Origin of the sequence: Pseudomonas sp. BF-R-30 (assembly GCF_019956175.1) — a bacterium.
Lineage (GTDB): Bacteria > Pseudomonadota > Gammaproteobacteria > Pseudomonadales > Pseudomonadaceae > Aquipseudomonas > Aquipseudomonas jessenii.
Genome location: NZ_JAHBDE010000044.1, coordinates 1 through 57671, shown reverse-complemented (window position 1 = coordinate 57671; position 57671 = coordinate 1). Strand labels below are relative to the sequence as shown.

At 61.2% G+C, this 57671-nt stretch carries 47 protein-coding genes and 1 pseudogene; 23 read left to right on the top strand and 25 right to left on the bottom strand.

Going from position 1 to position 57671, the window contains the following annotated elements:
• The first annotated feature begins 45 nt into the window (after nucleotides 1-45).
• On the top strand, nucleotides 46-759 hold the full coding sequence (locus KGB20_RS20865; RefSeq protein WP_150813839.1) for an ATPase: 714 nt from the start codon (nucleotides 46-48) through the stop codon (nucleotides 757-759).
• Between the two features lie 145 nt (nucleotides 760-904).
• Entirely contained in the window at nucleotides 905-1480 is a 576-nt protein-coding gene (locus KGB20_RS20860) for a hypothetical protein (protein ID WP_154908949.1), read from the top strand.
• Nucleotides 1481-1570: 90 nt separating this feature from the next.
• On the opposite strand, the gene KGB20_RS20855 is transcribed toward KGB20_RS20860, so the two are convergent.
• Nucleotides 1571-6469 carry an NAD-glutamate dehydrogenase gene (locus KGB20_RS20855; RefSeq protein ID WP_150813841.1) on the bottom strand — a complete coding sequence of 1633 codons (4899 nt, stop codon included), beginning with the start codon at nucleotides 6467-6469 and terminating at the stop codon, nucleotides 1571-1573.
• A gap of 503 nt (nucleotides 6470-6972) precedes the next feature.
• Here KGB20_RS20855 and KGB20_RS20850 point away from each other — a divergent pair.
• The 10 genes from KGB20_RS20850 to KGB20_RS20805 all read left to right on the top strand — a co-directional run bounded on the left by KGB20_RS20850 (nucleotide 6973) and on the right by KGB20_RS20805 (nucleotide 20229).
• Nucleotides 6973-7326 carry a hypothetical protein gene (locus tag KGB20_RS20850; RefSeq protein ID WP_057715001.1) on the top strand — a complete coding sequence of 118 codons (354 nt, stop codon included), beginning with the start codon at nucleotides 6973-6975 and terminating at the stop codon, nucleotides 7324-7326.
• 286 nt (nucleotides 7327-7612) lie between these two features.
• On the top strand, nucleotides 7613-8572 hold the full coding sequence (locus KGB20_RS20845) for an AAA family ATPase (protein ID WP_057715002.1): 960 nt from the start codon (nucleotides 7613-7615) through the stop codon (nucleotides 8570-8572).
• A gap of 5 nt (nucleotides 8573-8577) precedes the next feature.
• On the top strand, nucleotides 8578-9522 hold the full coding sequence (locus KGB20_RS20840; RefSeq protein WP_223532961.1) for a DUF58 domain-containing protein: 945 nt from the start codon (nucleotides 8578-8580) through the stop codon (nucleotides 9520-9522).
• A complete protein-coding gene (locus tag KGB20_RS20835; protein WP_057715004.1) occupies nucleotides 9519-10013 on the top strand; it encodes a DUF4381 domain-containing protein in 495 nt (164 codons plus the stop codon). Before KGB20_RS20840 ends, KGB20_RS20835 begins: the two co-directional genes overlap by 4 nt.
• Nucleotides 10006-11088 (top strand): vWA domain-containing protein, encoded by a 1083-nt coding sequence (locus KGB20_RS20830; RefSeq protein WP_154908948.1) that lies wholly within the window; start codon nucleotides 10006-10008, stop codon nucleotides 11086-11088. Before KGB20_RS20835 ends, KGB20_RS20830 begins: the two co-directional genes overlap by 8 nt.
• Nucleotides 11085-12818 (top strand): VWA domain-containing protein, encoded by a 1734-nt coding sequence (locus KGB20_RS20825; protein ID WP_154908947.1) that lies wholly within the window; start codon nucleotides 11085-11087, stop codon nucleotides 12816-12818. Before KGB20_RS20830 ends, KGB20_RS20825 begins: the two co-directional genes overlap by 4 nt.
• Entirely contained in the window at nucleotides 12815-14464 is a 1650-nt protein-coding gene (locus KGB20_RS20820; protein WP_154908946.1) for a BatD family protein, read from the top strand. Before KGB20_RS20825 ends, KGB20_RS20820 begins: the two co-directional genes overlap by 4 nt.
• A gap of 289 nt (nucleotides 14465-14753) precedes the next feature.
• Entirely contained in the window at nucleotides 14754-15998 is a 1245-nt protein-coding gene (locus KGB20_RS20815) for an exonuclease SbcCD subunit D C-terminal domain-containing protein (protein WP_057715008.1), read from the top strand.
• On the top strand, nucleotides 15995-19636 hold the full coding sequence (locus KGB20_RS20810; RefSeq protein ID WP_154908945.1) for an AAA family ATPase: 3642 nt from the start codon (nucleotides 15995-15997) through the stop codon (nucleotides 19634-19636). The genes KGB20_RS20815 and KGB20_RS20810 overlap by 4 nt, the downstream gene beginning before the upstream one ends.
• Nucleotides 19633-20229 (top strand): glutathione S-transferase, encoded by a 597-nt coding sequence (locus KGB20_RS20805; RefSeq protein WP_154908944.1) that lies wholly within the window; start codon nucleotides 19633-19635, stop codon nucleotides 20227-20229. Before KGB20_RS20810 ends, KGB20_RS20805 begins: the two co-directional genes overlap by 4 nt.
• 114 nt (nucleotides 20230-20343) lie before the next feature.
• On the opposite strand, the gene KGB20_RS20800 is transcribed toward KGB20_RS20805, so the two are convergent.
• The 9 genes from KGB20_RS20800 to KGB20_RS20765 all read right to left on the bottom strand — a co-directional run bounded on the left by KGB20_RS20800 (nucleotide 20344) and on the right by KGB20_RS20765 (nucleotide 27303).
• Nucleotides 20344-20601: a hypothetical protein gene (locus KGB20_RS20800; RefSeq protein ID WP_057715011.1), complete on the bottom strand. Its 258-nt coding sequence runs from the start codon at nucleotides 20599-20601 to the stop codon at nucleotides 20344-20346.
• Complete coding sequence (locus tag KGB20_RS20795; protein ID WP_150813850.1) at nucleotides 20598-20810, bottom strand: hypothetical protein; 213 nt, start codon at nucleotides 20808-20810, stop codon at nucleotides 20598-20600. The genes KGB20_RS20800 and KGB20_RS20795 overlap by 4 nt, the downstream gene beginning before the upstream one ends.
• Before the next feature lie 115 nt (nucleotides 20811-20925).
• The gene (locus tag KGB20_RS29045) at nucleotides 20926-21051 is read right to left on the bottom strand and encodes a hypothetical protein (RefSeq protein WP_263286633.1); all 126 of its coding nucleotides are present in this window, start codon (nucleotides 21049-21051) and stop codon (nucleotides 20926-20928) included.
• Nucleotides 21052-21267: 216 nt separating this feature from the next.
• Nucleotides 21268-21447 carry a hypothetical protein gene (locus KGB20_RS20790; RefSeq protein ID WP_057715012.1) on the bottom strand — a complete coding sequence of 60 codons (180 nt, stop codon included), beginning with the start codon at nucleotides 21445-21447 and terminating at the stop codon, nucleotides 21268-21270.
• Nucleotides 21448-21603: 156 nt separating this feature from the next.
• A complete protein-coding gene (locus KGB20_RS20785) occupies nucleotides 21604-22773 on the bottom strand; it encodes a lactonase family protein (protein ID WP_154908943.1) in 1170 nt (389 codons plus the stop codon).
• Nucleotides 22766-23104 (bottom strand): DUF5629 family protein, encoded by a 339-nt coding sequence (locus tag KGB20_RS20780; protein ID WP_150813852.1) that lies wholly within the window; start codon nucleotides 23102-23104, stop codon nucleotides 22766-22768. The genes KGB20_RS20785 and KGB20_RS20780 overlap by 8 nt, the downstream gene beginning before the upstream one ends.
• A gap of 134 nt (nucleotides 23105-23238) precedes the next feature.
• Nucleotides 23239-24819: an aldehyde dehydrogenase (NADP(+)) gene (locus KGB20_RS20775; protein ID WP_154908942.1), complete on the bottom strand. Its 1581-nt coding sequence runs from the start codon at nucleotides 24817-24819 to the stop codon at nucleotides 23239-23241.
• A gap of 10 nt (nucleotides 24820-24829) precedes the next feature.
• On the bottom strand, nucleotides 24830-25822 hold the full coding sequence (gene araD1 / locus KGB20_RS20770; protein ID WP_154908941.1) for an AraD1 family protein: 993 nt from the start codon (nucleotides 25820-25822) through the stop codon (nucleotides 24830-24832).
• 158 nt (nucleotides 25823-25980) lie between these two features.
• Nucleotides 25981-27303 carry an MFS transporter gene (locus tag KGB20_RS20765; RefSeq protein WP_154908940.1) on the bottom strand — a complete coding sequence of 441 codons (1323 nt, stop codon included), beginning with the start codon at nucleotides 27301-27303 and terminating at the stop codon, nucleotides 25981-25983.
• A gap of 194 nt (nucleotides 27304-27497) precedes the next feature.
• Here KGB20_RS20765 and KGB20_RS20760 point away from each other — a divergent pair, with 194 nt between their 5' ends.
• Nucleotides 27498-29234 (top strand): IlvD/Edd family dehydratase, encoded by a 1737-nt coding sequence (locus tag KGB20_RS20760; RefSeq protein WP_057715018.1) that lies wholly within the window; start codon nucleotides 27498-27500, stop codon nucleotides 29232-29234.
• A gap of 171 nt (nucleotides 29235-29405) precedes the next feature.
• Entirely contained in the window at nucleotides 29406-30125 is a 720-nt protein-coding gene (locus KGB20_RS20755) for a FadR/GntR family transcriptional regulator (protein ID WP_032829613.1), read from the top strand.
• A 176-nt stretch (nucleotides 30126-30301) separates the two neighbouring features.
• On the opposite strand, the gene KGB20_RS20750 is transcribed toward KGB20_RS20755, so the two are convergent.
• The 9 genes from KGB20_RS20750 to KGB20_RS20710 form a co-directional block, all read right to left on the bottom strand.
• Complete coding sequence (locus tag KGB20_RS20750; protein ID WP_102671985.1) at nucleotides 30302-32686, bottom strand: efflux RND transporter permease subunit; 2385 nt, start codon at nucleotides 32684-32686, stop codon at nucleotides 30302-30304.
• 28 nt (nucleotides 32687-32714) lie between these two features.
• Nucleotides 32715-33767 (bottom strand): WD40/YVTN/BNR-like repeat-containing protein, encoded by a 1053-nt coding sequence (locus KGB20_RS20745; RefSeq protein ID WP_154860107.1) that lies wholly within the window; start codon nucleotides 33765-33767, stop codon nucleotides 32715-32717.
• A gap of 615 nt (nucleotides 33768-34382) precedes the next feature.
• Entirely contained in the window at nucleotides 34383-34631 is a 249-nt protein-coding gene (locus tag KGB20_RS20740; RefSeq protein ID WP_223532959.1) for a hypothetical protein, read from the bottom strand.
• 395 nt (nucleotides 34632-35026) lie between these two features.
• Nucleotides 35027-37684, bottom strand: coding sequence for an aminopeptidase N (gene pepN / locus KGB20_RS20735; RefSeq protein ID WP_154908939.1), 2658 nt, complete (start codon nucleotides 37682-37684; stop codon nucleotides 35027-35029).
• A gap of 10 nt (nucleotides 37685-37694) precedes the next feature.
• A complete protein-coding gene (locus KGB20_RS20730) occupies nucleotides 37695-38525 on the bottom strand; it encodes a DUF2797 domain-containing protein (protein WP_090455017.1) in 831 nt (276 codons plus the stop codon).
• Nucleotides 38522-38782, bottom strand: coding sequence for a YeaC family protein (locus KGB20_RS20725; RefSeq protein ID WP_053158810.1), 261 nt, complete (start codon nucleotides 38780-38782; stop codon nucleotides 38522-38524). Before KGB20_RS20725 ends, KGB20_RS20730 begins: the two co-directional genes overlap by 4 nt.
• A gap of 32 nt (nucleotides 38783-38814) precedes the next feature.
• Nucleotides 38815-39684: a rhomboid family intramembrane serine protease gene (locus tag KGB20_RS20720; protein ID WP_154860110.1), complete on the bottom strand. Its 870-nt coding sequence runs from the start codon at nucleotides 39682-39684 to the stop codon at nucleotides 38815-38817.
• Nucleotides 39681-40655, bottom strand: coding sequence for a metallophosphoesterase (locus KGB20_RS20715; protein ID WP_371319467.1), 975 nt, complete (start codon nucleotides 40653-40655; stop codon nucleotides 39681-39683). The genes KGB20_RS20720 and KGB20_RS20715 overlap by 4 nt, the downstream gene beginning before the upstream one ends.
• Entirely contained in the window at nucleotides 40652-41542 is an 891-nt protein-coding gene (locus KGB20_RS20710) for an NAD(+) kinase (RefSeq protein ID WP_008016128.1), read from the bottom strand. Before KGB20_RS20710 ends, KGB20_RS20715 begins: the two co-directional genes overlap by 4 nt.
• Before the next feature lie 117 nt (nucleotides 41543-41659).
• Here KGB20_RS20710 and KGB20_RS20705 point away from each other — a divergent pair, with 117 nt between their 5' ends.
• Nucleotides 41660-42610, top strand: a complete 951-nt coding sequence (locus tag KGB20_RS20705) for a DUF1853 family protein (protein WP_150813860.1) — start codon at nucleotides 41660-41662, stop codon at nucleotides 42608-42610.
• Nucleotides 42611-42794: 184 nt separating this feature from the next.
• On the opposite strand, the gene KGB20_RS20700 is transcribed toward KGB20_RS20705, so the two are convergent.
• On the bottom strand, nucleotides 42795-43355 hold the full coding sequence (locus KGB20_RS20700) for an NADPH-dependent FMN reductase (RefSeq protein WP_154860111.1): 561 nt from the start codon (nucleotides 43353-43355) through the stop codon (nucleotides 42795-42797).
• A 174-nt stretch (nucleotides 43356-43529) separates the two neighbouring features.
• Here KGB20_RS20700 and KGB20_RS20695 point away from each other — a divergent pair, with 174 nt between their 5' ends.
• On the top strand, nucleotides 43530-43757 hold the full coding sequence (locus KGB20_RS20695; RefSeq protein WP_057715028.1) for a hypothetical protein: 228 nt from the start codon (nucleotides 43530-43532) through the stop codon (nucleotides 43755-43757).
• 88 nt (nucleotides 43758-43845) lie between these two features.
• On the top strand, nucleotides 43846-44739 hold the full coding sequence (locus tag KGB20_RS20690; RefSeq protein ID WP_154908938.1) for a LysR family transcriptional regulator: 894 nt from the start codon (nucleotides 43846-43848) through the stop codon (nucleotides 44737-44739).
• Here the strand turns inward: KGB20_RS20690 and KGB20_RS20685 are convergent.
• The 5 genes from KGB20_RS20685 to KGB20_RS20665 all read right to left on the bottom strand — a co-directional run bounded on the left by KGB20_RS20685 (nucleotide 44705) and on the right by KGB20_RS20665 (nucleotide 50006).
• Nucleotides 44705-45319: a GNAT family N-acetyltransferase gene (locus tag KGB20_RS20685; protein WP_057715030.1), complete on the bottom strand. Its 615-nt coding sequence runs from the start codon at nucleotides 45317-45319 to the stop codon at nucleotides 44705-44707. The genes KGB20_RS20690 and KGB20_RS20685 overlap by 35 nt on opposite strands.
• Before the next feature lie 14 nt (nucleotides 45320-45333).
• Nucleotides 45334-47589 carry an Orn/Lys/Arg decarboxylase N-terminal domain-containing protein gene (locus tag KGB20_RS20680; protein ID WP_154908937.1) on the bottom strand — a complete coding sequence of 752 codons (2256 nt, stop codon included), beginning with the start codon at nucleotides 47587-47589 and terminating at the stop codon, nucleotides 45334-45336.
• A 141-nt stretch (nucleotides 47590-47730) separates the two neighbouring features.
• Nucleotides 47731-48489 carry a DNA polymerase III subunit epsilon gene (dnaQ, locus tag KGB20_RS20675; RefSeq protein ID WP_046037200.1) on the bottom strand — a complete coding sequence of 253 codons (759 nt, stop codon included), beginning with the start codon at nucleotides 48487-48489 and terminating at the stop codon, nucleotides 47731-47733.
• Between the two features lie 213 nt (nucleotides 48490-48702).
• Entirely contained in the window at nucleotides 48703-49155 is a 453-nt protein-coding gene (rnhA, locus tag KGB20_RS20670) for a ribonuclease HI (RefSeq protein WP_007979123.1), read from the bottom strand.
• A gap of 92 nt (nucleotides 49156-49247) precedes the next feature.
• Nucleotides 49248-50006: a class I SAM-dependent methyltransferase gene (locus KGB20_RS20665; protein ID WP_007988453.1), complete on the bottom strand. Its 759-nt coding sequence runs from the start codon at nucleotides 50004-50006 to the stop codon at nucleotides 49248-49250.
• A gap of 65 nt (nucleotides 50007-50071) precedes the next feature.
• Here KGB20_RS20665 and gloB point away from each other — a divergent pair, with 65 nt between their 5' ends.
• From gloB to KGB20_RS20635, 6 genes and pseudogenes are all read left to right on the top strand, one after another.
• Nucleotides 50072-50839 carry a hydroxyacylglutathione hydrolase gene (gloB, locus tag KGB20_RS20660; RefSeq protein WP_154908936.1) on the top strand — a complete coding sequence of 256 codons (768 nt, stop codon included), beginning with the start codon at nucleotides 50072-50074 and terminating at the stop codon, nucleotides 50837-50839.
• Between the two features lie 99 nt (nucleotides 50840-50938).
• Complete coding sequence (locus tag KGB20_RS20655; protein WP_057715033.1) at nucleotides 50939-52369, top strand: transglycosylase SLT domain-containing protein; 1431 nt, start codon at nucleotides 50939-50941, stop codon at nucleotides 52367-52369.
• A 210-nt stretch (nucleotides 52370-52579) separates the two neighbouring features.
• Nucleotides 52580-54400, top strand: a complete 1821-nt coding sequence (locus tag KGB20_RS20650; protein ID WP_408003804.1) for an extracellular solute-binding protein — start codon at nucleotides 52580-52582, stop codon at nucleotides 54398-54400.
• Complete coding sequence (locus KGB20_RS20645; RefSeq protein ID WP_154860118.1) at nucleotides 54397-56238, top strand: extracellular solute-binding protein; 1842 nt, start codon at nucleotides 54397-54399, stop codon at nucleotides 56236-56238. Before KGB20_RS20650 ends, KGB20_RS20645 begins: the two co-directional genes overlap by 4 nt.
• 4 nt (nucleotides 56239-56242) lie before the next feature.
• The gene (locus KGB20_RS20640; RefSeq protein WP_154908935.1) at nucleotides 56243-57316 is read left to right on the top strand and encodes a microcin C ABC transporter permease YejB; all 1074 of its coding nucleotides are present in this window, start codon (nucleotides 56243-56245) and stop codon (nucleotides 57314-57316) included.
• A 1-nt stretch (nucleotide 57317) separates the two neighbouring features.
• Nucleotides 57318-57671 (top strand): annotated as a pseudogene (locus KGB20_RS20635) (ABC transporter permease); the annotation flags it as partial.

Below are 57671 nucleotides of genomic sequence, written 5' to 3'. Positions count from 1 at the left end.
GCAACTTCAATTTCCTTACTAATGTTGTTTCACTGGAGTAACACAATGAAACTTGCACTTGTCAGTACGTTTACCCTATCAGCTGCACTTTTGGCTGGCTGCTCGGTTCCCACCGCACCCTCTGCGGGGCCTTCGCTGGAAAGTGTGTTCACCGAACCGGTCGGCCGCAGCAACGCGACTCGTATTCCCAACGGCAGCAATGTGGCCCTGGGCGTGGTGTACAGCCAAAACACCCAGGCTAACCGTGCCTATCTACAGAATTACCAAGCCAATGCCGGCACCGGCTTCGGCCAGAGCCTGCTGGTACGGGAGATCCACGACGCCTACGTCGCCACCTCCAGACCCGACCTTGCGGTGGATTGGGTCAAGGCCTCGCTTCAACGGCAATTCGGATCGGTCACCGTGTACCCGGACATGCAGAGCCTCAAGGCGGCGAAACCGGATGTGGTAGCCATTGTCGACAGCCGTAGCCAATTGATCACCTCGCGCAGTTCGGACGTCGAGTCCAAAGTCAGTGCCGATTTCTATGACAGCCAATTCAACTACATCGGCACGGCACAAGGTTATGACGCCAGAGCGCTCAGCCCGGTATGGGCGGACTATAAACGCAGTGAAGAGATTGTTGCCGATATTAACGAGCAACAAAACGTGCAAGTAAGGGCGCTGCAGAAGTTTGACCGGTCGCTCAGCAATTTATTGACCAGCCCGACAAGTAATGTCTCGATGATCGACACAGCGTCAGAGCTGAAACTGTATTAAGGCTGCGACAAATATTGTGAGTAAACCCCGACCGGGACAGGAAGGGTTTGCTCACAATCAATCAAGACCGCGACTTTTAAATAGCGGTATCTTCAGATCCGCGCTACAGCGCCAACTACCATTTTCTACAGACAAGGAAGTCCTCATGACTAAAGACCAGGAAAGATCCTTCATTGCCCGCATCACGTGCAATGGAATGGACATGACATTTTTTGACCAGATATTGAGCGCGGGTCATTTTGAAACTGGCGAACGCGGATCTCCGATCCCGCCAAATATAGTGACTACCTTTGAAGCCTATGATCCTGCAAGCCGGACAATGCGCCCTGTAGGTCGCAGAAAACAGACGGCCATGGTCATCCACTTCAGGTGTTATGACGACTACTACAACATGCAGATTCTGAGCGAAGCGTACTATCAGAAATATTTCAGCAAGAACGAACAAGACATCCTGGGCGCCTTCCCGGCCGCCGACGGTGATACCACATCCTTCAATTTGCTGGATGGCTATCATCGAATCATTACACTGGATGATTTGAACGCCTCTAAAGCCAGCGTTTATTTGAAAGCACGTAACGCCGGAATTATCAGACAAGAAATCTGGCGTGATCCGGCGTACAGCAGGTGCTTCACCGATATGTCTGGCGACACTGTCACGTTCGAGCTGGAAATTCTGGAAAGGCAGGTCTCTTCGCCCGCAAGCTCTACACCCTACAGCTGAGTTCCAAACATGGGCCGGCGTGTTGTCTTGCCTCTGGAATGAAAAAAGCCCCGCATCTCTCGATGCGGGGCTTTTTCATTCAACGCCTGATCAGGCAGCCGGTTCCAGCTCGGCGGCGGCAACGGTGGCAGGCACCACCGCTTGACCGCTCAACGCCAGGTCCAGCAGTTCGCGGTTGGCCACCGCGTACATGGCGTAGTCGGTGCCGCTGGCGGCACGGATTTCCACCAGCATGGCACGCCAGCGTTCGATCATGCCTTCATGCTGCTGCATCCACAGGTCCAGGCGTGTTTCCACCTCCTGGGAACCGTCGCCCTGTTGCAGGACCGAGATGGTGATCGCACGTTGCTGCCAGTCGACGTCATCACGGAACGCTTCACGGGCCAGGGCTTGCCAGTTGTTTTCAACCGGCAGAGCGCTGATCTGTTGCAGGTACCAGGTGATGTCCAGTGCACTGCCCACGGCGAAGTAGGCCTTGGCCACGTCGGCAGGATCCTGGCCGGTCACGTCGGAAGCCTCGATGATCGGCAGCAGCGTATACAAGTGCGTGGTGCCCGCCACCATGCGCGCCAGCAACTCCGGCACACCGGCTTCGACGTACGCCTGATAACGGGTCTGCCAGGTTTCGCGGATCTCGCCACTGAGCAATTCGTCGAGTTTGAGGCCCAACGCCGCCAGATGCGGACCGAAGTGCGCGACGTCACGGGCAGCGTTCTGCTCGTTGCGACGGGCACGCAGGAACCAGCGCGTGGCGCGACGGCCCAGGCGCATCAGCTCGTCCATCAGCTCCAGTTGTACGTCGGCGGAAACCTTGTAGTCCAGGTTTTCAATCTGACGGAACCAGTGCGGGAGGTGGAAAATGTCACGCACGATCACATAAGCACCGGCCACGTTCGCCGGGCTCATGCCGGTCGACTCTTTGAGTCGTTGAACGAAGGTGATGCCCATGTGGTTGACCAGATCGTTGGCGATCTGGGTGCTGACGATTTCGCGCTTCAGACGGTGACGACGCATCGCCGCGGAGAACTTGCTCACCAGTGTTGGCGGGAAAGCGGTTTCCATGTCGCGGGTCAGGTAGTCGTCGTCCGGCACCAGGGAGCCCAGCAACTGCTCCTTGAGGTCGATCTTGCTGTACGAGATCAGCACCGACAGCTCGGCACGGGTCAGGCCATGGCCTTCTGCGATGCGCTCGTTGATCGCTTCTTCGGCCGGCAGGAACTCGATGGCGCGATCCAGCTTGCCGCGACCTTCCAGGTCATTCATCAGGCGCTTGTATTCGGCAATCCGCGGCAATGCACGGCGGGCTGCCAACGACAGGGCCTGAGTCTGCTTGTAGTTGTTACCCAGCACCAGACCACCGACTTCGTCGGTCATGCTCGCCAGCAACTCATTACGTTGCTTGTCGGTCATGTCGCCGGCCTGAACCACTTCGTTGAGCAGGATCTTGATGTTCACTTCGTGGTCGGAGCAGTCCACGCCACCGGCGTTGTCGATGAAGTCGGTGTTGGAACCGCCGCCATTGAGGCCGAACTCGACGCGACCCAGTTGGGTCATGCCCAGGTTACCGCCCTCGCCCACGACTTTGCAGCGCAGTTCGTTGCCGTTCACCCGCAGTGCGTCGTTGGCCTTGTCGCCGACATCGGCGTGGCTTTCGCTGCTGGCCTTGACGTAAGTACCGATACCGCCGTTCCACAACAGATCCACCGGCGCCTTGAGCAAGGCGTTGAGCAGTTCGGTCGGGGTCAGCTTGTCGGCCTGGATATCGAAGCGTTCCTGCATCTGCGGGGAAATCGCAATGCTCTTCGCGCTACGGGAGAAGATGCCGCCGCCTTCGGACATGAGGCTGGTGTCGTAGTCCGACCAGGCCGAACGTGGCAGGTCGAACAGGCGCTGACGCTCAGCGAAGCTCGACGCCGGCTCAGGGTTCGGATCGATGAAAATGTGCAGGTGGTTGAACGCTGCGACCAGTTGCAGCTTGTCGGACATCAGCAAGCCGTTACCGAACACGTCACCGGCCATGTCGCCGACACCGACCACGGTGATGCTGTCTTCCTGGACATTGATGCCGCGCTCGCGGAAGTGGCGCTGTACGCCGACCCACGCGCCCTTGGCGGTGATGCCCATTTTCTTGTGGTCGTAACCGGCCGAACCACCGGACGCAAACGCGTCACCCAGCCAGAAACCGTAGTCGATGGCGATGCCGTTGGCGATGTCGGAGAAGGTCGCAGTGCCCTTGTCCGCCGCTACGACCAGGTACGGGTCATCGTCGTCATGACGCACGACGTTGGCCGGCGGCACCAGGGCGCCGTCCTTCAGGTTGTCGGTGATGTCCAACAGACCCGAAATGAAGATGCGGTAGCAGGCGATGCCCTCTGCCGCGATCTCGTCACGGCTGCCGCCCAGTGGCAGGCGACGCGGCAGAAAGCCGCCCTTCGCACCCACCGGCACGATGACCGAGTTCTTCACTTGCTGGGCTTTTACCAGGCCCAGGACTTCGGTACGGAAGTCTTCTTCACGGTCGGACCAGCGCAGGCCACCACGGGCCACGTTGCCGAAGCGCAGGTGCACGCCTTCGACGCGCGGCGAGTAAACGAAGATTTCGAACTTCGGTACAGGCTTGGGCAGCTCGGGAATCAAGTGCGGGTTGAACTTGAAGCTGAAGTACGACTTGTTATGGCCGTTGGCGTCAGTCTGGTAGAAGTTGGTGCGCAGGGTGGCCTTGATCAGGTCCAGGTAGCGACGCAGGATGCGGTCTTCGTTCAGTACCTGGACGTCGTCCAGGGCGCTGAGGATCGCGTGTTCCAGGCGTTGCTGCTTGTCTCCCAGATCTTCGCCGGTCAGCTTGCGCGCCAGGTAGAAACGGGTCTTGAACAACCGGGTCAGCTCGTGAGCGATGTCGGTGTGGTTGTTCAGGGTGCTGGCGATATAGCCCAGGTCGAAGCCCAGACGAATCTGCTTCATGTAGCGGGCGTAGGCACGCAGCAGCGCCACGTCGCGCCATGGCAGGCCGGCGGTCAGTACCAGACGGTTGAACCCGTCGTTCTCGGCATCGCCACGCACGATGTGGACGAATGCGTCCTGCAGCGTGTCGTTCAACTGCTGGATGTCGAGTTCCAGGCCTTCGGCGGCGGTGAACGCGAAATCGTGAATCCAGAACTCGCGGCCACTGTTGTGGCGCAGGCGATACGGGAACTCACCCAGCACGCGCAGGCCGAGGTTTTCCAGGATCGGCAGCACGTCGGACAGCGCCAGCGGGGTATCGGCGTGGTACAGCTTGCAGTGCAGCATGCGCTGGCCGGAAACCTGACCCAGCGGCTGGTAGAAGCTCATCACCAGCGGATTTTTTTCGTTGAGGCTCAGCAGGTGCTGCATGTCGACCACAGCCGAGTGGGCTGCGAAACGCTCGCGGTAACCGGCCGGGAAGCCTTTCGGGAAGTCGGCCAGCACGTTGGTGCCATGGGCTTCACCGAAGCTTTCAACGGTCAGGGCAGCGTAGTCGTCCTGCCAGCTGCGGCAGGCCTGCACCACTTCTTTTTCCAGCAGCAGCGGGTCGATATCGAGGCGGTTTTTCGGGTCGACGCGCAGAATCAACTGCACGCGGGCCAGCACGGACTCGGAGAAGAAGGTCCAGAACTCGCAGTCCGAGGCTTTCAGGCGATCCATCAGCACTTGCTGGATCTTCTGGCGCACTTCGGTGGAATAGATGTCACGCGGCACGTAGGCCAGGCAGTAGCAGAAACGGCCGTACGGGTCTTTGCGCAGGAACACGCGAATCTTGTTGCGTTCCTGGATCTGCACGATCGACATCACGGTGCTGAACAGCTCGTCCACCGGGGTCTGGAACAGATCGTCGCGCGGCAGCACTTCGAGCACCTGCGCCAGTTCCTTGCCCAGGTGTGCCTTGGCCTGGAAACCGGAACGGCGTTCGATTTCCTCGACCTTGCGGCGGATGTACGGGATCACCCGCACGCTCTCGCCATACACCGACGAGGTGTACAGACCCATGAAACGGCATTCCTTGATGACCTTGCCGTCGGCGTCGATTTCACGGATCGACACGTAGTCCGGGTAAGCCGGACGGTGTACACGGCTTGGGTGCGCGGCCTTGGCGAACGACAGCAGGGTCGGTTCGCGCAGGTAGTTCACGGCGTAGTCTTCGATGCGCAGGTCATCGTAGGTCAGGCCGGCACGCAGCAGCTTGGTCAGGCCGAGGAAGGAGTCCTTGTCGTAGACGATATGGCCGCCATCGGCTTCGTCGCTGACCACGAACTCTTCGTAGCCGAGGAAGGTGAAGTGGTTGCCCACCAGCCATTCCAGGAAGCTCTTGATTTCGTTCTTCTCGTCGCCATCGACGACGAACTGGCTGTTGTCCAGCTTGGTCAGGATGTCCTGGACCTTGGCCTTCATCGGCTCGAAATCGCCGACGGCCACGCGGACTTCACCGAGCACCTGCTCCAGCTCTTTGCTCAGCACATTGAGCTCGGCGGTGTTGGCGCAGCGGTCGATCTCCAGGTACATCAGCGATTCTTGCTGAATGTCGTCGCCCTGGGTGCCTTTAGGCAGGATTTCCAGCAACTCGCCCTTGCTGCCACGACGCACGCTCAGCACGGTGGTTTGCAGGGTATGGATGCTGTAGCCGCGGCGGTTCAGCTCGGTACGCACCGAGTCCACCAGGAAAGGCAGGTCGTGGTGCAGCACTTCGACCGCGGTATGGGTCGACTGCCAGCCGTGGCGTTCGTAATCAGGGTTGTAGACGCGCACTTGCGGCTGCGCGTGATCAAAGCGCTCAAGCATGCGCCATGCAGAAAGGGTGCAGCCAGCAAGGTCGGACAACCGACGCTGGGTCAGCTCGTCAAGGGAAATGATGCCGAAGAATTGTTCAGAAAACAGCGCCACTTGTGGCAGTGCCTGTTCACTGATGTGCTGCGCCAGTGCCGCTTGCAGTTGGTGCTGGAAGTCGGCTTTGCTGGCTGCGGTGAAGAACGCCATCTGTGGTACTCCGCTTGGGCTTGTTATTGATGAAAGCGTCGCGTGCAAAACCCCTTTCGGGGTGGTCCGTCACCCGGTTCCTGATTCTCGGGCAGAGGAAACAGGGTGACAGGTGGGTGAAGCTGGACGAGACACTCAGGTCACATTCACCTTCCGTGAATGGGCATCTGCAAAAACGACTGGACTGCGTGCAGCGCAATGTCTTTACGGGTGCTCATCCGTTGCGCAGCTTAACGAGTGCGGCAAGGCCCGTGCTTGCGGTGCTGCGACATATTCGGTCAACGGTACGCTGCTCAACGCATGCGCATCGAACAACACTAGCATTCGCACAGGAAAATGACGGTTTTCCGTCCGGTTTTACGGGACATGCGTACCAGAAATGACCAGTAACACTCTGGCCGTCCACGACCCGGTCATCGACACTCGGACAAGCAGAAATGTGCGCGGGCTGGCAGAATCGCCCGTTATTGCGTTTACCACGCCCGTCGAGTCAGGAATTCCCCATGAAAATGAAAACCGCCCTCTTGATCGTCAACCCTTGCGACGACGAAGAAGACAACATGGCCATGCTCTGCTGCCACAGCGACCAGGGCGAAATGTTCCTGATGAGCCGCTACCCGGATGAAGACGAGCTGGAAATCACTCTGGACGGCGAGCCTTCGACCCTCGATGGCGTGAAAGTCACCCTCAGCCCTTCCCTGCTGAAGATCGAAATTGCCGCGGCTGATGCCGATGCGCTCAATGGCGACGATGTACTGGAAATCACCTTTGATGCCGACATGGTGGATATGGATGAAGTTGAGCTGACCTTGAAGAACATTCTTGATGGCACTGGCACCTTCATTAGCCAGCTCTGAATATCAGCGCCTGTTCCGACCTCATCGCGAGCAAGCTCGCTCCCACATTTGATTGCATGCCTCAGTGACGGCGTGGTCCCCTGTGGGAGCGAGCTTGCTCGCGATGGCGTCAGTAAGCCCGCCACAATACTGAAATGGAACGAACCTCCAACAATTTCACCCATCTTTTCCCGCACTTTGCGCAAAATGCCGTTAGTCGCCACCCCCCGCGATGGATTAAAGTAACGCCCCCGGCCCTGGCGCATTTCGAACGTCCTCGGCCACCCTTTTGCAGGAACAGTCATCGATGGAACATCGTGAAGCGCTGCTAGCGCTGCGAACCTTTCTTTCAACGCAGATTCTCGGCCAGGAAAAACTCATCGAGCGATTGCTCATCGCCCTGCTCGCCGACGGCCATATGCTGGTCGAGGGTGCTCCTGGCCTGGCCAAGACCAAGGCCATCAAAGAACTTGCCGAAGGCATCGAAGCGCAGTTCCACCGCATCCAGTTCACCCCTGACCTGTTGCCGGCCGACATTACCGGTACGGAAATCTACCGCCCCGAAACCGGCAGCTTCGTGTTCCAGCAAGGCCCGATCTTCCACAACCTGGTATTGGCGGACGAAATCAACCGCGCCCCGGCGAAGGTCCAGTCGGCCTTGCTCGAAGCCATGGGTGAGCGGCAAGTCAGTGTCGGGCGCAGCACCTATGAGCTGTCGCCGCTGTTCCTGGTGATGGCCACGCAGAACCCGATCGAGCAGGAAGGCACCTACCCGTTGCCGGAAGCCCAGCTTGACCGGTTCCTGATGCACGTGAAAATCGGCTTTCCCGATGCCACTGTCGAGCGCCGGATTCTGCAGCAAGCCCGTGGAGAAGCCCTGAACGGCGAAGCGAAGCCTGAGCGTCGGGTTACTCAACAGACGATTTTTGTTGCACGCAAGGAAATCCTCGGTCTGTACATGGCCGACGCCGTGGAGGAGTACCTGGTACAACTGGTCATGGCCACCCGCACCCCGGCCAAATTCGACCCGGAGATGGCCGAGTGGATCGCCTACGGCGCCAGCCCCCGAGGTTCGATTGCCCTGGACCGCTGCGCCCGCGCCCACGCCTGGCTGGCCGGGCGTGATTTCGTCAGCCCGGAAGACATCCAGGCCGTGCTGTTCGACGTGCTGCGCCATCGCATCATTCTTTCCTTTGAAGCCGAAGCCGCTGGCATCGATCAGGACCGTGTGGTCCAGCGGATTCTCGACGTCGTAGCCGTCGCTTGACCCCGATGAACGCCAGCCTGCCGCCCGAGCCGGGCATCCGTGTCAGCCTCGCCGACCTGATCGAGATGCGCCATCGCGTGCGCGAAGTGCAGCTGTTTTCCACGCCTGGCCAACGCAGCCCGCTGATCGGCCTGCACCATTCCAAATTGCGCGGGCGTGGCGTCGACTTCGATCAGGTGCGGGTCTATCAGGCCGGCGACGATGTGCGCACCATTGACTGGCGTGTGACCGCGCGCACCCAGGAGCCCCACACCAAGCTGTTCCACGAAGAACGTGAGCGGCCGATTTTCATCATGGTCGAACAAAGCCACCGGCTGTTTTTCGGGTCGGGCCTGATGTTCAAGTCGGTGCTCGCCGCCCAGGCCGCGAGCCTGATCGGTTGGGCAGCCCTGGGCCACAACGACCGGATCGGCGGGCTGGTGTATGGCGACAATGAGCACTATGAAATCAAGCCTCGGCGCAGCAAGCAAAGCCTGCTGCAGTTGCTCAACCGGCTGGTGCGGGTCAACCGGTCGCTGACCACCGAGGGCGAGCCGGACCGCGACGCCTTTGGCATTGCCTTGCGCCGAGCGCGTGAGGTGTCACGTCCGGGCAGCCTTGTCATTGTGATTTGCGACGAACGCGCGCTATCGGAAAGCGCCGAGCAACAGCTGAGCCTGTTATCGCGTCATTGCGACCTGTTGCTGCTGCCGGTGTCCGATCCGCTGGATCATGCCCTGCCCGCCGCCGGCCTTTTACGTTTCGCCGAGCGTGGAGCGCAATTGGAACTCGATACGCTGAATTTCGACCTGCGCCAGGCTTACCGGGCCCAGGCTGAAGCGCGTATCGCGCGCTGGGAGCTGCTCGCGCAAAAACTGCGGGTGCTGATGATGCCGTTGAGTACTCAGAGCGAAATGGTCGAGCAATTGCGCGAATACCTGAACCCACAGAAACCGGGGAAAGGTCGATGAGCAGCCTTGATCAACTGCAACCACTGATATCCCCGCCACCGGTGGAATTCTGGCCTCCGGCACCGGGTTGGTGGTTGCTGCTTCTGTTGGTGCCGCTGATCGGTTTGGGCCTGTGGAAGCTACGTCGTTTTATTCCGGACAGGCGCCCCGTGGTGCGTGCAGAACAGCCGCTTGACCCGGTGCGTCTTGCCGCCCTGGCGGAACTGGCCTTGATGCCCAAACCCTACGACGGTGCGCCGGCCGGTGCCTGGCTGCAGCAACTCAACGGTTTGCTCAAACGCCTGTGCCGCAACCACTACCCCTACAGCCAGAGCCACACCCTCAACGGGCGAAAATGGCTGGCGTTCCTCGACAATCGCTGCCCGGCCGCAGGCCTGACTCGCTGGATGGTGCTGGTCGAAGGCGCCTACAAACCCGAATGCAAACTCGACGACAAGGCCATCGCCGGCCTGACCCAGGCCGTCGACACATGGATTCGCAAGCATGTTTGAGTTCGCCTGGCCGTGGGTTTTTGCCCTTCTGCCGCTGCCGTGGCTGATGCGCATCATATTGCCGGTGGCCGACAGTGGCGAACCGGCGCTCAAGGTCAGTTTCCTCAGCGACCTGGAAGGCCTCGCTGGGCGTCGCGCCCGGGCAAACCTGCCAGCATGGCGCCAGCAGGCACCGTTCATAGTGCTGTGGCTGTTGCTGCTGGTCGCGGCGGCACGCCCGCAATGGCTCGGCGAACCCTTGCCGATTGCCGCCAGTGGCCGTGACTTGCTGGTGGCGGTGGACGTTTCCGGCTCCATGGACTTCCCTGACATGCAGTGGCAGGACGAAGAAGTGAGCCGACTGGCGTTGGTCCAGCACCTGCTCGGCGATTTCCTCGAAAGCCGCGAAGGTGACCGGGTCGGCCTGATCCTGTTCGGTAGCCAGGCCTACCTGCAGGCGCCGCTGACCTTCGACCGCCACACCGTGCGCGTCTGGCTCGATGAAGCGCGTATCGGCATTGCCGGCAAAAACACCGCCATCGGCGATGCTATCGGCCTGGCCCTCAAGCGCCTGCGCTCGCGTCCGGCAACAAGCCGCGTGCTGATTCTGGTCACCGACGGCGCCAACAATGGCGGTGAAATCGACCCGTTCACCGCCGCCCGGCTGGCGGCCAAGGAAGGCGTGAAAATCTATCCGATCGGCATTGGCGCCGATCCAGAGCAAAGCGGCTCCGTGGGTTTCCTCGGCGTCAACCCGAGCCTGGACCTCGACGAGCCGTCCCTCAAGGCCATCGCCGAAGTCACCGGCGGTCAGTACTTCCGCGCCCACGATGGCAAGGAACTGCAATCGATCAAGGACACCCTTGACCAACTGGAGCCCGTGACCCAGCAACCGACCCAGGCCCGCCCGGCCCAAGCGTTGTATCACTGGCCGCTGGCCCTGGCGCTGTGGTTGAGCATGCTGCTGCTGGCCCCCGTACTCTGGCCGGACAACCCCTTGCAACGCCTGTTTACCAGGGATCTGTTTTTGCAAACGCAATTGCTGCCCGACTGGCGCCAGCGTCTAAAACGCCTGCGCCTGCGGAGGCGCCGATGAGTGTACTGTGGCCGTACTGGTTCCGCCCCTGGTGGCTGCTGTTGCTGCCGGTGCTTGGCTGGTTGCTCTGGCAACTCTGGCACCGCAAGAAACGCGCCGGGCGCTGGCAAATGATCCTGCCTGCAGCCTTTCACACGACATTGCTCAGCGGTGGCAGTGGACGTGACAGTAAATTGCCCTGGATCGCCCTCGGTCTCGCGTGGCTGTTGACCGTGCTCGCCCTGCTGGGTCCGGGCTGGCAGCGTGTCGAGCAGACCAGTCAAAAGCCCGCCGATCCGCTGGTGGTGATTCTCGAGCTGACCCCGGAAATGCTCGCCACCGACGTCACACCCAACCGACTCGAACAGGCACGACGCAAGGTGCTTGATCTGCTGCAGATTCGCAGCGACGCGCAAACCGCCATCGTCGTCTACGCCGGCAGTGCCCACACACTGGTGCCGCTGTCAGATGATCTTTCCACCAGCCGCAATCTGTTGGATGCACTGAAACCGTCGTTGATGCCAGCGGCCGGTCATCGCGCCGATCTGGCGGTGCTCAAGGCCCTGGCGTTGCTCGAACAGGCTGCTTTGGGCGATGGCCGGATCCTGCTGATTGGATCGTCCCTGACCGACCAGGAGCGGCTGGGCATCCGTCGCGCGCTGAACGGCAAATCGACCCAATTTTTGATGCTCGGCATCGGCACCGCCGAAGGCTCGCCGATCACCCAGGAAGACGGCAGCTTCCTCAAGGATGAACAAGGCGCCATTCTCGTGCCGCGCCTGGATGAACCCGGCTTGAAAAATTTTGCCAACGACCTGGATGGGCGCTATCGCCAGGCGCGCCTGGACGATAGCGACCTGCACGCCCTTGGCCTGCTCGACGGTCCACGCCACTTGCGCAACGACGGTCAGACCTTGCGCCTGGACACCTGGGCCGATCAGGGGTACTGGCTGCTGCTGCCACTGCTGCTGCTCGCGGCCTGCGCGGGGCGTCGCGGTTGGCTGCTGTGCCTGCCGCTGCTATTGGCGCTGCCTCAACCGAGCTACGCCTTCGACCTAGCGGACCTTTGGCTGCGACCAGATCAACAAGGCTTGCATTTACTCAAGCAAAAGCGCCCTGCGGAGGCCTCCCGACGCTTCGAAAATCATCAGTGGCAAGGCGTGGCGCTCTATGAGGCCGGCGACTACGCAGGCGCCGCCGAGCGGTTTGCCGAAGGCGACGATGCCCACTCCCACTACAATCGAGGCAATGCCCTGGCCAAAAGCGGTGAGCTGGAGGCAGCCCTGGACGCTTACGAACAGGCACTGGAACGTCAACCGGATTTGCGTCCGGCACTGACCAACAAGGCGCTGGTCGAGCGCTTGCTCAAGGAGAAAAATACTCCTCCTGAGCCAGACGCCGCCAGCAACGCCCGGCCCGAAGCCGAATCGCCGGAGCCACCGCCCGGTGCCGCCGCACAACCCTCGAGCAGCGGCGAACCGAAAACCGAGGGGCAACCGAGCCGCCCGGGTGAGGAACAACCACCCACCACACCGCCGAAACCGGGGGGCAACGAGGTTCCGGGCAGCGAACTGGGTGACGAACAACACACCACACCGCCCTTGCGCCCGGCCACCGACAGCATCGAAGGTGAGCAGCGCCAGGCACTGGAGCAATGGCTGCGACAGATCCCGGATGACCCCGGCGAACTGCTCAGGCGCAAATTCTGGTACGAACAGCAACAACATCAGGATCAGGAAGAAACTCGATGACCCGCTTCACCGTTTTATTGCTCGCGCTGCTGCATGGCCTGTTGTTCTGCACCGTTCAGGCACAGGCAGCAGAACTGGTCGCCAGTGTTGATCGCAGTCGCCTGAGCTCAGGCGAGACGGTCGAGCTGACCCTGGAATCCAGCGATGTCACTCAGTTCGGCAAACCGGACCTGGCGGCGCTGGAACCGTTGTTCGAAGTGCGCGGCACACGCCAGGTCAACCAGCTGAACACCCTGAGCGGAGAAAACCAGGCCACCACCCGCTGGATCGTCACCCTCCTGCCCCGGCAAAACGGCAGCGTGGTGATTCCGTCATTGCAACTGGGGGAACTGCAGAGCCAGCCGATCACCCTGCAAGTGGTCGAGAGCGAAACACCGGACAACCCGAACCAGCGGGCCGCGGTGTTCATCGATGCCAGCCTCGATCAAACCAGCGTGTACGTGCAGGCCCAGGCGGTCCTGACCCTGCGCATCTACCATTCGGTGTCGCTGTACGACGACAGCAGCCTGCCCCCCTTGCAGATACCTGACGCACGCATCGAACAATTGGGCGACTCACGCACCTACGAAAAGGACATCGACGGCCTGCGCCATGGCGTGATCGAAATGCGCTACGCGATCTACCCGCAACACAGCGGCGAACTGATCATTCCGGCACAGGTCTTCAACGCCGCGCTGGTCGACCCACAACCGGTACAGGACGCAGCCCAGGGGCCAAAAGCCGGCAAGCTGATGCGCGTCACCTCGGCCGAACTGCTGTTGACGGTCAAGGCCAAGCCCCTCACCTATCCGGCCGACGCGCCCTGGCTGCCTGCCCGCAGCCTGACCCTGAGCGAAATCTGGAACCCGGAGCCGGATCACACTCAGGTCGGCGATTCGCTGACCCGCAGCCTGACGGTGAAGGCCGAAGGCTTGTCCAGCACCCAACTGCCTCCGCTGCCCGGCACCGACGTCGGCGGCCTGCGCCGCTACCCTGATCAACCGGTGCTCGGCAACCAGAACAGCGAACGCGGCCTGGTCGGCAGTCGTGAAGACCGCGAGGCCCTGGTGCCGACAAGGACCGGCGCCATCGAGCTGCCCACCGTCGACGTGATCTGGTGGAACACCTTCGAAGATCATCTGGAACACAGCAGCCTGCCTGCTCGCACGCTGCACGTGGTGGCCAATCCGAGCCTGCTGGCCGACACCCCGGCCGGCGCCTCACCGGTCGATGTAGGCGCCAACAGCGAAGCACTCTGGCGCTGGAAGCTCAGTACCTTGATTCTGGCCTGCACTACCCTGCTCGGCTTTGGCCTCTGGTGGCGTGGCCGCTGGCAACCGGCGGTGGCGCGTGTCGCGCAAACCGGCCCGAGCCCGCGCACCGTGCTCGACGACCTCAAGCGCGCCTGCCAGGCCAACGACTCCCACGCCACCCGCCAGGCCCTCGACGCCTGGGCCCGCCAGCAGCCGGAAACCCTGGCCGACATGGCCGCCCGCTTCGTACCTCTGTCCGACGCCCTCGACGGCCTGAACGGCGCGCTGTACAGCGAAACCGGCCAGTATTGGCAAGGTGACGAACTGTGGCGTGCGATCAAGGCGATCCCGATGGCCGAACGGGTTCAGGACCCTGTCGGTGACAGTGGGTTGCCGCCGCTTTATCCCAAGTAAACACCGACCTGGCGACAAAGATGCATTTGTGGCGAGGGGGCTTGCCCCCGTTCGGGCGCGAAGCGGCCGTAAATCCGGGCGGCTCGGTGTACCAGGAAAAACCTGGGGCCGCTCCGCAGCCCAACGGGGGCAAGCCCCCTCGCCACAGGCAGCCGTCCTCGCCACAGAACTCCCTGCCATAAGAAGTTTGGTGTGCAACCACACCCGACCGGTTTACCAGTAAACTCTTCCCCCTTTCGCCGCCTTCATTTTTCACGCGGCCATTACCTATTTTGTAGCGGAGTTCGCCTTGCGCTTGTTTCACACCTCCGACTGGCACCTCGGGCAGAACCTGCACGGCCAGGATCGCGATTTCGAACACGGCTGTTTTCTCGAGTGGCTGTTGCGTCAATTGAAGCTCGACCAGCCGGATGTGCTGTTGATCGCCGGCGATATCTTCGACACGGTCAATCCGCCGGTCAAAGCCCAGGAGCGTCTCTACGACTTCATCGTCAGCGCCCACGAACAGCAGCCGTTGCTGACCATCGTGATGATTGCCGGCAACCACGATTCCGGCTCGCGGATCGAACTGCCCGCGCCGTTGATGCGCCGCTTGCGCACTCACGCGCTCGGTCGTGTGTTGTGGCTGGATGACGGGCAACTGGATGCCGAGCGTTTGCTGTTGCCGCTACCGGATGCCAAGGGCAAAACCGTCGCCTGGTGCCTGGCGCTGCCGTTCCTGCGCCCTGCCGAAGTCACCGGCGCGCATCTGGGCGACAACTACCTGCGTGGCATTGGCCAGGTCCATGAATGGCTGATCGAGGCGGCGAACGCAAAGCGCAAGAAAGGCCAGGCGCTGATCGCCATCAGCCACGCACACATGGCGGGCGGTTCGGTGTCGGAAGACTCCGAGCGCAGCCTGATCATCGGCAATGCCGAAGCCCTGCCCGCCAGCCTGTTCGGACCGAGCATCAGTTACGTTGCCCTCGGCCACTTGCACAAGCCGCAGAAGGTCAACGGCGAGGAGCGCATCCGCTACAGCGGCTCGCCGATTCCGTTGTCGTTCTCAGAGATCAGCTATCAGCACCAGATCCTCGACATCAAACTCGATGGCGAAACCCTGGTCAGCGTCGAGCCGAAACTGATCCCCCGCGCGGTCAACCTGCAACGCATCGGCCCGGCGCCATTGAGCGAGATCCTGGTGCAACTGGCGGACCTGCCGAACATCGACCTGTTGGCCGACATCCAGCGCCAACCATGGCTGGAGGTGCGGGTGCGCCTCGATGAACCGCAGCCCGACCTGCGCAATCAAGTGGAAACCGCCCTGCAAGGCAAGGCCGTGCGCCTGGTGCGCATCGCCGCCGAGTACGCCGGCAACGGCGGCCGTGACGGTGCCGACGAAGGCAGCACGCTGATCGAACTGGACCAACTCACGCCTCAGGAACTGTTCAGCCGCGCCTGGCAGGACAACTACGGCAGCGAGGTCGACGAGCAGACCCTCAAGGACTTTGCCGAGCTGTTGCAGGACGTGCAGATGGAGAGCGAACAACCATGAAAATCCTCGCGATCCGCCTGAAAAACCTCGCCTCCCTGGCCGGGCCATTTGAAATCGACTTCACCGCCGAACCCTTGGCCAGTGCCGGACTATTCGCCATCACCGGCCCCACCGGCGCTGGTAAAAGCACCTTGCTTGATGCCCTGTGCCTGGCGCTGTTTGGCGCCGTACCGCGCCTGAACAACACCGGGCGCGACGCCAAGGTGCCGGACGCCGACGGCGAAATCGCTACCGGCGACCCACGCACCCTGCTACGTCGCGGCACGGGTGAAGGCTATGCGGAAGTGGATTTCGTCGGCGTCGACGGCCGCCGCTACCGCGCCCGCTGGGAGGCCAATCGCGCCCGGGACAAGGCCGCTGGCAAGCTGCAGGCCAGCCGCCAGAGCTTGCGAGACATCGATCAGGATCAATTGCTCGCCAGCCAGAAAGGCGAATACAAGACTCAGCTCGAAGCCGCGCTGGGGCTGAATTTCGAACAGTTCACCCGCGCGGTGATGTTGGCGCAAAGCGAGTTCAGCGCGTTCCTCAAGGCCGACGACAACGACCGCAGCGAACTGCTGGAAAAACTCACCGACACCGCGCTCTACACTCGCCTCGGTCGTCGGGCCTTCGACAAGACCAAGGAGGCCCGCGAGGCGCACAAGCTGCTGCAGGATCAGGCCAGCGGGGTAACGCCGCTGTCACCCGAAGCTCGCGCCGGACTGGATGAACGCTTCAACCAGGCGCAGCAACAACTCAAGACCCAACAGGCGCAGCTCAAACTGCTTGAACTGCAGGACACCTGGCTCAAGGACCTGCGTCGATTGCAGGACGAGCATCTGGCCGCCAGCGAACAACTGCAATCAGCGCAGACCCACTGGGAGGCCTTGGCCAGCGAGCGTTTGAGGCTCACCCGTCTCGAACAGCTGGCCCCGCAACGGCACCAGTTCGCCCGTAAAGCCGAGGTCGACGCGCTGCTGACACCCTTGGCGGCGCAAATTGCCTTGCAGACGCAGCAACATGGCGAACTCGGTGAGCGCCAGACGCTGCTTGAGCAACAGCTCGGCAGCGCCCGGATCGCCTTGAGCGAAACCCAACAGCGACAAGCCGACAGCGCGCCGTTGCTGCGGCAGGCCTTCGAAGCCCAAAGCACCCTCGCCCGCCTGGCCAAGGACACCGCCCTCAGCGCCGAAGCCAGGCAACAGGCGCAACAGGCCTGCACCCAGGGCCAGGGCACGATTCAGACCTTGCTCGATCAGCAAGCCCGAGGTGCCGGGGACTTGCAGCGCATCGCCACGGGGCTTGAGCAAAGCACGCATCTGGCACCGCTGAGCGATGCCTGGAATGCCTATCGCGACCGGCTGCAACAGTTGATGCTGATCGGCAATCGACTGAATCAGGGCCAGGCCGAACTGGCCAGCCTCGAACAAAACGCCGCGAGCACCGACCAGGCGCTCACCGCGCAGAAGCAGCAACTGGAGGTGCTGTTCAAGGAGGCCGGTGCCGAACCGGATGCCGTCGCCGAACAGATCGGCATCCTGGGTAGCCTGTTGCAGGACAACCGCAAGCAACTGCGCGCCGTCGAAGACCTTGCGCGCCTGTGGGCCAGCCAGCAGGACCTGGACAAACGCAGCGCCGAGCTGCAACAGCGCCAGCTCACCGCGCAGCAGGAACGTGAACGCCTGACCCAGGACGGGGTCAAGGCCAAGGCTGATCTGAGCGTTGCCGAACAGACCCTCAACGTCACTCGCGAACTGCTGGAGCGTCAGCGTCTGGCGCGCAGTGCCAGTGTCGAAGAGCTGCGCGCGCAGTTGCAGGACGATCAGCCATGTCCGGTCTGCGGCAGCAACGAGCATCCCTATCATCAGCCCGAAGCCCTGCTGCAAAGCCTCGGTCGTTTTGATGAAAGCGAACAGGCCAACGCGCAAAAGGCCGTCGACCTGCTCAAGGAAAAACTCACTGACCTGCGTGCCGAAGTCGGCGGGCTGATCGCCCAGCAAAAGGAACTGCTGCAACAGCAGGAGCAACTGGCGACCCAGCAGCAAGCCCTCGCTCCGAGCCTGGAAGCGCACCCGCTGGCGGCCCAACTGCTGAATCAGGATGCCGCCAAACGCGATGCCTGGCTCGTTCAGCAAAACAGTCAGCTCAACCAAAGCATCAGCCAGGACGAGCAACGGCAGAGCGCGCTGCTCACCCTGCAACAGGATGCCGCACGCCTGACCCAGCAACTGCGCCATGCCGAAACCGCGCACCAGCAAGCGGCCCAGCACCTGAGCAATCAACAGCGCGAATTGAACAACGACCGCCAGCGTCTGGACGAAGAACTCAAGGCATTCGCCAACCTGCTGCCGGCCGAAACCCTGCAAGCGCTGCGCGTCGAACCGGCCGCGACCTTCATGCAGCTCGACCGGCAGATCGCCGAACGCCTGGCGCAACTCGAACAGCAAAAGGAAGAATTGGCCGAGCAGCAACAGCGCCAGCAACACCTGGAGAAGGAACAGGATCGCCAGCAAAGCCGCGTGCAGCAATTGCAGGCCGCCGAACAGCAATTCACCGGGCTGGCCGAGCAGCAACAGGCGAGCCAGCACACACTCGGGCAATTACTCGGCGAACACAGCAGCGCCGAGCATTGGCAGCAGCAACTGGAACAGACCGTGGAACAGGCGCGCAGCGCCGAAGCCAGCACTGCGCAGACGTTGCAAAGCGTCGTCACGCAGTCAGTGCAAATCGCCGCCGAGCTCAAGGCCCAGCGGGAACGCTTGCATGCACTGGAAGGCGAAGAACGTGAGCTCGCTGGCAAGATCGGCGACTGGCGTGCCCGTCATCCCGAGCTGGATGACGGCGGCCTCGAAAACCTGTTGAGCGTCGACGACACCCAGGTCAGCGAACTGCGCCAGCGCTTGCAGCACAGCGAAAAAGCCATCGAACAGGCCAACGTCCTGGTACAGGAGCGCAACAAACACCTGCTCAATCATCAGGCACAACAGAACGGCAACCTTGATGTCGAGCAATTGGCCAGTGCGCTGATCGACCTGCAAAACCTGGCCGCCGCCAGCGAGCAACACTGCGCCGAACTGCGCGCCGAGCAGGCCGAGGACCAGCGCCGGCAGAACGCCAATCAGGCCCTGGCGCAGCAGATTGCCGACGCCTACAACGAGTATCAACGCTGGGCACGCCTGAATGCGTTGATCGGCTCCGCCACCGGCGACACCTTCCGCAAGATCGCCCAGGCCTACAACCTCGACCTGCTGGTGCATCACGCCAACGTGCAATTGCGCCAACTGGTGCGCCGCTATCGCCTCAAGCGCGGCGGCAGCATGCTCGGGTTGCTGGTGATGGACACGGAAATGGGCGACGAACTGCGCTCGGTGCACTCACTGTCCGGTGGCGAGACCTTCCTGGTGTCGCTGGCGCTGGCCCTCGGTTTGGCGTCAATGGCGTCGAGCACGCTGAAAATCGAGTCGCTGTTCATCGACGAAGGCTTCGGCAGCCTCGATCCCGAATCCCTGCAACTGGCCATGGATGCCCTCGACGGCTTGCAGGCCCAGGGCCGCAAGGTCGCGGTGATTTCCCACGTACAGGAAATGCATGAACGTATTCCGGTGCAGATTCAGGTCCAGCGCCAGGGCAACGGCCTGAGTACCCTGGAGGTGAAATGAACACGCTGTATTCCTTCCGCCGCTGCCCGTACGCCATGCGCGCACGCATGGCCCTGCGTTATTCGGGAGTGGCCGTGGACATCGTCGAAGTCAGCCTGAAGGCCAAGCCCGCCGAGATGCTCGCACTGTCGGGCAAAGGCACGGTGCCGGTACTGAACGCCGATGGCCGGGTGATCGACGAAAGCCTCGACATCATGCGCTGGGCCCTGGCTCAGAACGATCCGCAGGACTGGTTGCTCAAGAATGATCCTGTCGCAGCGGAGCAAATCGCCCCTTTGATTGAACAGAACGATCAGGTGTTCAAGGTGCACTTGAATCGCTACAAGTACGCGGAACGTTATCCCGAGCAGCCGATGGAGGTTTATCGCAGCGAGGGTGAGGTGTTCCTGCGCAGGCTGGATCAGTTGCTGGAAGGCCGCGACTATTTGCTGGCGGACCATCCGAGCCTGGCGGATGTGGCGTTGATGCCCTTCGTACGGCAATTCGCCCATGTCGATCGCGATTGGTTCGGGCAGACCCCTTACCTGCGCTTGCAGGCATGGCTACAGCGGCTTTTGGAGTCGGACCTGTTCACATCAATCATGAAGAAATAACCACCCCCTGTAGGAGCCAGCTTGCTGGCGAAGGTGTGTCAGTTGACGCTGTGGTGCCTGACACACCATCGCCAGCAAGCTGGCTCCTACAAAGGTCCGTGGTGCGTCGAAGACTCAGGCCAGAACCTGACACATCCCGATGGCCGAGCAATCGACCTGGAACGGGCCGAAAACCACACCTTCACTCCTGATCGGTGGATTGCCAGCCAGCATGCCCTGGGCATTGGCGTTTTCGATGTTGCGGGCAATGTTGTGGTTGGCTTCGATGGCCCGTGCCACCGAGCCTGCCGAGCCCTGTCCGATCCCCAACAGGGAGGATCCATTGGTCATGAACGCCAGGAAAGCGATGACCCAGAGTCTGTGCCCTTTCATGCGCCGACGACTCCTGCGAGTTCAGCCTGATCAACGCTGGCATTCTGCGCACGGTGTTCAAACTGGATGCCGGGATGAGCGACCTGGATCGGTGCTTCAAAGCTGGATTGCGACTGGGCTGAAAGGCTGACCACCAGCACCATGGCAAGGTAAAGACCGATCGCCACATAGGCGCCGTGTTTGGCAGAAGTGAGAATTGCGCTGGCCATGATGTTCTCCGCAGGCATGTTTCAATGCCCTCAGAATCGATCAAAAAAGCCGGGTTAACCACTCAGGGTTATCCATAGTGACCATCAACTTCATTGATCATTAAGCCAGACTATTTCACTCTTCAATAAAACTCATCAAGCGCTCGCGCGCAGCATCCGGCTCAACCGGAACAGGGTCGGCTGCCGACAGAATGGGGGTGGAATAGAGAAAAAGTAGAACCAATGCCAGACGCGTCACCATGCTATCGATCCTTGCCGTGAGGAGGAGTCAAAAAATCAGCGTCAATTTAAACGCATGGCAATGTGATATCAAGCGCAACATTGATAGCAAAGTGATGCTGTCGCAAATGCGTTATGCAGGAGCGACATCACTCTGATCGTTTTCAACACCTGTTTTTCAACATCAGGCTCTTCGATCATCAGTGACTTCGCTCCTGCATAAAGGCAGGGCTGACGTTCAGGCTTGGGTTTTGTGATCCAGCGCGGCGTAGAAGTTGGCGCTCTGTTGCAGGTACTTCGGGGTGTAGCTCTGGGTGTGGGCTTTTTTGTCGCTGATTTCAACGTTGGCACTGGCTGGCAGCGCAACGGTGGCGGAAATGGCGGAAGCGGCGATGACAGAGAAGATGTTGAAGTTCATGGCGGTATTCCTCGGATTCGGTTGGCTTGCTTGCCCGGTGGGGCCGTGAAGCAAACTTAACCCTCGAGGGTTCGTGCCTTGAAATGCTTTGTAGCAGTACCAGATATCAGCGTCATTGATAAAAGCAGGCAGGCCCCATCAACCGGGGCCTGCGGCTTATTGACGCAGCAGAAACCTGAGGTCGCTCGGGGCATCCATCGGCAGTTTTTGCACGGTCTTGCCCAGCAGACCGGTCCTGGCGTCGCGTTCGACGACGACAATCTGGTTGCTCTTCTGGTTGGCGATCAACAGGAATTTGCCGCTCGGATCGAGGCTGAATTCCCGCGGATGATCGCCCTCCACCGCCCGCCGTTGCAGCTCACTGAGATGGCCGGTCGCCGGATCGATGGCAAACACCAGCAGTTGATTGGCCGTGCCACGGTTGCTGACGTAGAGGAACTTGCCGTCAGCCGAGGCATGCAACGCCGCCGCAGCCTTGTCCGATACCGGTTGCCCGGCAGCCAGATCGACCATCTGCGTCTGTTCGAGTTGGCCGTCGTGGTAATCGAAAACCGCCACTTGCGCGCTCATTTCCATGGTCAGCCAGGCGTGTTTGCCGTCGGCGCTGAACAGCAGATGTCGGGGTCCGCTACCGGGCGGCAGCTGTACGAATGCAGGGGTTGCCGGGGTCAAAGGCAGTTCCGGGTTGGCCTTGGGATCGAAGCGGTAGGCGAACACCTTGTCGGCACCCAGGTCGTTGGAGAACACGTATCTGCCGTCCGGCGACGGGATCGTCGAATGCACATGGGCCGAGGCCTGGCGCTCGGGATTGACCCGGCTCGCCGGGTGGCTGCTCATCTGCACCACCGGTTTGAGCTTGCCATCGGCCGCCGCCGGCAATACCGCCAGGGTGCCGCCCGGGTCTTCGGCCACCGAGTAATTGCTGACAAACAAATGGCTGCCATCGATGCTGAGGCTGGAATGGGTCGGCTCGTTGCCCAGGCTTTGCACCTGGCTAATCAGGCTCAGCGCGTGGGTCTTGGGATCAATCGCGAAACTGCTGACGCGCCCTACCGGATCGGTCTGGCCAGGGCCGTTTTCGTTGACCACGAACAGCTGTCGCTGATCCTTCGACAGGGTCAACCACGACGGGTTCGCGCTCTTGATCACTTGCAGGGGGCTGGCATCGATCTGCCCGGTGCGGCTGTCGAACGCCAGGCGGTAGATGCCCTGGCTTTGACCGGCGGTGTAGGAGCCCACCAGCAGTTGATAGTCCTCGGCGGATGCGACCTGAACGCCCATGGCGCCGATGCTGCCGGCCATCAACAGTGGCCAGAGGTTACGCATCGTCTTGGTCGTCTTCTTCGTTGTCACCGCTGACGACATCGCCCAGGCACACCAAACGGTGTTCACCCGAGTCACCGGTGATCAACCAGCTTTGCAGCGTAGAGTCGAAGGTCGCGGCCTGTACCTGCGCCGGCGTGAACTCCCAGTGTTTGGCCACACGGCCATCCATGCATTCAATGTGCAGGTTATCGAACTCGTCGAGGGCGAATTCGAAGGCATGCAGCCCGTCGATCTCCACCATTCCGCAGCGTTCGAGGGCATTGAGCAAGGTGTCGGTTGGGGAAGTCATGGCAATCAATCTTTGAATGGGAAAGCGCCAATGATAGCTCATGCACCCGACCAAAGTTTCACACAAACCTGTGGGAGCGGGCTTGCTCGCGAAAGCGCAGTGTCAGCCAACAGAGATGTTGAATGATTAACTGCATTCGCGAGCAAGCCCGCTCCCACAGGGGTTGTGGTCAGCCGCTAGAGTGCCTCGCGGGACGACTGCCCATCCACCAGTCGCTGGATGCGCAGCGGATTACCGTTCTTCAGCGCATCCGGCAGCAAGCTGTCCGGGTAGTTCTGGAAGCACACCGGACGCAGGAAACGATCGATGGCCAGTGTGCCCACCGAGGTACCGCGCGCATCGGACGTTGCCGGGTAAGGCCCGCCGTGGACCATCGAATCGCAGACTTCCACGCCCGTCGGATAGCCATTGAGCAGGATGCGTCCGACCTTCTGCTCCAGCAACGCCGTCAGCCCGGCGAACTGTTCAAAGTCTTCCGGCTCGCCGATGACGGTGGCGGTCAACTGGCCGTGCAGGCCATTCAGGGCGGCCATCAGTTGCGCATGATCGGCCACTTCAACCACCACCGTGGTCGGACCGAACACTTCCTCCTGCAGCACTTCATCGCCATCGAGCAGCAGGCTGACATTGGCCTTGAACAGCTGCGGCTGTGCCTGATTGCCCTGTTGCGGATTGCCGGCCAGGTGCTCAATCCCCGGATGCGCGAGCAGTTTTTGCAAGCCCTGACCGTAGCTGCTCAGGGTTCCGGCATTGAGCATGGTTTGCGCCGGCTGATCGCCCATCAACCCGGCCACTTGCTGCACAAAGGCACTGAACGGCGCTGAGCGAATGCCGATCACCAGGCCCGGATTGGTGCAGAACTGGCCGCAGCCCTGAACCACCGACGCCGTTAGATCCCGGGCGACCGTGTCGGCCCGCGCCTGCAACGCCTCGGGCAAGACGATCACCGGGTTGATGCTCGACATCTCGGCAAACACCGGAATCGGTTGTGCGCGGGCCGCTGCCATGTCGCACAAGGCCCGACCGCCCTTGAGCGAACCGGTGAAGCCCACGGCCTGAATTGCCGGATGCTTGACCAGCGCCTCGCCGACGCCACCGCCGTAGATCATGTTGAACACGCCGGCCGGCATCCCGGTTTTCTCGGCAGCACGAATGATCGCGTCAGCCACCCATTCAGCCGTGGCCATGTGACCGCTGTGGGCCTTGAACACCACCGGGCACCCGGCGGCCAGCGCCGAGGCGGTATCGCCGCCGCCGGTAGAGAACGCCAGCGGAAAATTGCTGGCACCGAACACCGCCACAGGTCCCAGGCCGATGCGGTATTGACGCAGGTCCGGACGCGGCAACGGTTGACGCTCCGGCAATGCCCGGTCGATTCGCGCGCCGTAGAAATCACCGCGCCGCAAGACTTTGGCAAACAGGCGCATCTGCCCGCTGGTGCGTCCACGCTCGCCTTGAATCCGCCCTGCGGGCAACGCCGTTTCGCGGCAGACCACAGCGACAAAATCATCACCGAGGGCATCCAGTTCATCGGCAATGGCCTCGAGAAACTGCGCCCGCCGCTCCGCGCTCAGGCTGCGATAGACCGGATACGCGGCCGCCGCCGCGCCGGCCGCCGCATCGACTTCCTGCACTGTCGCCTGGGAAAAATCGTGGGGCAAGGCCTCCCCCGTCGTCGCATCGACACTCTGCAACTTGATGCTGCCGGCGGCGCTACGCTGACCGCCGATGTAGTTGTGACCAAGAATCCGGATCATGGGTAATTCCTCAAAGTGTACCGACGCTGCCGGGTTCGAAAGACGCTGCGACGGGTGCGATGCCGTTGATCAATGGCGCGCCGAATTCAGCCTGGGTGATCTCGAACACATCACCCGGCTGGGTGCGAATGCCATCGGCAAAGGACAGGGTCGCCGTGCCGAAGAAGTGAATGTGCACGTCCCCCGGGCGCAGGAACTGGCTGTACTTGAAATGATGGAATTCGAGGTTGGCGAGGCTGTGGCACATGTTCGCCTCGCCGCTGAGAAACTCGTTCTGCCACAGCACTTCGCCGTCACGCAGGATGCGGCTGGTCCCCGCCAGATGCTGCGGCAGTTCGCCAACCCGCAGTTCCGGGCCATAGCTGCAGCTGCGCAGTTTCGAGTGGGCCAGGTACAGGTAGTTCTTGCGCTCCATGACGTGGTCGGAGAACTCGTTGCCCACGGCAAAACCCAGGCGATACGGCTTGCCGTCCTGACCAATCACGTACAGGCCAGCGATCTCCGGCTCTTCGCCGGCATCTTCGGCAAACGGCGGCAAGGGAAACGGCTGGCCCGGCCTGACGACGATGCCGCCATCGCCTTTGTAGAACCACTCTGGCTGCACACCGGCTTCATCCGCCGCCGGCTTACCGCCCTCCACGCCCCATTTGAAGATGCGCATGGTGTCGGTCATCGCGGTTTCGTCGCCACTTTGCTGGTGCATCTTGTCCCGGGCCGAGGCGCTGCCCAGGTGGGTCAGGCCCGTGCCGCTGACCAGCATGTGCGCCGGGTCCACATGGTCCAAGGGCGGCAGGATGCGCCGTTGCATCAGCAATTGGGCGTAGTCATGGCTGATCCCCAACCCCAGGCTCTGTACCTGTTGCTCAAGGCTTGCGCCCGCCTCGATCGCCGCCAATGCCAGATCGCGAACGGTGCGCGCGTCCTGTACTTCTCGGACCAGGCCCGCCTCGACCACGCCGACACGACGTTCGCCGTTACTCAATTCGAACTGAACCAAACGCATGAATTTTCTCCTGTAAACAATACGTCAGAACACCGCAGAACCCATGTGGGAGCGGGCTTGCTCGCGAAGAAGTCGTCATACCCGACATCATCGGTGACTGACACTGCGCTTTCGCGAGCAAGCCCGCTCCCACATTTGGTCGGTGTGAACCCTCAAAATCAGGTACGGGAAGCCCCACGTGCACTTGCTGCAAATTGATCGGCTGGCAGGACGTGCTTGCGCTCCAGCAGGCGATACACCACGCCAGTCAGAATCAGCCCGAACACCATCACTCCGGACAGGAAGTACAGGCCCGAAGCCAGGTTGCCGGTGTATTCCTTCAACGCGCCGATCACAAACGGACCGAGGTAGCCACCGAGGTTGCCCACCGAGTTGATCAAGGCAATCCCCGCCGCCGCACTGGCACCGGCGAAGAAGCGGCCCGGCAAGGTCCAGAACACCGCCGTGCAGGAGAACAGTGCGAACGCCACCAGGCACAACGCCGCCAGTTGCAGCACAGGCACCGACAGCCAGGCGCTGAGGAACAGGCCAATCGCACCCAGCACGTACAGCATGGCGAGGTGGCCGTAGCGGTCGTTCAAGCGGTCGGAACTGCGCGGGATGATCAGCAGACCGACGATGCCAAAGATGTACGGCACCGCCGAGACGAATCCGGTCACCAGGTCGCTGCCGCCGAATTGTTTGATCAGGGTCGGCAGCCACAAACCCAGGCCATAGATGCTCAGGGTCACCGGCAGGTAGAACAGCGCCAGCAGCAGGACGCGCTTGTCCTTGAGGGCGTGCAACGGGTTGCCGTGACGGGTCTGGCCGTAGGCATCCAGATCCTTTTTCAGCTCGCCGCTCAGCCAGTCCTTTTCCGCCTGGTCCATCCACTTCACTTGCTGCGGGCCGTCCGGCAGGTAACGCAGCACCGGCCAGGTCAGCAGGATCGCCGGGGCGCCAATGACGATGAACAGCCACTGCCAGCCGTGCAGCCCCAACACGCCGTCCATGCCCAGCAAGCCACCGGACACCGGGCCGGTGATCATCATTGCGATGGGTTGCGACAGGATGAACAGCCCGAGGATCTTGCCGCGATGGCGCACCGGGAACCATTGGGTGATGTAGTACAGAACGCCCGGGAAGAACCCGGCTTCGGCGGCGCCGAGCAAAAAGCGCATCACATAGAAGCTGTTCGGCCCCTGGACGAAGGCCATGCCGATGGTGATGGCGCCCCAGGTGACCATGATCCGCGCGAACCAGCGCCGTGCGCCGAAGCGGTCGAGCATCAGGTTGCTGGGGATTTCCAGCAGGAAGTAGCCGATGAAGAACAACCCGGCGCCAAGACCGTAGGCGGCATCGCCCAGGCCGATGTCTGCGCCCATGTGCAATTTGGCGAAGCCGACCGCGGAGCGGTCCACATAGGCGATCAGGTACAGCAGGATCAGGAAGGGAATCAGTTTCAGTGTGATGCGGCGGATAAGCCGCAGTTCCTGGCTCATGAGAACGGTCTCCGATTGTTGTTGTTATAGAACCTCGGGGGACGCCTCTCGCGAAATGTTCGCCAGGGCCATCCCTCCGTTTGAGCGGACTATATAGTAATACTATTTACTCAACAACACTTCCAAAGCTCACAATTTGCGCTTATGTTACGCCTCAGCTCGAACAATATAGTCATACAATAAGAGAACAGATCATGTCTGATAAGAAACCCACCCTGCGCTCCGCCCAATGGTTTGGCACCGCCGACAAGAACGGCTTCATGTACCGCAGCTGGATGAAGAATCAGGGCATCGCCGACCACCAGTTCCATGGCAAGCCGATCATCGGCATCTGCAACACCTGGTCGGAACTGACCCCGTGCAACGCGCACTTCCGCCAGATCGCCGAGCACGTCAAACGCGGTGTGATCGAGGCCGGGGGCTTCCCGGTGGAATTTCCGGTGTTCTCCAACGGCGAATCGAACCTGCGCCCTACCGCCATGCTCACCCGCAACCTGGCGAGCATGGACGTGGAAGAAGCCATTCGTGGCAACCCGATCGATGGCGTAGTGCTGCTGACCGGTTGCGACAAAACCACCCCGGCCCTGCTGATGGGCGCCGCCAGTTGCGACGTGCCGGCCATCGTCGTCACCGGCGGGCCGATGCTCAACGGCAAGCACAAGGGCAAGGACATTGGCTCCGGCACCGTGGTCTGGCAGCTCAGCGAACAGGTCAAGGCCGGCACCATCAGCATCGACGATTTCCTCGCGGCCGAGGGCGGCATGTCCCGCTCGGCCGGTACCTGCAACACCATGGGCACCGCCTCGACCATGGCCTGCATGGCCGAAGCGCTCGGCACCTCCCTGCCCCACAACGCGGCGATTCCGGCCGTGGACGCACGCCGTTATGTGCTGGCGCACATGTCCGGCATGCGTGCCGTGGAGATGGTGCGCGAAGACTTGAAGCTGTCGAAGATCCTCACCAAGGAAGCCTTCGAAAACGCCATCCGCGTCAATGCCGCCATCGGAGGTTCGACCAATGCAGTGATCCACCTGAAAGCCATCGCCGGGCGCATCGGCGTCGAGCTGGACCTGGATGACTGGACACGTATCGGTCGCGGCATGCCGACCATTGTCGACCTGCAACCGTCCGGGCGCTTCCTGATGGAAGAGTTCTATTACGCCGGTGGCTTGCCGGCGGTGCTGCGTCGCCTCGGCGAAGCCAACCTGATCCCGAACCCGAACGCCTTGACTGTCAACGGCAAGTCCATCGGCGAGAACACCAGGGACGCGCCGATCTATGGCGAGGACGAAGTGATCCGCACCCTCGACAACCCGATCCGCGCCGATGGCGGCATCTGTGTATTGCGCGGCAACCTGGCACCGCTGGGCGCCGTGCTCAAGCCGTCCGCCGCCACGCCCGAACTGATGCAGCATCGCGGCCGTGCGGTGGTGTTCGAGAACTTCGACATGTACAAGGCACGGATCAACGACCCGGAACTGGACGTGGATGCCAACTCGATCCTGGTGATGAAGAACTGCGGGCCGAAGGGTTATCCGGGCATGGCCGAAGTGGGCAACATGGGCCTGCCGGCCAAGCTGCTGGCCCAGGGTGTGACGGACATGGTGCGTATTTCCGATGCACGCATGAGTGGCACGGCGTACGGCACGGTTGTGCTGCACGTCGCCCCGGAGGCCGCTGCCGGCGGTCCGCTGGCCGCAGTGAAGGAAGGCGACTGGATCGAACTCGATTGTGCCAGCGGCCGTTTGCACCTGGATATTGCGGACACCGAGTTGGCCGCGCGCATGGCCGATCTGCAACCGCCACAGAACCTGATCGTCGGTGGGTATCGTCAGTTGTACATCGACCACGTGCTGCAAGCGGACCAGGGTTGCGACTTCGACTTCCTGGTCGGTTGCCGTGGGGCCGAGGTGCCGCGTCACTCCCACTGACCCCCCCCTTGTAGGAGCGAGCTCGCTCGCGATGGACCCGAGACCGCCGCGGGGTGTCAGGTTCCCCACGTTATCGTTGACGTCCATCGCGAGCGAGCTCGCTCCTACAGTCGACTCGCCGCGCCTGCTATCATGCGCGACACCTCTTCGCACAGGACCGTGCCGTTTCCCATGGATTACCGCAAACCCTCCGACCGCAAAAGCATGCACTCGCGCATCGTCCAGGAACTGGGCATGCAGATCGTCTCGGGACGTTTCCTGCCCGACGACAAACTGCCCGCCGAAGCGCTGTTGTGCGAAGAATATGCGGTCAGCCGGCCGGTGCTGCGTGAAGCCACCCGGGTACTGGTCGCCAAGGGCCTGGTGTATTCCCGCCCGCGGGTCGGCACCGTGGTCAAGCCGCGCAAGGACTGGCACATGCTCGATCCGGACGTGCTGCACTGGTTGATGCAGAGCAGTCCGCAGAATCAGTTTTTCGACCTGCTGACCAGCGTGCGCAGCATCATCGAACCGGCCGCTGCCGCCCTCGCCGCGCAATTCGCCACGGAGGCGGATATCGCCTCCATCGGTGAGGCCTACCAACGCATGGAAGCCGCACCGACGCCGGAGGCTCTGTTGCAGCCGGACCTGGACTTCCACAGTCGCATCGCCGATGCCACGCACAACGACCTGTTGGCCAACCTGTGCAACATGCTCTCGGTGGCCATCGCCGAAGCCTTGAAGCATTCGAACCAGCGGCCGAACCTGCATGAACTGGCGTTGCCCCGGCACAAGGCAATCCTGACCGCCATCGAAAACCGCGACGCCCTCGGCGCGCGGCATGCGACGTTGGTGCAGCTGGACGATGCCCGCAGCGCGCTGAATGTGGTGCTCGGCAGCGATCCCGCCTGATCACCGAAGAACCCTGTGGGAGCGAGCTTGCTCGCGATGGCCGCCGAATGTTCGATATCAATGCGGCTGACACTCCGCAATCGCGAGCAAGCTCGCTCCCACAGGTTCCAGGGCGAAACCATCGGGCATAAAAAAGCCGCAACCCAAGGTTGCGGCTTTTTTGTTTCAGCTGTCGATCAGTGGGCGAACAACGAATTGCCCTTCTGCCCCGCCAGTTTCTCCGGCTTGATCAGGAACCGCGCCAGTGCCGGCAACAGCCACAGCGCACCGAACATGTTCCACAGCAACATGAAGGTCAGCATCAGGCCCATGTCGGCCTGGAACTTGATGGCCGAGAAGATCCAGGTGCACACGCCGATGGCCAGGCACAGACCGGTGAACAGCACCGCCTTACCGGTGGACTTCAGTGTCTGGTAGTACGCCTCTTGCAGCGGCAGGCCGGCACGCAGGAAGCTTTCCAGGCGGCTGTAGATGTAGATGCCGTAGTCCACGCCAATCCCCACCCCGAGCGCCACGACCGGCAGGGTCGCCACTTTCACGCCGATCCCCATGAAGGCCATCAGGGCATTCCCGAGTACCGAGGTCAGCACCAGCGGCAACACGATGCACAAGGTCGCCGCCCACGAACGGAAGGTGATCATGCACATGACCGCGACGCAGATGTACACCAGGACCAGGATGGTCAGTTCGGACTTCTTGATCACCTCGTTGGTGGCCGCCTCGATCCCGGCGTTACCGGCAGCGAGGATGAACTCCAGGCCTTCCTTGTTGTTTTCCTTGGCGAACTCCTGCACCGCATGTACCGCGCGATCCAGGGTCTCGGCCTTGTGATCGTTGAGGAACACCAGCACCGGCGCCACGGAACAGCTGTTGTTGTACAGGCCGTCAGCGCGGGCAATGGAGTTGTTCAGCACATCAGGGTTACGCGACAGGGTTTCCCATTTCAGGTTGCCCTCGTTCATGCCCTTGATCATTTGCTTGGACACGGTCACCAGGGAAATCGCCGACTGCACGCCCTCAGTGTTCTGCATCTTCCACATCAGCTCGTCGATCGGCGCCATGGCTTCGTAGCGCGAACAGCCTTCGGACTTGGTCTTGACCATCACCACCAACACGTCGGAGCTGGTGGAGTAGTTGTTGATGATGAAGTTGTTGTCCTTGTTGTAGCGCGAGTCCGGACGCAGCTCCGGCGCACCCTGGTCGAGGTCGCCGATTTTCAGGTTCTGGCTGTACCAAAGGCCGCCGCCAAAGGCGATCAGTGCCAGCAGAATGGAAACCGGGGCCACTTTCGCGCTGGCAAAGTTCGACAACAGGCGCCAGAACGGATGCTCGCGAGTCGCGTCCTTTTTGCTGCGGTCGACGGCACGCTTGCTGATGCCGACATAGGAAATCGCCACTGGCAACAGGATCAGGTTGGTGAACACGATCACCGCCACACCGATGGATGCGCCGATGGCCAGCTCACGGATCACACCGATATCGATGATCAGCAGCGTGATGAAACCTACGGCATCGGCGAGGATCGCGATCATCCCCGGCAGGAACAATTGACGGAAGGTGCGACGCGCCGCCGTCAGGGCGTTGTCCGCCTCACTCGATTGCAGGGCGATCCCGTTGATCTTCTGCACGCCGTGGGAAATACCGATGGCGAAGATCAGGAACGGTACCAACATCGAATAGGGATCGAGCCCGAAGCCGAAGAAGTGCATCAAGCCCAGTTGCCAGACCACTGCCACCAGCGTCGTGCTCAACACGGCGACCGTACTGCGCAGGCAGTTGGTGAACCACAGCAAGAGGATCAGGGTGATGACGAAGGCAACGCCGAAGAACATCACCACCATCACCAGGCCATCGATGAGGTCACCGACTTTCTTGGCGAAACCGACGATGTGGATCTTCACGTTCGGGTTCTGTGCTTCGAACTTGGTGCGGATCTTGTCCTCAAGCTCGTGGGAGAACTGGCGATAGTCCAGCGCCAGCAGCTTGCCCTGGTCCTGCGGGTCCGGGTAGGACTCCAGCAACGGAATGTCGACGATGCTCGATTTGAAATCGTTGGACACCAACCGCCCGACCTGACCCGACTTGAGCACGTTGTTGCGCAACAGATCGAGGCTGGCCTGGGAGCCGTTGTAGCTTTGCGGAATCACTTCACCGCCGGCGAAGCCCTCTTCAGTCACTTCGGTCCAGCGAACGCTGGGGCTCCACAGCGACTTGAGGCCGGAACGGTCGACACCGGAGATGTAGAACACTTCGTCGTTGATCTGACGCAGGGTCTCCATGTACTCCTTGGAGAAGATGTCGCCATCGGTGGCTTCCACCGAGATCCGTACGGTGTTGCCCAGGTTCGCCAGATCGTTGCGGTGCTCCATCATCTTCTGGATGAAGGGGTGCTCCAGCGGGATCATTTTTTCGAAGCTGGTGGACGGACGGATCAGCGTCGCCTGCCAGAACAGAAAAATACTGACCAGCAGACAGATCGTGATCACTGCCGGGCGGTTGTTGAAGATCAGGCGCTCGAGGAACGTCGCCTTGTCCTGGTGATGAGTACTCAAGGAAGTCATAGCTCCGCCTTCTTATTATTAACCCGGCTCATTTGCCCGACTCGGTGCCGCTTGGCGAAGTGACGCGAACGCCGCCCTGCCCGGCCAGAACCAGATTGCCATTGCCTGCCGCAGTCACTGCCGAGACGGAAATACGGTCCGGGCGGTTGACCACCTTGAAGGTTTCGCCATTGTCACTGCTGCGAATGACCGAACCGCCGTTGCCGACGATCACGATGGAACCATCGTCGAGCAGCGTACCGCCGGACAGCCCGAACTCCAGGTCGCCACGTTCAGCCTTGAGCTCGACCTGGTCCCAGGTGGTGCCGAAATCCGTGGAACGGTAAAGATTGCCGCGCAGGCCGTAGGCCAGCAACGTATTGGACTGCGCCGTACCGATCACGCCGAACAGCGAGCCTTCGTACGGGCCTTCGAGTTTCTCCCAGGTCTGGCCCCAGTCCGCGGAGCGGAACATGCTGCCCTGCTCACCGACGATGAACAGCCCGGCGTCCTTGACCGCGGCGATCGCGTTCAGGTGGTACTGGTCTTCGTTGTCCAGGCGGTCGCTGGCGTCTTCCCAATGCTTGCCACCGTCGGTGGTTTCCATCAGCGAGCCGTAGGCGCCCACGGCAAAGCCGCTGTCGACGTCCTTGAACCAGACATCGAGCAGCGGCGATTCGCGTTTCAGATCTTCGAATTGCTTGGTCCAGGTCGCGCCGCCGTCCTCGCTCGCGAGGATCTGCGCGTCATGGCCGACGGCCCAGCCGTGCATGTCATCGACGAAGAACACCGACGTCAGCAGGGCCCGGGTCGGGACCTTGGCCTGGGTCCAGGTTGCGCCCTGGTCATCGGAATACAGGATGTGCCCACGATCCCCGACCGCCACCAGGCGCTTGCCGGCGTGGACGACATCGAGCATCAGGCTTTTGGCAGCCTTGGCGGATTCAATGGAATAAACAACGTCGGATGCCGGCGCGGCCGCGGCCAGCGCAGGCGCCGACAGCATGGCAGAGCCCAACACCGAGAGCGCTGTGGCCAGCAACGCGAATTTGCGTAATGCCGGCGGGCGGCAGATACCCACACCCATGACAGGCTCACTCATAGACCTTCTCCCATTATTATTGTTAGGTCGTTCAACCTTACTGGGCGCCGCAAGGGTGCGTGTCCGGACCGGCTGTTTCAGAGCATAGTCCTGAAACCCGCAATCCAGAGCCCCTTCGGAAGCTGGCCTATCCTATCGGTGTTTTTTAATGTCTGACAATCGACGCCACGTTATGTTTTGTTAACCGGGGGGATGGGGGTGGGGTTCTGAATGGTTGGGTATCAGGTGGGGTGATTGCGGTTTCGGTGGTGGGTGGTAGTGTTCGGTGTTCGGTGTTCAGTGTACATATCCGTTGCAGCGGTAATGGCTGCTTTTCCAATCGGCGTACATATCCATTTCTGCGGTAACGGCTGCTGGCGGTTTCGCTCTTACAGCGAGTCCCTTTTTCAAACGCCAAAAAGGAACCAAAAGGCTTCGCCCCGGCGTACGGCACCTCGCCAAGGCTCGGTGTTCCCTCGCTACGGTGTCCATCAGGGGGCATCGCCTACGGTCTGCTTCGCGACGACCTCCTCTCGATGTGTTCGACTTCGTCGAACGGCGCTACGCGCCTACCCCCCTGATGAACACCTACGCTCGGCCTGCCGAAGGGGCGAAAGATCAAAAGCCAGATCAAGATCAAAAGCCAAAGCCAAAGCCAAAGCCAAAGCCAAAGCCAAAGCCAAAGCCAAAGCCAAAGCCAAAGCCAAAGCCAAAGCCAAAGCCAAAGCCAAAGCCAAAGCCAAAGCCAAAGCCAAAGCCAAAGCCAAAGCCGTAGATGGGGGTTCTGAAAATTTTGTGCAACCAGATAGGATTCAAGCGACTGGCAGGCCGCCATCGCGAGCAAGCTCGCTCCCACAGAAGAGCAAAAAGCAGAGCATCCCGCATCACCGCATCGCTTCTCACCACTCATCAGGCCGAGCGTTAGCTCGCCTGCAGCTCTTGATCTTGATCCACCCGCCCCCTCGGCAGGCTGAGCGGAGGTGTTCATCCGGGGATTGGCGCGTAGCGCCGTTCGACGCAGTCGAACCCATTGCATGTAGGTCGAAGCGAAGCCGACCGGAGGGCAATGCCCCCGGATGAATACCGCAGCGAAGGAACCCCGAGCCTAAGCGAGGGGCCGTACGTTCGGGGCGAGACCTTTTGGTTCCTTTTGGGGCGTTTGCCAAAAGGAACTCGCCGTAAGGGCGAAACCGCCAGCCGCCGTTACCGAAGAAACGGATATGTACTCAATCAACCAAGAACCTGGTCGGCCCAAAGGCCGCCAAGTTCAAAAGCCAAGATCAAGCCAAACTCTTGCTGACCACTTCAAACACATCACTGGATAACTGCCCCGAAGCCCGAATCCGCTCCAGCTCCGCCTTCATCAAAGCCTGACGAGCACTGTCGTACTTGCGCCAGCGAGTCAAAGGCGCCAACTGCCGAGAAGCAATCTGCGGATTGAAGCCATTCAACTCGATCACCAAATCCGCCAGGAAGCGATACCCGGAACCATCAGCGGCATGGAAGTTGATCAGGTTCTGCCCGGCAAACGCACCGACCAGTGCCCGCACCTTGTTCGGATTCTTGATGTTGAACGCAGGATGCTGCATCAACTGACGAACCCGCTCCAGACCACCAGGCAACACGCTGCCAGCCTGGACGCTGAACCACTGATCCATGACCAACGGGTTGTCCTTGAAGTGTTCGGCGAAGCTGGCCAGCGCCTTGGCCTTCTCGGCTTCGAACGGTGAATTGACCAACACGGCAAGTGCGGTCAGGCGCTCGGTCATGTTGTCGCACGAATCGAACTGCTCCAGAGTCGCAGCCACAACTTCCGGCTTGCCGCTGAGCATCAGGTACGACAGCGCAATGTTCTGCAACGCGCGGCGAGCGAAGTGCTCGGCTTCGGCCACGTACGGCGTCTGCTTCGACAACTCGCGATTGGCCTGATAACGCAGCCACAAACCTTCGAACAACGCGTCAGCCAGTTGCTTACGGGCAAATTCACGCGCCGTGTGAATCGCTTCGACATCCGCCACTTCACTGATCTCGGTCAGGTACGCCTCGCTTGGCAGAGAGAGCATTTCCGCGACCATCGCCTGATCCAGCGACTCATCCGAAAGCACCGTGCGCAACGCCGCCACCAGACGCTGATCGAGTACCAGCGCTTCGCCCTTCTGCTGCTGGGCGATCAGCTCTTGCAGCACCTGCACCGACAGTTGCTGGCCGGCATCCCAGCGGTTGAAGCCGTCGCTGTCATGCTGCATCAGGAACATCAGCTGATCACGGTTGTACGGGAAGCTCAATTTCACCGGCGCCGAGAAGCCGCGCAGCAACGACGGCAACGGTTGTTCGGCGATGTCGACGAAGGTGAAAGTCTGCTCGGCTTCGGTCACCGAAATGACCCGCGAGGTGCCTTGCGCAGTGGCTTCACCGGACAGACGCAGGGCAATCGCTGCCCCTTTGGAATCCAGCAGCCCCAGTTCGACCGGGATCACGAACGGCAGTTTTTGCACCTTGTCCGGGGTTTCCGGGCAGCTCTGGCGGAAGGTCAGGCTGTAGGTTTTCGCCGCCGCGTCATAAGACTCGCTCACCGCCAGGCGCGGTGTACCGGCCTGGCTGTACCAGCGCTTGAACTGGGTCAGGTCAACGCCATTGGCAACTTCCATGGCCTTGATGAAGTCATCGCAGGTCACGGCCTGGCCGTCGTGGCGCTCGAAGTACAGGTCGCTGCCTTTGCGGAAGCCTTCGGCGCCGAGCAAGGTGTGGATCATGCCGACCACTTCCGAGCCCTTTTCGTACACGGTCAGGGTGTAGAAGTTGGAAATCTCGATGAAGCTGTCCGGGCGCACGGCGTGGGCCATGGGGCCGGCGTCTTCGGCGAACTGGTGGGTGCGCAGGTACGCCACATCCTGGATGCGCTTGACCGTGGCCGAGTTCATGTCCGAGGAGAAACCGGCATCGCGGAACACGGTGAAGCCTTCCTTGAGCGACAGCTGGAACCAGTCGCGGCAGGTCACCCGGTTGCCCGACCAGTTGTGGAAGTACTCGTGGGCGACGATCGCCTCGACCCGCTGGTGCGCGGCATCGGTGGCAGTTTCGGCCTTGGCCAGCACGGCGCTGGAGTTGAAAATGTTGAGGCCCTTGTTTTCCATGGCGCCCATGTTGAAGTCATTCACGGCGACGATCATGAAGATGTCCAGGTCGTACTCGCGACCGTAAACCTCTTCGTCCCAGCGCATGGATTTCTTCAGGCTGTTCATCGCGTGCTGGCACTTGTCGATGTTTTCCGGCTCGACGTAAATGCGCAGCGCCACGTTGCGCTCGCTCATGGTGGTGAAGCTGTCTTCGACACACCACAGGTCGCCGGCCACCAACGCAAACAGGTACGCCGGTTTCTTGAACGGGTCTTCCCAGGTCGCCCAGTGCCGGCCCTCTTCACCGGGACCGGAAGCGATCGGGTTGCCGTTGGACAGCAGCACCGGATAACTGTGCTGTTCGGCGACGACCGTGGTGGTGAAGGTGCTCATCACGTCCGGGCGGTCGAGGTAATAGGTGATCTTGCGAAAACCTTCGGCCTCGCACTGGGTGCAGAACATCGTGCCGGACTTGTACAGGCCTTCCAGCGCGGTATTGGTTTCCGGGTGGATCCGGACGCTGGTATCGACCGTGAAGGTGGTGCTGGTCGGGTGCAGGGTCAGGTGATTCTCGGTCAGCTGATACTGCGCCTCGGAAAGCTCCTGGTCGGCAAGGGTGACCGACAGCAGTTCCAGCTGCTGGCCGTCCAGCACCAGCGGCGGCAGGCCAGGGCCGCGCTCGGGGTTGCGGCGCATCACCAGTTGCGCATGGACCAGGCTATGGTCCTCGTACAACTCGAAGGTCAGGTGCGTTTCGTCGATCAGGTACTCGGGCGCCTGATAGTCCTTGAGGTAGATCATCTTCGGTTGTTCGGTGCGCATGCTGGAGTCCTTACTGATGCACGGCGAGCTGGTAAGCCGTGTATTTACGAATGTTGATCACGCCGGTGTCGAAGATCAGGTATTGACCCTTGATCCCCATCAGCGTGCCTTCGGCAATCGGGTTCTTGTCCAGGTTGAAGCTGACGATCTTCGCCGGGTACTGCTCGACCGGGTATCGGATTTCCAGCGGTTCGACGTCGGTCACCGGCTGGATCGCCTGCAAGCCAAATCGCTGCTGCAACCCGAGCAAGCCTTCGGCACAGCTGTCGAACAGTTGATCGCGGACCTCGGCCAGGTTCACCGCCGCCGCATCGCCCTTGAGCAAAGCGCGCCAGTTGGTCTTGTCGGCCACCTGGCTGCGTAACAGATCCTCGACGAAACCGGACTGCTGGCGAGTCGATACGCGCATGATCGGCAAGGCCTGGCTCGCACCCTGGTCGAGCCAGCGGGTCGGCAACTGGGTGGCGCGGGTAATCCCGACTTTGACCCCCGACGAATTGGCCAGGTACACCACGTGATCGGTCATGCAGAACTTCTCGCCCCACTCAGGCTCCCGGCAGGTGCCGGCCTCGAAGTGGCAGCGTTCCGGGCTCATGATGCACACGTCGCACTGGGCCAGTTTGGTCATGCACGGGTAGCAGTAACCCTGGCTGAAACTGGTCTTGGTCTTGCGTCCGCAATGGGTGCAGTGGATCGCACCCAGGTATTCCAGGCGCACCGTGGTGCCGATCAACGGATTGACCGGGACCTCGGTTTCGCCCAGACGAAATGCGTATTGCACGTTCGGCCCGTCCAGGCGCGCCGACATTTTGCTGATTGCACCGCGGCCAATCTCGATCAATGGATGGCATCCGACTTGAACAGGATATTGGGCACTTGAATCGACTTGGAGCTGCATTCCTGCGGGCCCATGTAGCCGGTGCGCTGGTCCTCTGGCAGGTTCTGGATTTCCCAGGCGATCATCGCCTGCAGCGACAGCTCGCGTTGTTCGGCGGTGAGCTTGCCACCGTCGGACCATTTGCCGATTTCCACGGCCAGTTTCAGGCTCTCGTAGATATCGGGGGTGATGTTCTTGATCATTTCGTTAAAAGAGGACATTGGGTCTCCGTCTCTTTATTGCATGTTCTGAATTAGGCGGCCAGTTTACGGCGGTTATACAAACCGCCCAACAAACCGGTGAAGCATCCGATGAGTAACCCGCTGACGTGGGCCGCGTTGGCGATCTCGCCGAAGCCGATCATCGAGACCAGCCCGGACAGGCACAGCAGCAACCACACCAGCATCATCACCAGCACGCCTCGCGGCAGGCGATAGGCCGGGTTCGGTGCCAGCAACTGGAAGATCCAGCAATGCCCGAGCAGGCCGTACAGTACGCCGGACAAACCGCCGAACAAGGTCGGGCCACTGAAGAAATACTGGGCAAAGTTCGATACCAGGCTGAACAGCAAGGTCAGGCCGATCAGGTTGATACTGCCCTGGCGCGACTCGATGCGCCGCCCCAGCTCCCAGTACCACATGCCGTTCATCGCCAGGTGCAGGATGCCGAAGTGGATCAGCATCGGCGTGAACAGGCGCCACCACTGCCCCGCCGCCAGGCTGTCGGCCAGTGGCGTGAAGTGGATGTATTCGCCGACCACGCGGAACTCGAGGAAGGTCAGCCAGCGCATCGTTTCAAGGTTGTCGCCCAGCATGGTCACCGCGCCGACAACCAGGCTCAGCAGCAGCACCAGCGCGGTGGCCCTGGCGTATTTCAACTGCTCGACGAACCCCGGGCGCTTGACGGTCTGCGCCACCGGAATATCCAGTTGTTGATCGGGGTCACCCGCCGGAAAACGCTCGTACAGCGCACGCACGTCTTCACTGATGTTGTCCGGCACCCACAGCACCTGCTCGCCAGCTTCCTCGCTGACCCGATGGGGCACTTGCATGCGCTTGAGCAGGGTGACGAACCCGCTCAAGTCCACCGCCAGGGGCAGACGCAATACCGCTACAGCACTCATTGCAGCACCTCCGGCCGCTCGACATCGACCCAGACGAATTTTTGCGGATCCAGGCGGGTTTCCTGATCCAGTCGGTAGGCAACCAGTTTGCCGTACAGCACCGCGCTGTAATCCAGGCAGGCCAGGTTCGGCCGGATCGGTGCCGGCTTGCCGCTGCGCCAGTAATGGCCGACGAACAACAGCGGCTCATCGATGCCATAGCGCAGCAAACTGTTCTTTTCGGTGGACGACAGCGGCGTCCGGGCCACGGGTTCCGGCAGTGCATCCGGTTGGAACACGATGTCGCCATAGGTTTTCGGATCGTCTTCCCAGAACTTGGTGCGGAAGAACGAACGCACCAGGCCATCGCCGCTGGTCATGGTCAGGCCATGGGGCAAACGCATGTCCGTGCCGCGCAGCAGCCGGTCGAATACGGTGCAGGCAAAAGAGCCCGACTCCGCCGACGCCTGGAGAAAATGCTCGTCGACGCAGCCGTTGGGGAACAACGCCCGCAGCGGTTCGATGAGCCCGGCGTCCCAGCAGGCGTGAACCACGCGAAAACGCCCGGCATCGACGAACAATGGCAACTGGTAGAACCATTGCTGGAAGTCGTGCCAGTCGCCCGGATGGTGTTCGAACTGGGTCAGGGTTTCGTGCAGCAGGCGGGCATGGCGCGGCGTGTGCTCACGCACGAACTGCTTGCCGCTGCCGGGCAGTGCCGGCGTGCTCCAGCCCAGCGCATTGAACTCGTGGTTGCCCATGATGCACAGCGCCTGACCGGCCTCGACCATGTCGTGGACGATATGCAGTGCCTCGCGAATCCGCGGGCCGCGGTCGATGATATCGCCGACGAACACCGCCATGCGCGAGGCATGTCGCCAGACGCCACCCTGCTTGTGATAACCGAGTCGGTCGAGCAAGTGCTCCAGGGTCAGAGCGCAACCGTGCACGTCACCGATCAGGTCGTAGCTACGCGCGGGATCGAGCATCAGTCGCCTCCACCCCCCAACTTGCTGCCCCAGCCAAGCTTGGTCCGGCAGACTTCATAGTAATTGTGGTCCAACGGATGGATCAGCCGCAGTTTCTGGGCTTTCTTGCTGACGGTAATGGTGTCGCCCGGCGCGCAGGTGAAGTGGTTCTGCCCGTCGCACGAGACTTGCGGGTAAATCTGCATATCCTTGGACACGACGATTTTCAGCTCACTGTTGCCATCGACCACAATCGGTCTACCCGACAAGGTATGGGGGTACATCGGCACAATCACAATAGCGTCGAGCTTGGGATGCATGATCGGCCCGCCGGCGGACAACGCATAGGCGGTGGAACCGGTCGGCGTCGCGACGATCAGGCCGTCGGCCTTCTGGCTGCAGACGAACTGGCCGTCGATGTACAGCTCGAACTCGATCATTCGCGTGGACTTGCCGGGGTGCAGCACGACGTCGTTCAGTGCATCGCCCTGGCCGATGGCCTCGCCGTGGCGGCGGACTTCGGCCTGCAACAAAAAGCGGTTTTCCACCAGATAGTGGCCATCCAGCACTTCGGCGACCTTGGTTTCCAGCTCATCGGGACGGATATCGGTGAGGAAACCCAGGCTGCCCCGGTTGATGCCGAGCACCGGAATATTGTGTTTGGCCAGCGCCCGGGCGGCACCGAGCAGGCTGCCGTCACCACCGACCACGATGACCATGTCGCAGACTTCGCCGAGCATCTTGCGCGACGAGGTTTGCAAGCCGTGCCCTGGCAGCACTTCGGCGATGGTGTCTTCGAGGATCACGTGCAGGTGACGATCGAGCAGAAACCGTTTCAGTCGGCGGACGGTATCCAGCACCTGGGAACTGCCCAGGCGACCGATGATGCCGATATTGCGAAATTGCTCCATGGGGCTCCTGCGGGGATCTGCGTGGCGGCGAAAACCACGATTATGGGCGAAAGCCGCCCGTAGACAAAATCCTTTCAGTTTCAGGGGTGTGCCCGGGTTTCGGGCTATGCTCGCAAGATGATGCTATTTCCGGATTTGCTCCACCTGCCCCATCAGTTACGCCATCCCGAAGTGCGTGACCTGGCGTGGGTCATCCTCGCGCCGCCCATGCTGGACAATACCCCGTGGCCGCAGCGTCACCCGCTGGCCGGCAGCGACTGGGTGCAGGCACCGGATCGGCTGGAGCATTGGCTGCGGCAGCTGGATCGGGACAGTTATGGCCTGCTGCACTGGCTGGCACAGGCCCGGACCCGGCGCCTGGGTTTGTACTACGAACGCCTCTGGCAATTCGCCGTGCAGCATGCACCGGGCATTGAACTGATTGCCGCCAACATGCCGATTCGCCGCGAAGGGCACACCCTCGGTGAACTGGACATGCTGCTGCGCGACCGCGACGGCGTGCATCACCTGGAACTGGCGATCAAGCTCTACCTTGGCCCGCAATCCGGCGACGGACACGACACTGCCAAGTGGCTGGGCCCGGGCTGCCACGACCGGCTCGACCGCAAACTGGCGCACCTGAGCCAGCATCAATTGCCGATTTCCACACGCCCCGAGAGCCGTGAAGTGCTCGCGGCGCTGGATATCCAGGCGTTCAGCGCACATTTATGGCTGGGGGGTTACTTGCTGTACCCGTGGCCCGGACAAGCCGCCCCGCCATTGGGTGCCCATCCACAGCATTTGCGGGGTCGCTGGTTGCATCAAAAGGATTGGCCGGCGTTGTTGGCCCAAAGCCCGCCCGGTCGCTGGCAACCCCTGCCCCGTCACGCCTGGCTGGCGCCGGCGCATTATTCGGCGGAGCACACCTGGAACCCCGGACAGATGCAGGCGTGGCTGGATGACCTGGACCCGCTGGCGCCAGCACAACTGCTGGTGCGCCTGACGGAAAATGCCAGCGGCGACTGGGAAGAGGCCGAGCGATTGTTTCTGGTGGCGGATCTTTGGCCGAATGTGCCGGGACAGGGTTGAGTCCAGTATTGCCTGAGCCGGCCTCTTCGCGAGCAAGCCCGCTCCCACATTGGGCCTCAGCCGAACACAAGTCTTGTATCCACTGAAGATCCCTGTGGGAGCGGGCTTGCTCGCGAAGAGGCCAACACGGTCTAAAGAGATAACCACCCAGCGCTTCGCAGGACAAAGCGCCGGCCAATGACCATCAGTCTTTCTTGTGCTGCTCGACCCATTGCCCATAAGCATTGATGAAACTTTGCAGGAACGGCTTTACCGATTCGGACAACTTGCCCGATTCGTCGAACGCCGAACCGGCGTTCCCCAGATAGGCCTCCGGTTGCTGCATCATCGGCACATTGAGAAACACCATGGATTGACGCAGGTTGTGATTGGCACCAAACCCGCCGACGGCCCCCGGCGACACACTGATAACGGCTCCCGGCTTACCGCTCCAGGCGCTTTTGCCATATGGACGCGACCCCACGTCAATCGCGTTTTTCAACGGTGCCGGCACCGACCGGTTGTATTCCGGGGTCACGAACAACACCGCGTCGGATGAGCTCACCTGTTGTCGGAAAGTGCTGTAGGCTGCCGGCGGTGAAGCGCCATCGATATCTTCGTTATAGAGCGGCAGATCGCCAATTTCGACGATGTTGAGCTTGAGATTGGCCGGCGCCAGTTCTATCAGGGCCCGTGCGACCTTGCGGTTGATCGATTCCTTTCTCAAGCTGCCGACCACGACGGCGATCGTATAGACGTTGCTCATAAGATTTCTCGACTGTCCGATAGGAAGAGCTTGTAGTTATAGATGACGATTCAAACAGCGGGCGACCGAAAACCCCGTCCCTGACTATTTTTTTCCCGTAGGAAAACTTACCTCGCCCAAGCACGGTCTACAGTGCCGCAAATTGAGTGATTTATCTCCAGAGGTTCTAAGCAGATGGCAGCAGTACTCGTCGGTCAGTTCCATGCAAGAGACGCGCAAGGCCGCATTTATTCGGTGCACGAGTTTCAGGACTCCACCCCGGCGGCAGAAGGTTCAGGGCCTGTCACCACCTACAAGCTGGCCATTGGCGACCGCGTCAACAAGGTCGACGACAATGAATTCATGCTGGTGCAAACCGGCGTGACCATTACCCGCGAACCGCAAATCGCCAGCGCTTCATAACCCGTCGTTATGAGCAGAAGTCATATGCACGGACTTGGGGTAGGATTCAGCCACTGACTCCTCCACCTGCTGAACATGGACTTCACGCATGCGCTTACGCCATATCGAAGTGATCCAGGCACTCTTGCAGACCGGTCACCTGGGCACCGCCGCCGAATGGCTGCAGTTGCCGGTGGCCGAAGTCGAGCGCTTGCTGCGCGACGCCGAGGATCAGTTGGGTTTCATGCTGTTCGCCAGCGTACGCGGACGATTGCAGGCCACCCGCGAAGCGCGGGAATTGCAGGTGGAAATTGCCCGGGTCTACGATGCGCTCGAACCGGTGCAGCGCCTGGCCAACAGCCTCAGGCAATACCTGGCGCCGCCGCTGCGCATCATCTGCACCCCTCCCCTGGCCAACCAATTGTTGCCACACAGCATCGCGGCCCTGCGCCGACGCCTGCCCGATGCGCCTTGCACGCTGCTGAGCCAGCCCACCCGCGACATCGTCAGAAGCCTGCTGCTGCGTGAAAGCGATCTGGGCCTGAGCCTGCATGACCCCGATCACGCCGATCTCGACTGCCATGTGATCGCCCAGGGCAAACTCCAGTTGCTCGCCCCCCATGGCTGGCTGCAACCGAAACAGAAATACATTTCACTGCAGGATCTGGCCGGCCAATCGATGATCGGCCTGGAGGGGCAGGACCCGTTGAGTCCGGCGCTGGAAAACAAACTGCACGGTTTGCATCCTGCCCCGGTGATTCAGACCCGGGTCCAGACGCATCAGATGATGCGCAGCATGGTCGAGGCCGGCGAAGGCCTGGCCATCGTCGACCCCTTCACCGCCCTCGGCGCCAAAGCCTCGGGGCTGGACACCTGCCCGCTGGCGCCAGCGGTCCCGATCAGCCTCTACGCCCTGACCCTGAAAAACGCCGAACCCTCACCGGCGGTTCAGACACTGTTAACCATCGTCACGGAACAAGCCGCGGCGATGCTGACGAACTGAACGGATTTTCCAGCGGGTTTTCGAACAATCGATACCAGAACAGCGCCACTTCGGCGGTGTTCGGATCGATGCCGCGATAGCGCAGGTGGTCGATCCCACCAATCACGTAACCGCAGCGTTCATAGAGCCTGCAGGCCCCCAGGTTGTTGTTCTGGGTTTCGAGCATGATGCCTGGCAGCTTTTTCTTGCGGCTCCAGAACTGCGCCACATCCAGCAGGGCCTTGGCCACGCCATGCCGCCGGGCCGGTGCGTGCACCGCCAGCTCGTCGATATGGGCAAAGCCGTTCCAGTTGGTGCTGACCACCAGGTGCCCCACGGGCTGGTCATCCAGATAAGCCATGAAAATCGCGCTGTCGGCGGAATCGCGAAAGCTGCTGAATTCCTCGGGATCGATGCCGTAGCACTTGCGATAAGGCGTGATCGGGGTGACAGGCCACTGTGCCACCGGCGCTCCTATTTGTGCCGCACCGTAGGCCGCGACTTCAAAACTGAAATCACTGCCCCAGATATAGGCGGCAAAACCCTCGTCGGCAACCCGTACCGACAACCCTGGATAATTCGGATTTATAACCGGCTGCATACTGGGAAATGTCCTCATTCCTTGATGCAATCGACGGTGTAGCACCGTCCACTGCCCTGGTCTTCATGTTGCAATCCGTGCACATCAGCAACGAATCCCGGAAAACTGCTATCGAACGTGCGGGCAAACGCCAGGTAATCGATGATCGAGCGGGTCGACTCGGTAAAGCGCTCACCCGGCATGATCAGCGGAATGCCGGGTGGGTACGGCACCAGCATCACTGCAGCGATCCGCCCGTCCAGCGTATCGATCGACACGGCTTCGACTTCACCCCGCACCAATTGATCATAGGCGTCCGCCGGCTTCATCGCGACTTCCGGCAGAACGGTGTACATGCGCTTGAGGTGCCTGGCGGTGGCGTTGCTGCGATAACAGGCATGCAACTGATCGCACAGATCACGCAGCCCCATGCCCTGATAGCGTGCGACATTCTCTTGCGCCACACAGGGCAGGCAACTGGCCAGACCGACGTTGGCGTCGTAGCTGCGCTTGAACTCCAGCAGTTCGGTGAGCAGCGTGCTCCACTTGCCCTTGGTGATGCCCATGGAGAACAACACCAGGAACGAGTACAGCCCGGTCTTCTCGACCACCAGGCCGCGCTCCCACAGGAACTTGCTGACCACCGCCGCCGGAATCCCGCGCTCGCTGAGGGCGCCACCGGCCGTCAATCCCGGCATCACCAGCGTGACCTTGATCGGGTCGAGCAGCACATAGTCGTCGGTCACGCCGCCAAAGCCGTGCCAGTCGGCATCGGGTTGCAGCAACCAGTCCTCGGTGACGACCCGCTCGATGCCTTCCGCCGACGGCGGTTGCCAGATCGAGAACCACCAGTCATCGGCGGCAATGTGCTGGCGCAAATTGGCCAGCGCACGGCGAAAACTCAGGGCTTCGTCGAACATTTCCTGCAGCAGCGAACGCCCGGCCGGCCCTTCCATCATCGCCGAAGCCACATCCAGCGAGGCGATGATGCCGTACTGCGGCGAGGTCGAGATGTGCATCATGAATGCTTCGTTGAAGCGATCCCGATCCAGTTGCCGCGCACCGCCATCGCGCACGTGAATCATCGATGCCTGACTGAAGGCCGCCAGCAACTTGTGGGTCGAATGGGTGGTGAACACCAACGGGCTGTCTTCATCACGGGAGGTGCCCATGCCGTAGCGCCCGGAAAAGAACTCATGAAACGCTGCATAGGCGTACCAGGCCTCGTCGAAGTGCAACACCTCAACGCTATTGCCCAGTTGCTGTCTGATCAGTTCGGCGTTGTAGCAGAGGCCGTCATAGGTTGAATTGGTCACCACGGCAAGCTTGACCTTCGGTGAACGCCCCTTGGTCAGCGGACTGGCGTCGATCTTGGCCTGGATCGATTCTCGACTGAACTCACTCAGGGGAATCGGGCCGATGATCCCCAGTTCATTACGCTCCGGACACAAGTACAGAGGGATGGCGCCAGTCATGATGATCGAATGCAGCACCGACTTGTGGCAATTGCGGTCCACCAGCACCAGGTCATCGCGGGCGACCACCGAGTGCCAGACAATCTTGTTGGCCGTGGACGTGCCATTGATCACGAAAAAGGTGTGATCGGCGCCGAAATTGCGTGCTGCACGGGCCTCGGCTTCAGCCAGGGGGCCGGTATGATCGAGCAAGGAGCCGAGCTCCGGCACCGACACCGAAAGATCCGAGCGCAGGGTGTTTTCCCCGAAAAACTGGTGAAACGCCTGCCCGACCGGACTTTTGTGATACGCCACGCCACCGCCGTGGCCGGGGGTGTGCCAGGAGTAGTTGGAATCCGCCGTGTGCTGCACCAACGCCTTGAAAAACGGCGGCAGCAGGCCATCGAGGTATTTGCGCGCGGCGCGGGCCACCTGCCGGGCGAGAAAGGGCACGGTGTCCTCAAACAGATAAAGAATGCCGCGCAACTGATTGAGCTCGGCCATGGCGTCGGCGGGTGCGTTTTCCAGGGTCACTTTTTCGCCCAGGGCGAAGATCGGCAGATCCGGTGCACGCACCCGCGCCAGACCGATCAGTTCGGCCATGTTTTGCAACAAATGAGAATGGGTGCTGGCGTCTTCAGAGGCAATCAACATGCAGGACAGGCCGTGGTAAGTCGACGCCACCAGTCGTCCTTCGGTGTAGTCCACCGCCGAAACGACGCTGAACCCTTCCTGCTCCAGCTCCCGGGCAATCCCCCGCACGCGGTCACCGGCAACGCTGTCGGCCTTGATGTCGCGATGAACGATCAGGACCGGGAATTTCAAGTCTTTGTACATGAGGCTCAGCGTCCTGAGGCGGCAGACCAGAGCCTGCCAATCACCTCAGGGTAGAGTGTTGCAGCGGATGTGGCGAGCGGGATGCACCAACTTGTGGCGACGAGGGAGTTTCCCTGTGGCGAGTATCTGCCAAAGAGGGTGTTATGCCTGCGCTTCAGCCTCGGCCAACTGCACCCACAACGCCGGGGCACCAGCGGATTTGCCGATGATTTCCAGGCGCGCCGCGTGGCGGGCCAGGTCGTCTTCGCTGGCGCGGATGATGCGCGTCGGCTGACGGTCCGCCGGCAAACGGCGAATCTCGGTGGCCGAATTGTCCGCCCCTTCACCCGAACCATTGCCATCGGAGGCGTTGCCGGCCAGGGACAGACTGGTCTGCCCCCCGGTCATGGTCAGGTAGACGTCGGCAAGAATCTCGGAGTCGAGCAAGGCGCCGTGCAGTTCACGGCCGGAGTTGTCGACGCCATAGCGTTTGCACAGGGCGTCGAGGCTGTTGCGCTGCCCCGGGTGACGTTCCCGGGCCATCATCAGGGTGTCGAGGATCGAGCAGTGCTGCGTGATGTCCGCGCGGTCCTGTTGGCCCATCAGGGCGAATTCGTTGTTGATGAAGCCAACGTCGAACGCCGCGTTATGGATGATCAGCTGCGCGCCCTTGATGAACTCGAAGAACTCTTCGGCCACCTCGGCAAAACGCGGCTTGCCCACGAGGAATTCGTTGGTGATGCCGTGGACGCCGATCGCGCCCTCGTCACTTTCGCGATCGGGTTGCAGGTACACATGGAAGTGCCGGCCCGTCAGGCGTCGGCCGATCAACTCGACACAACCGATTTCGATAATCCGGTGGCCGTCGGTCACCGGCATGCCGGTGGTTTCGGTGTCGAGTACAACGGATCTGGTGGCCATCAGTGCTCAGCTCTCAATCGGTCAATCGTGCAAAAGCGGCGATGTTAACACGCTCGCCGGGGTCTTTCAGATACACCGAGTCACCGCCTTCGCGAGCAAGCCCGCTCCCACATTGAATCGGCGTCGGCTCACAACTTTGTGGACGACACGAATCCAGTGTGGGAGCGGGCTTGCTCACGAAGGTCACGGCGCGGTGCATCGGCAGTACCGAAATCAGCCCTGCTTGTACCCACGCACCTCATCCACACCACGGTTGGCCAACTGGTCGGCCCGTTCGTTGCCGTGATGGCCAATGTGTCCGCGCACCCATTTCCAGGTGACCTTGTGACGGTTGACCTGCTCGTCGAGCAACTTCCACAGGTCAGCGTTTTTCACCGGCTCCTTCGCCGCGGTTTTCCAGCCGCGCTTCTTCCAGTTGTCCATCCACTCGTTGATGCCTTTCATCACGTACTGCGAGTCGGTCACCAACAACACCTCGCAGGGACGCTTGAGCTCCTCCAGGCCACGGATCGCGCCCATCAGCTCCATGCGGTTGTTGGTGGTATTGGCTTCGCCTCCCCAGAGTTCCTTCTCGACGCCCTTGCACACCAGCAGTGCGCCCCAGCCGCCGGGACCAGGGTTGCCTTTGCAGGCGCCGTCGGTGAATAGTTCTACGCTATCGCTCATGCCAATCTATCCAGAAAATGCGCTGGCCCGCCGATCGCTGATCGACGACGCCCGAAGCCGGGACATGCCCGGCCACAAATGAAAAGTGTGTATTACGGTTCGATGTTGCGCCGGTTGACCTTGGCCATCGGCAACGGGATCAGCTTGCCCATCGGTTCGCGCCGCTCCTGACGGACCGGTCGCAAGCCCACCACGATCTTGCGCGCCACCAATAAATAGAAGCCGCCGCCCGACAGTTGCCAGTCACCGGCCTTGCGCTCCCAACCGGCCAGGCGGGTCTGCCACGCCGGTGACGCAAGCGGCGGACGATAGCACCCGAAGCGGCGTTTCTCCAGCGCGAAACCCAGCAGGTTCAGCCAGTCGGCGACCCGTGACGGCGAAATGCAGCGCGCCTTGCGCAGCGCATCCTGGGCAAACACATGCCGCAGGCCCCAACTGCTCCAGGGGTTGATGCCAATGATCAGCAAATGCCCGCCGGGACGTACGCTGCTTGCCGCCTCGCGAAGCAGGCCGTGGGGCGACAGACAGAAATCCAGGCCATGCTGCAGCACCACCACATCGGCGGCATGCTCGCTCAGCGGCCAGGCCTGCTCCTCACAAACGATCTCGACCCCCGGCAACGGCGCACCAAGGCGTACATTGCGCTGTACCTGAGGGGCAGACGGCGGAGTCTGGGCCGAGGGACCGTAATGCACCAGATAGCCACCAAAGAACCGCCCGAGCTCGTCTTCGAGCATGCGCCGCTCTTCGTCCAGCAGAAATTGCCCGAGGGGACCGGCCAGCCACTCGCGGGCGGCGCTGATCAACGCCAGCCAGTCAGGATCGGCTTGTGCGAACGCTTTATCAGTCATTGCATTCTCCAACGCGCCAGGAAGTTCTAAGATGCGCCAATGTTTTCCGCTTGGCGAATCCGACGATGATACAGATCACTGCCCTGCCCGCCTTCACCGACAACTACATCTGGTTGTTACAAGACCACGGCAGCAAGCGCTGCGCGGTCGTCGACCCGGGTGATGCCGGCCCCGTACAAGCCTGGCTTGCGGCCAATCCGGGCTGGGTACTGAGTGATATTTTGATCACTCATCACCATCATGACCACGTCGGCGGCGTCGAACAGCTGAAAAAAGCGACGGACGCGAAAGTCTATGGTCCGGCCAGCGAAACGATCCCGGCGCGGGACGTTGCGCTCAAGGACAACGACAAGGTCCACGTGCTCGGCTGGGATTTCGACGTCCTCGCGGTCCCCGGCCACACCCTGGGGCACATCGCCTATTACCATCACGGCTTGCTGTTCTGCGGCGACACACTGTTTGCCGCCGGCTGCGGACGCTTGTTCGAAGGCACGCCACAGCAAATGTACAGTTCGCTGACACGCCTGGCCGGGTTACCGGAAGACACGCTGGTGTACTGCACCCATGAATACACCCTCGGCAACCTGAAGTTTGCCGCGGCCGTCGAACCGAACAACCCGCACACCGCCGAGCGCCTGGCCAAAGTCACCCGCCAACGGGAATCCGGGATCATGACGCTGCCGTCGACACTGGCGCTGGAAAAGCTCACAAACCCGTTTTTGCGCTCCGGTGAAACATCCGTTAAAGAAAAAGCGGACGAACGGACCGGCACCGATAACTCGGCGCCCGATATGGTTTTTGCGGCGCTTCGGGCGTGGAAAGACAGGTTCTAAAGGGGCCTATCAAGATTGCAACAATTCTGAAAGGTTGACCGCGCAGGGTGCGCTTCCTAGAATCGCCCGACATTTTTGCCCGGAACTTACTTCCAGCCAATGTCGTCACCTATTCGCAAAGCCATCAGTTCAGACGCATTGACCCGCTTGGCTCAAGCCATTGCGGTGGCTGTGTCCGCCACCCTGGCGGGCTGTTCCAGCCATGCGCCGCAGACCGATGCGGCGCACACGCAGAACATCGCCGCGCGCGCCAAGCAGAAGCCGATCTGGCTCAGCGAAAAACCCAGCCCGCAAATCCCCCAGGACGTCTGGGAGCGCATGCGCCAGGGCTTCCAGCTGCAAGACGGGCTGGGCGTCAACCCGCGCATCGAGCAACAGCGCCTGTGGTTCGCCAGCAATCCATCTTTCCTCGAAAACGCCGGCGAACGTGGCAGCCTCTACATTCACTACATCGTCGAACGCCTTGAAGAACGCAACATGCCGCTGGAACTGGCCCTGCTGCCAGTGATTGAAAGCGCCTACAACCCGATGGCCTATTCCCGGGCCAACGCGGTGGGTCTTTGGCAGTTCATCCCGTCCACCGGGCGTTACTTCAACCTGCGTCAAACCCGCTTCTATGATGGCCGTCGCGACATCACCGCGTCGACCACCGCCGCCCTGGATTACCTGACCCGCCTGCACGACATGTTCAACGGCGACTGGATGCTGGCCCTGGCGGCCTACAACGCCGGCGAAGGCACCGTCAGCCGGGCCATTGAGCGCAACGAACGCCTCGGCCTGCCGACCGACTACTGGAACCTGCCGCTGCCCTCTGAAACCCAGGCCTATGTGCCAAAGTTGCTGGCACTGTCACAGGTGGTGATGGCGCCGGAAGCCTACGGCGTGAACCTCAATCCGATCGCCAACGAGCCCTACTTCCAGGTCGTCGAAATCAACCAGCGCATGGACCTGTCCAAGGTTGCTGAAGTTGCCAACATCGACGAAGACGAACTGTTCCAGCTCAACCCGGCCTTCAAGCAGCGCACCACCCTGGATGGCCCGCAACATCTGCTGGTGCCGACCTCCAAGGCGCAATTGCTGACCAGCAGCCTGCAGACCATGCGTCCTGAAGAACTGATCAGCAAGAAATCGCTCAAGCCGGTCTTCGAAGGTGCCGACGACAGCCAGGTCGCCAGTGTCAAGCGTTCCTATCGGGTCAAGCGGGGTGACAACCTCGGTTCCATCGCCAAGGCCAACAACGTTGACGTGAAGGACCTGCAACGCTGGAACAAACTGAGCGGCAAGAACCTCAAGCCCGGCCAGACCCTGGTCATGCAGGACAACAGCAAACGCAACTCAGGGCGCGTCAACACCGTGATTGCAGCCAATACCAAAAAGCAGCAGGCCAAATACAAGGTCCAGCAAGGCGACTCGCTGTACATCGTGGCCAAGCGCTTCAACGTAGAGATGCAGCACCTCAAGCGCTGGAATCCGCGTGTCGGCCAGGCGCTCAAGCCTGGTCAGATGTTGACGGTGGCCAATCCGCATTAACTGTAGGAGCGAGCCTGCTCGCGAAAAACCCAAGGGCACCGAGTTGATTCAGGTGCCCCGCGTCATCATTGACCACCATCGCGAGCAAGCTCGCTCCTACAGGATTGCGTTCGCCCGGATCCCCCGTCTTTTTCCTATCCATACAAGCTGTTACTGTACGGTCCACAAAGCCCAAGCCGCCTGGATCGGATCCCCTATTTGAAGCGTCCCCTGCCCCTGCTCCTGATCAGCCTGGCCTTGAGCTCCACCGCAAGCGCGACGATCAGCGAAAGCCATGGTTATGCGCAGTTCGGCACGCTCAAGTACCCGGCCCGATTTACCCACTTCGACTGGGTCAACCCGCAAGCGCCCAAGGGCGGTACTTTGCGGGTGATGGCGTTTGGCACCTTCGACACGCTCAACCCCTACACCTTCAAGGGCACCAGCCCGGTCACCACGCCGAGTTTCCTGCAATACGGCATCAACGAGCTCAATGAACCGCTGATGGTCGGCACGGGGCAGTACGCACCTTCCGGTGACGAGCCCGCGTCCAGCTACGGCCTGATTGCCCAGTCGGTGGAGTACAACGAGAACCGCAGCTGGGTGGTGTTCAACCTGCGTCCCGAAGCACGCTTCCATGACGGCACGCCGATCACCGCCTACGACGTCGCGTTCTCCTATCGCGTGTTGCTCAAGGAAGGCCATCCGCTGTACCGCACCAGCCTTCAGGAAGTGTCGCGGGTCGACATCCTCAACCCGCAGCGCATCCGTTTCGTGTTCAAGCGAGCCGGCAATCCGCTGCTGATCCTGCGCCTGGGCGAAATGCCGGTGCTGGCGCAGCACTACTGGAAAGGCCGCGACTTCAAGGCCACCACTTTCGAGCCGCCGCTGGGCAGCGGGCCGTATCGCATCACCTCGGTCACGCCAGGACGACAGATCGTCTTCGAACGGGTCAAGGATTACTGGGGCAAGGACCTGCCGGTCAATCGCGGCAAGTACAACTTCGACCGCATGGAAGTCGAGTTCTACCGCGACAGCGTCGTGGCGTTCGAGGCGTTCAAGGCCGGTGAATTCGACATCTATATCGAGCACCAGGCGAAGAACTGGGACACCGGCTACAACTTCCCCGCCGTACGCCGCGGCGAGGTGATCAAGACGCAGATTCCCCATCAGATCCCGACCCAGACCCAGGGCCTGTTCATGAACAGCCGTCGTCCGGCTTTCTCGGACACCAAGGTCCGTGAAGCGCTGGGGCTGATGTTCAACTTTGAATGGACCAACCGCTCGCTGTTCGGCGGCGCCTACCAACGCGCCATGAGCTATTACCCCAACAGCGAGTTCTCGGCCAGCGGTTTGCCGGTCGGACATGAATGGCTACTGCTCAAGCCCTATCGCGAGCAACTGCCGGCCAGGCTCTTTACCGAGCCGTTCAGCCTGCCGCAGACCGATGGCCGCGGCATCCCCCGGGAGACCCTGCGCAAAGCCCTCGGCCTGCTCGCCGAAGCCGGCTGGAAGCTCAATGGCCAGCGCCTGCAAAACACCGCCGGGCAGCCGCTGCGCCTGGAACTGCTGCTGGTCAACCCGAACCTGGAACGCATCCTCCAACCTTACGTCGAGAACCTGGCCAGCATCGGCATCGACGCCCGGCTGCGCACGGTCGATCGCGCGCAATACAAGCAGCGCCTCGACCAGTTCGATTTCGACATGATTCTGATGACCCTCAACCAGACGCTCAGCCCGGGCCTGGAACAATGGCAGTACTTTCACTCCAGCCAGGCCGGGGTCAAGGGCAGCAAGAACTACGCCGGCATTGCCAACCCGGTGGTCGACCATTTGCTCGAACAGTTGCTGGCCGCCCGGACCCGCGATGAACAGGTCGCCGCCGGCAAGGCCCTCGACCGCGTGCTGCTGTGGCAGCACTACATCGTTCCCAACTGGTACCTCAATTATCACCGTCTGGGGTACCGCAACCGGCTCGCCTTCGTCACCACCCCGCCCTACACCCTGGGCCTGAACGCGTGGTGGCTGAAATCTTCGGAGAAAGATCAATGAAACCCATCCGTGCCCTGCTCCTGCAGGCCAGCGGTCTGCTGTTCGCCGGGCTGGCCTGCGCCGCGCCGCAACATGCCGTGACCCTGTATAACGAACCGCCGAAATACCCGGCCGATTTCAAACACTTCGACTACGTCAACCCGGACGCGCCCAAGGGCGGGATCTTCCGACAGGCCGGCTTCGGCGGCTTCGACAGCCTCAACCCCTTCATCAGCAAAGGCGTGCCGGCGGACGATATCGGCAACATCTACGACACCCTGGCCAAGCAAGGCCTGGACGAGCCGTTCACCGAGTACGGCTTGATCGCCCGCCTGATCGAGAAAGCCCCGGACAACGCCTGGGTGCGCTTCTACCTGCGCCCCGAAGCACGCTTCCATGACGGCCATGCGGTACGCGCCGAGGACGTGGTGTTCAGCTTCCAGATGTTGACCAAGGACGGCGCGCCGATGTACCGCGGCTACTACAGCGATGTGGCCGAAGTGATCGCCGAAGACCCGCTCACCGTACTGTTCAAGTTCAAGCACACCAACAACCGCGAGTTGCCGCTGATCCTCGGCCAGTTGCCGGTACTGCCCAAACACTGGTGGGCCGACCGCGACTTCAACAAGGGCAACCTGGAAATCCCGCTGGGCAGTGGCCCGTACAAGGTCAGCGAAGTGAAGGCCGGACGCTCGGTGCGTTACGAGCGGGTCAAGGACTACTGGGGCAAGGACCTGCCGGTCAATCGCGGTTTCTACAACTTCGACGTGATGACCACCGACTACTACCGCGACAACACCGTCGCCCTGGAAGCGCTCAAGGCCGGGCAGTTCGACTACTGGCTGGAAATGACCGCGAAGAACTGGGCCAACGCCTACAACATTGCGGCGGTCACCGAAGGTCGACTGGTCAAGGAACAGATTCCCAACGGCAATCCCACCGGCATGCAAGGGTTCGTATTCAATATGCGCCGCCCGGTGTTCCAGGATGTGCGGGTGCGCCAGGCCCTGTCGCTGTTGCTGGATTTCGAATGGACCAACAAGCAACTGTTCAACGGTGCCTACGCGCGTACGCGCAGTTATTTCGAGAACTCGGAAATGGCCGCCACCGGCCTGCCTGACACCGATCAGGTGGCGATCCTCGAACCGTTCCGTAGCAAGCTGGCGCCGCAGGTGTTCAACGAAGCCTTCCAGAACCCGACCACCGACGGCAGCGGCATGATCCGCGCCCAGCAACGGCAAGCCTATCAATTGCTGCAGGAGGCCGGCTGGCGCATCGTCGATGACAAGATGGTCGACGCCACCGGCAAGCCGGTGGTCATCGAGTTCCTGTTGGCCCAGACCGAATTCGAACGGGTGCTGCTGCCGTTCAAACGCAACCTGAGCGACCTGGGCATCGATCTGGTGATCCGCCGGGTCGACGTCTCGCAGTACATCAACCGCGTGCGTTCCCGGGACTTCGACATGATCGTCGGCAGCTTCCCGCAGTCCAACTCGCCGGGTAACGAACAACGGGAATTCTGGATGTCGGACGCCGCCGACAAGCCCGGCAGCCGCAACTCCATGGGCCTGAAGGATCCGGTGGTCGATCAACTGGTCGAGCAACTGATCAACGCCGATTCGCGCAACAGCCTGGTGGCCCACGCCCGCGCGCTGGACCGAGTACTGCAATGGGGCTATTACGTAATACCCAACTGGCACATCAAGACCTGGCGCGTGGCCTACTGGAACCACATCGGCCATCCCAAGGTCTCGCCTAAATACGATATCGGCACGGCCACCTGGTGGGTCAAGCCGGACATCAAGCCGGCAATAGAAGTCGAAACCACACTGCAGGCCGATCCTGCGGGCACGGAGTAATCAGATGCTGGCGTACATTTTTCGGCGACTGTTGCTCATCATTCCGACCCTGTTCGGCATTCTGCTGATCAACTTCGTGATCATCCAGGCGGCCCCCGGTGGGCCGGTGGAGCAGATGATCGCCAAGCTCGAAGGCTTCGAGGGCGCCACCAGCCGCATCGCCGGCGGTGGTGCCGAAGTCTCGGTGGCAGGCTCGGCCTATCGCGGCGCCCAGGGCCTGGACCCGGCGCTGATCAAGGAAATCGAGCACATGTACGGCTTCGACAAATCGGCGCCGGAACGCTTGTGGATCATGGTCAAGAACTATGCATCCCTGGATTTCGGCGACAGCTTCTTCCGCGACGCCAAGGTCATCGACCTGATCAAGGAAAAGATGCCGGTGTCGATCTCCCTCGGGCTGTGGAGCACGCTCATCATGTACCTGGTGTCGATCCCGCTGGGGATCGCCAAGGCCACGCGGCACGGCAGCCACTTCGACGTCTGGACCAGCTCGGCGATCATCGTCGGCTACGCGATCCCGGCGTTCCTGTTCGCCATCCTGTTGATCGTGGTGTTCGCCGGCGGCAGTTACCTGGACTGGTTCCCCTTGCGCGGGCTGACTTCGAACAACTTCGATAAACTGAGCATGGGCGGCAAGATCCTCGACTACTTCTGGCACCTGGCGCTGCCGGTGACCGCGCTGGTCATCGGCAACTTCGCAACCATGACCCTGCTGACCAAAAACAGCTTCCTCGACGAGATCAACAAGCAATACGTGATCACCGCCAGGGCCAAGGGCCTGACCAACCACCGCGTGCTGTACGGCCACGTGTTCCGCAACGCCATGCTACTGGTGATCGCCGGGTTTCCTTCGGCCTTCATCGGCATCTTCTTCACCGGCTCGTTGCTGGTGGAGGTGATCTTCTCCCTCGACGGCCTCGGCCTGATGAGTTTCGAGGCGGCGATCAACCGCGATTACCCGGTGGTGTTCGGCACGCTGTTCATCTTCACCCTGCTCGGGCTGGTGGTGAAACTGATCGGCGACCTCACCTACACCTTTGTCGATCCGCGCATCGACTTCGAAAGCCGGGAGCATTGAGATGAACCTGTCCCCTCTCAATCGCCGCCGCTTCGAACTGTTCAAGGCCAACAAGCGTGGCTGGTGGTCGCTGTGGCTGTTCCTGATCCTGTTCGGCGCAAGCCTGGGTGCCGAGTTGATCGCCAACGACAAGCCGCTGGTGGTGCACTACGACAACAACTGGTACTTCCCGGCGCTCAAACGCTACCCGGAAACCACCTTCGGCGGCGAATTTCCGCTGGAAGCCAACTACAAGAGCCCGTACATCCGCGAACTGCTCAAGGCCAAGGACGCCTGGGTGCTGTGGGCGCCGATTCCCTACAGCTACCAGAGCATCAACTACGACCTGAAAGTCCCGGCCCCGGCCCCGCCCTCG

Coding starts and splice junctions, on each gene's coding strand:
- KGB20_RS20745 (WP_154860107.1), bottom strand. CDS start 33,767: ATGAGTGAGCCTGTCATGGGTGTGGGTATCTGCCGCCCGCCGGCATTA.
- rnhA (WP_007979123.1), bottom strand. CDS start 49,155: ATGAGCGATAGCGTAGAACTATTCACCGACGGCGCCTGCAAAGGCAAC.
- KGB20_RS20755 (WP_032829613.1), top strand. CDS start 29,406: ATGGATTACCGCAAACCCTCCGACCGCAAAAGCATGCACTCGCGCATC.
- KGB20_RS20775 (WP_154908942.1), bottom strand. CDS start 24,819: ATGATCCGGATTCTTGGTCACAACTACATCGGCGGTCAGCGTAGCGCC.
- KGB20_RS20760 (WP_057715018.1), top strand. CDS start 27,498: ATGTCTGATAAGAAACCCACCCTGCGCTCCGCCCAATGGTTTGGCACC.
- KGB20_RS20830 (WP_154908948.1), top strand. CDS start 10,006: ATGTTTGAGTTCGCCTGGCCGTGGGTTTTTGCCCTTCTGCCGCTGCCG.
- KGB20_RS20640 (WP_154908935.1), top strand. CDS start 56,243: ATGCTGGCGTACATTTTTCGGCGACTGTTGCTCATCATTCCGACCCTG.
- KGB20_RS20865 (WP_150813839.1), top strand. CDS start 46: ATGAAACTTGCACTTGTCAGTACGTTTACCCTATCAGCTGCACTTTTG.
- KGB20_RS20810 (WP_154908945.1), top strand. CDS start 15,995: ATGAAAATCCTCGCGATCCGCCTGAAAAACCTCGCCTCCCTGGCCGGG.
- KGB20_RS20705 (WP_150813860.1), top strand. CDS start 41,660: ATGATGCTATTTCCGGATTTGCTCCACCTGCCCCATCAGTTACGCCAT.
- KGB20_RS20750 (WP_102671985.1), bottom strand. CDS start 32,686: ATGACTTCCTTGAGTACTCATCACCAGGACAAGGCGACGTTCCTCGAG.
- KGB20_RS20720 (WP_154860110.1), bottom strand. CDS start 39,684: ATGAGTGCTGTAGCGGTATTGCGTCTGCCCCTGGCGGTGGACTTGAGC.
- KGB20_RS20785 (WP_154908943.1), bottom strand. CDS start 22,773: ATGCGTAACCTCTGGCCACTGTTGATGGCCGGCAGCATCGGCGCCATG.
- KGB20_RS20855 (WP_150813841.1), bottom strand. CDS start 6,469: ATGGCGTTCTTCACCGCAGCCAGCAAAGCCGACTTCCAGCACCAACTG.
- KGB20_RS20685 (WP_057715030.1), bottom strand. CDS start 45,319: ATGCAGCCGGTTATAAATCCGAATTATCCAGGGTTGTCGGTACGGGTT.
- KGB20_RS20695 (WP_057715028.1), top strand. CDS start 43,530: ATGGCAGCAGTACTCGTCGGTCAGTTCCATGCAAGAGACGCGCAAGGC.
- KGB20_RS20835 (WP_057715004.1), top strand. CDS start 9,519: ATGAGCAGCCTTGATCAACTGCAACCACTGATATCCCCGCCACCGGTG.
- KGB20_RS20790 (WP_057715012.1), bottom strand. CDS start 21,447: ATGAACTTCAACATCTTCTCTGTCATCGCCGCTTCCGCCATTTCCGCC.
- KGB20_RS20690 (WP_154908938.1), top strand. CDS start 43,846: ATGCGCTTACGCCATATCGAAGTGATCCAGGCACTCTTGCAGACCGGT.
- dnaQ (WP_046037200.1), bottom strand. CDS start 48,489: ATGGCCACCAGATCCGTTGTACTCGACACCGAAACCACCGGCATGCCG.
- KGB20_RS20795 (WP_150813850.1), bottom strand. CDS start 20,810: ATGGCCAGCGCAATTCTCACTTCTGCCAAACACGGCGCCTATGTGGCG.
- KGB20_RS20825 (WP_154908947.1), top strand. CDS start 11,085: ATGAGTGTACTGTGGCCGTACTGGTTCCGCCCCTGGTGGCTGCTGTTG.
- KGB20_RS20680 (WP_154908937.1), bottom strand. CDS start 47,589: ATGTACAAAGACTTGAAATTCCCGGTCCTGATCGTTCATCGCGACATC.
- KGB20_RS20710 (WP_008016128.1), bottom strand. CDS start 41,542: ATGGAGCAATTTCGCAATATCGGCATCATCGGTCGCCTGGGCAGTTCC.
- KGB20_RS20840 (WP_223532961.1), top strand. CDS start 8,578: ATGAACGCCAGCCTGCCGCCCGAGCCGGGCATCCGTGTCAGCCTCGCC.
- KGB20_RS20820 (WP_154908946.1), top strand. CDS start 12,815: ATGACCCGCTTCACCGTTTTATTGCTCGCGCTGCTGCATGGCCTGTTG.
- KGB20_RS20645 (WP_154860118.1), top strand. CDS start 54,397: ATGAAACCCATCCGTGCCCTGCTCCTGCAGGCCAGCGGTCTGCTGTTC.
- KGB20_RS20800 (WP_057715011.1), bottom strand. CDS start 20,601: ATGAAAGGGCACAGACTCTGGGTCATCGCTTTCCTGGCGTTCATGACC.
- araD1 (WP_154908941.1), bottom strand. CDS start 25,822: ATGCGTTTGGTTCAGTTCGAATTGAGTAACGGCGAACGTCGTGTCGGC.
- KGB20_RS20780 (WP_150813852.1), bottom strand. CDS start 23,104: ATGAGCTATCATTGGCGCTTTCCCATTCAAAGATTGATTGCCATGACT.
- KGB20_RS20860 (WP_154908949.1), top strand. CDS start 905: ATGACTAAAGACCAGGAAAGATCCTTCATTGCCCGCATCACGTGCAAT.
- pepN (WP_154908939.1), bottom strand. CDS start 37,684: ATGCGCACCGAACAACCGAAGATGATCTACCTCAAGGACTATCAGGCG.
- KGB20_RS20765 (WP_154908940.1), bottom strand. CDS start 27,303: ATGAGCCAGGAACTGCGGCTTATCCGCCGCATCACACTGAAACTGATT.
- KGB20_RS20850 (WP_057715001.1), top strand. CDS start 6,973: ATGAAAATGAAAACCGCCCTCTTGATCGTCAACCCTTGCGACGACGAA.
- KGB20_RS20740 (WP_223532959.1), bottom strand. CDS start 34,631: ATGCGGGATGCTCTGCTTTTTGCTCTTCTGTGGGAGCGAGCTTGCTCG.
- KGB20_RS29045 (WP_263286633.1), bottom strand. CDS start 21,051: ATGGTGACGCGTCTGGCATTGGTTCTACTTTTTCTCTATTCCACCCCC.
- gloB (WP_154908936.1), top strand. CDS start 50,072: ATGATACAGATCACTGCCCTGCCCGCCTTCACCGACAACTACATCTGG.
- KGB20_RS20805 (WP_154908944.1), top strand. CDS start 19,633: ATGAACACGCTGTATTCCTTCCGCCGCTGCCCGTACGCCATGCGCGCA.
- KGB20_RS20665 (WP_007988453.1), bottom strand. CDS start 50,006: ATGACTGATAAAGCGTTCGCACAAGCCGATCCTGACTGGCTGGCGTTG.
- KGB20_RS20700 (WP_154860111.1), bottom strand. CDS start 43,355: ATGAGCAACGTCTATACGATCGCCGTCGTGGTCGGCAGCTTGAGAAAG.
- KGB20_RS20725 (WP_053158810.1), bottom strand. CDS start 38,782: ATGTCCTCTTTTAACGAAATGATCAAGAACATCACCCCCGATATCTAC.
- KGB20_RS20845 (WP_057715002.1), top strand. CDS start 7,613: ATGGAACATCGTGAAGCGCTGCTAGCGCTGCGAACCTTTCTTTCAACG.
- KGB20_RS20655 (WP_057715033.1), top strand. CDS start 50,939: ATGTCGTCACCTATTCGCAAAGCCATCAGTTCAGACGCATTGACCCGC.